The sequence below is a fragment of the Klebsiella sp. BDA134-6 genome, assembly GCF_015601345.1.
GTDB lineage: Bacteria > Pseudomonadota > Gammaproteobacteria > Enterobacterales > Enterobacteriaceae > Klebsiella > Klebsiella grimontii.
In genome coordinates, this window is record NZ_CP064784.1 from 2,930,506 (window position 1) to 2,988,176 (window position 57,671).

Annotated in this window: 43 protein-coding genes and 3 pseudogenes (2 of these 46 only partly in view); 17 read left to right on the forward strand and 29 right to left on the reverse strand. The window is 55.6% G+C overall.

Annotated elements, in window-relative coordinates; translation table 11 throughout:
- A protein-coding gene (gene treY, locus IYV58_RS13515) for a malto-oligosyltrehalose synthase (RefSeq protein WP_195729682.1) crosses the window boundary here: on the forward strand, positions 1–936 show its final stretch. It extends 1,605 nt beyond the left edge of the window; only the last 936 of its 2,541 coding nucleotides appear in the window; its start codon lies off the left edge, out of view; its stop codon occupies positions 934–936.
- A gap of 2 nt (positions 937–938) precedes the next feature.
- Positions 939–3,014 carry a glycogen debranching protein GlgX gene (glgX, locus tag IYV58_RS13520; protein ID WP_142468920.1) on the forward strand — a complete coding sequence of 692 codons (2,076 nt, stop codon included), beginning with the start codon at positions 939–941 and terminating at the stop codon, positions 3,012–3,014.
- 43 nt (positions 3,015–3,057) lie between these two features.
- On the opposite strand, the gene lpdA is transcribed toward glgX, so the two are convergent.
- From lpdA to IYV58_RS13540, 4 genes are read right to left on the reverse strand one after another with little or no spacing between them, the layout of a single operon-like run.
- Positions 3,058–4,455 (reverse strand): dihydrolipoyl dehydrogenase, encoded by a 1,398-nt coding sequence (lpdA, locus tag IYV58_RS13525; protein ID WP_195729683.1) that lies wholly within the window; start codon positions 4,453–4,455, stop codon positions 3,058–3,060.
- Entirely contained in the window at positions 4,439–5,968 is a 1,530-nt protein-coding gene (locus IYV58_RS13530; protein ID WP_004120456.1) for a 2-oxo acid dehydrogenase subunit E2, read from the reverse strand. The genes lpdA and IYV58_RS13530 overlap by 17 nt, the downstream gene beginning before the upstream one ends.
- 3 nt (positions 5,969–5,971) lie before the next feature.
- Positions 5,972–6,991 carry an alpha-ketoacid dehydrogenase subunit beta gene (locus IYV58_RS13535; protein WP_004120454.1) on the reverse strand — a complete coding sequence of 340 codons (1,020 nt, stop codon included), beginning with the start codon at positions 6,989–6,991 and terminating at the stop codon, positions 5,972–5,974.
- 11 nt (positions 6,992–7,002) lie between these two features.
- Positions 7,003–7,962, reverse strand: coding sequence for a thiamine pyrophosphate-dependent dehydrogenase E1 component subunit alpha (locus IYV58_RS13540; RefSeq protein WP_004120452.1), 960 nt, complete (start codon positions 7,960–7,962; stop codon positions 7,003–7,005).
- Positions 7,963–8,205: 243 nt separating this feature from the next.
- Here IYV58_RS13540 and IYV58_RS13545 point away from each other — a divergent pair, with 243 nt between their 5' ends.
- Positions 8,206–10,959, forward strand: a complete 2,754-nt coding sequence (locus IYV58_RS13545) for a LuxR C-terminal-related transcriptional regulator (protein WP_320158088.1) — start codon at positions 8,206–8,208, stop codon at positions 10,957–10,959.
- A 178-nt stretch (positions 10,960–11,137) separates the two neighbouring features.
- Here the strand turns inward: IYV58_RS13545 and IYV58_RS13550 are convergent, their stop codons facing one another.
- Complete coding sequence (locus IYV58_RS13550; RefSeq protein WP_049112095.1) at positions 11,138–12,052, reverse strand: AraC family transcriptional regulator; 915 nt, start codon at positions 12,050–12,052, stop codon at positions 11,138–11,140.
- Positions 12,053–12,261: 209 nt separating this feature from the next.
- On the opposite strand from IYV58_RS13550, the gene IYV58_RS13555 reads away from it, so the two are divergent.
- Both IYV58_RS13555 and IYV58_RS13560 read left to right on the forward strand, forming a co-directional pair.
- Positions 12,262–13,350 carry an alpha/beta hydrolase gene (locus IYV58_RS13555; protein ID WP_162626000.1) on the forward strand — a complete coding sequence of 363 codons (1,089 nt, stop codon included), beginning with the start codon at positions 12,262–12,264 and terminating at the stop codon, positions 13,348–13,350.
- Between the two features lie 89 nt (positions 13,351–13,439).
- Positions 13,440–13,811 carry a DUF2255 family protein gene (locus IYV58_RS13560; protein WP_004120443.1) on the forward strand — a complete coding sequence of 124 codons (372 nt, stop codon included), beginning with the start codon at positions 13,440–13,442 and terminating at the stop codon, positions 13,809–13,811.
- 51 nt (positions 13,812–13,862) lie between these two features.
- Here IYV58_RS13560 and IYV58_RS13565 read toward each other — a convergent pair whose 3' ends face one another.
- The 9 genes from IYV58_RS13565 to IYV58_RS13605 all read right to left on the reverse strand — a co-directional run bounded on the left by IYV58_RS13565 (position 13,863) and on the right by IYV58_RS13605 (position 20,254).
- Positions 13,863–14,432 carry a histidine phosphatase family protein gene (locus tag IYV58_RS13565; RefSeq protein WP_087829331.1) on the reverse strand — a complete coding sequence of 190 codons (570 nt, stop codon included), beginning with the start codon at positions 14,430–14,432 and terminating at the stop codon, positions 13,863–13,865.
- 4 nt (positions 14,433–14,436) lie between these two features.
- Entirely contained in the window at positions 14,437–15,192 is a 756-nt protein-coding gene (locus tag IYV58_RS13570; RefSeq protein WP_142481905.1) for a CbtA family protein, read from the reverse strand.
- A gap of 10 nt (positions 15,193–15,202) precedes the next feature.
- Positions 15,203–15,412 (reverse strand): CbtB domain-containing protein, encoded by a 210-nt coding sequence (locus tag IYV58_RS13575; RefSeq protein ID WP_004120437.1) that lies wholly within the window; start codon positions 15,410–15,412, stop codon positions 15,203–15,205.
- Positions 15,409–15,876 carry a nitrile hydratase accessory protein gene (locus IYV58_RS13580; RefSeq protein ID WP_195729684.1) on the reverse strand — a complete coding sequence of 156 codons (468 nt, stop codon included), beginning with the start codon at positions 15,874–15,876 and terminating at the stop codon, positions 15,409–15,411. Before IYV58_RS13580 ends, IYV58_RS13575 begins: the two co-directional genes overlap by 4 nt.
- Positions 15,873–16,526, reverse strand: a complete 654-nt coding sequence (nthB, locus tag IYV58_RS13585; protein ID WP_142481904.1) for a nitrile hydratase subunit beta — start codon at positions 16,524–16,526, stop codon at positions 15,873–15,875. Before nthB ends, IYV58_RS13580 begins: the two co-directional genes overlap by 4 nt.
- Positions 16,527–16,541: 15 nt before the next feature.
- Complete coding sequence (gene nthA, locus IYV58_RS13590) at positions 16,542–17,150, reverse strand: nitrile hydratase subunit alpha (RefSeq protein ID WP_004120432.1); 609 nt, start codon at positions 17,148–17,150, stop codon at positions 16,542–16,544.
- Between the two features lie 23 nt (positions 17,151–17,173).
- Positions 17,174–18,688: an amidase gene (locus tag IYV58_RS13595; RefSeq protein WP_195729685.1), complete on the reverse strand. Its 1,515-nt coding sequence runs from the start codon at positions 18,686–18,688 to the stop codon at positions 17,174–17,176.
- Between the two features lie 135 nt (positions 18,689–18,823).
- The gene (locus tag IYV58_RS13600; RefSeq protein ID WP_049112087.1) at positions 18,824–19,306 is read right to left on the reverse strand and encodes a group I truncated hemoglobin; all 483 of its coding nucleotides are present in this window, start codon (positions 19,304–19,306) and stop codon (positions 18,824–18,826) included.
- A 54-nt stretch (positions 19,307–19,360) separates the two neighbouring features.
- Entirely contained in the window at positions 19,361–20,254 is an 894-nt protein-coding gene (locus tag IYV58_RS13605) for a transporter (protein ID WP_123829378.1), read from the reverse strand.
- A gap of 167 nt (positions 20,255–20,421) precedes the next feature.
- Between IYV58_RS13605 and IYV58_RS28480 the strand changes: the two genes are divergently transcribed.
- From IYV58_RS28480 to IYV58_RS28330, 3 genes and pseudogenes are all read left to right on the forward strand, one after another.
- The gene (locus IYV58_RS28480; RefSeq protein WP_256682062.1) at positions 20,422–20,544 is read left to right on the forward strand and encodes a hypothetical protein; all 123 of its coding nucleotides are present in this window, start codon (positions 20,422–20,424) and stop codon (positions 20,542–20,544) included.
- 111 nt (positions 20,545–20,655) lie between these two features.
- Positions 20,656–21,576 carry an AraC family transcriptional regulator gene (locus IYV58_RS13610; protein WP_195729686.1) on the forward strand — a complete coding sequence of 307 codons (921 nt, stop codon included), beginning with the start codon at positions 20,656–20,658 and terminating at the stop codon, positions 21,574–21,576.
- Positions 21,577–21,664: 88 nt separating this feature from the next.
- Positions 21,665–22,239, forward strand: a pseudogene (locus IYV58_RS28330) (ISNCY family transposase); the annotation flags it as partial.
- Positions 22,240–22,359: 120 nt separating this feature from the next.
- Here the strand turns inward: IYV58_RS28330 and IYV58_RS13615 are convergent.
- Complete coding sequence (locus IYV58_RS13615) at positions 22,360–22,713, reverse strand: nuclear transport factor 2 family protein (RefSeq protein WP_004137050.1); 354 nt, start codon at positions 22,711–22,713, stop codon at positions 22,360–22,362.
- 76 nt (positions 22,714–22,789) lie between these two features.
- Between IYV58_RS13615 and IYV58_RS28525 the strand changes: the two are divergent.
- Together IYV58_RS28525 and IYV58_RS13620 are read left to right on the forward strand one after the other, a co-directional pair.
- Positions 22,790–22,891, forward strand: a pseudogene (locus tag IYV58_RS28525) (amino acid ABC transporter substrate-binding protein); the annotation flags it as partial.
- A gap of 235 nt (positions 22,892–23,126) precedes the next feature.
- Complete coding sequence (locus tag IYV58_RS13620) at positions 23,127–23,714, forward strand: TetR/AcrR family transcriptional regulator (RefSeq protein ID WP_049112082.1); 588 nt, start codon at positions 23,127–23,129, stop codon at positions 23,712–23,714.
- A 26-nt stretch (positions 23,715–23,740) separates the two neighbouring features.
- Here the strand turns inward: IYV58_RS13620 and IYV58_RS13625 are convergent, their stop codons facing one another.
- From IYV58_RS13625 to IYV58_RS13660, 8 genes are all read right to left on the reverse strand, one after another.
- Complete coding sequence (locus tag IYV58_RS13625; RefSeq protein ID WP_049112122.1) at positions 23,741–24,523, reverse strand: BPL-N domain-containing protein; 783 nt, start codon at positions 24,521–24,523, stop codon at positions 23,741–23,743.
- Positions 24,524–25,067: 544 nt separating this feature from the next.
- Complete coding sequence (locus IYV58_RS13630) at positions 25,068–26,090, reverse strand: acyl-CoA--6-aminopenicillanic acid acyl-transferase (protein ID WP_049112079.1); 1,023 nt, start codon at positions 26,088–26,090, stop codon at positions 25,068–25,070.
- Between the two features lie 19 nt (positions 26,091–26,109).
- Entirely contained in the window at positions 26,110–26,832 is a 723-nt protein-coding gene (glnQ, locus tag IYV58_RS13635) for a glutamine ABC transporter ATP-binding protein GlnQ (protein ID WP_032742120.1), read from the reverse strand.
- 2 nt (positions 26,833–26,834) lie between these two features.
- Complete coding sequence (glnP, locus tag IYV58_RS13640; RefSeq protein ID WP_142446546.1) at positions 26,835–27,491, reverse strand: glutamine ABC transporter permease GlnP; 657 nt, start codon at positions 27,489–27,491, stop codon at positions 26,835–26,837.
- A gap of 52 nt (positions 27,492–27,543) precedes the next feature.
- Positions 27,544–28,296: a glutamine ABC transporter substrate-binding protein GlnH gene (gene glnH, locus IYV58_RS13645; protein ID WP_142468265.1), complete on the reverse strand. Its 753-nt coding sequence runs from the start codon at positions 28,294–28,296 to the stop codon at positions 27,544–27,546.
- A gap of 132 nt (positions 28,297–28,428) precedes the next feature.
- Positions 28,429–28,980, reverse strand: coding sequence for a carboxymuconolactone decarboxylase family protein (locus IYV58_RS13650; RefSeq protein WP_142468266.1), 552 nt, complete (start codon positions 28,978–28,980; stop codon positions 28,429–28,431).
- Positions 28,977–30,326 (reverse strand): aspartate aminotransferase family protein, encoded by a 1,350-nt coding sequence (locus IYV58_RS13655; protein WP_195729076.1) that lies wholly within the window; start codon positions 30,324–30,326, stop codon positions 28,977–28,979. Before IYV58_RS13655 ends, IYV58_RS13650 begins: the two co-directional genes overlap by 4 nt.
- Positions 30,327–30,458: 132 nt before the next feature.
- Complete coding sequence (locus IYV58_RS13660; protein WP_004120378.1) at positions 30,459–31,316, reverse strand: MurR/RpiR family transcriptional regulator; 858 nt, start codon at positions 31,314–31,316, stop codon at positions 30,459–30,461.
- Between the two features lie 327 nt (positions 31,317–31,643).
- Between IYV58_RS13660 and IYV58_RS13665 the strand changes: the two genes are divergently transcribed.
- Complete coding sequence (locus IYV58_RS13665; protein WP_004120375.1) at positions 31,644–32,087, forward strand: helix-turn-helix domain-containing protein; 444 nt, start codon at positions 31,644–31,646, stop codon at positions 32,085–32,087.
- 67 nt (positions 32,088–32,154) lie between these two features.
- On the opposite strand, the gene IYV58_RS13670 is transcribed toward IYV58_RS13665, so the two are convergent.
- Complete coding sequence (locus IYV58_RS13670; protein ID WP_087828112.1) at positions 32,155–33,522, reverse strand: L-serine ammonia-lyase; 1,368 nt, start codon at positions 33,520–33,522, stop codon at positions 32,155–32,157.
- 62 nt (positions 33,523–33,584) lie between these two features.
- A complete protein-coding gene (locus IYV58_RS13675; RefSeq protein WP_004120369.1) occupies positions 33,585–34,868 on the reverse strand; it encodes an HAAAP family serine/threonine permease in 1,284 nt (427 codons plus the stop codon).
- Positions 34,869–35,414: 546 nt separating this feature from the next.
- Between IYV58_RS13675 and IYV58_RS13680 the strand changes: the two are divergent.
- The 3 genes and pseudogenes from IYV58_RS13680 to IYV58_RS13690 all read left to right on the forward strand — a co-directional run.
- Positions 35,415–35,621: pseudogene (locus IYV58_RS13680) on the forward strand (recombinase family protein); the annotation flags it as partial.
- 64 nt (positions 35,622–35,685) lie between these two features.
- The gene (locus IYV58_RS13685) at positions 35,686–36,378 is read left to right on the forward strand and encodes a hypothetical protein (protein WP_195729077.1); all 693 of its coding nucleotides are present in this window, start codon (positions 35,686–35,688) and stop codon (positions 36,376–36,378) included.
- Positions 36,379–36,616: 238 nt separating this feature from the next.
- A complete protein-coding gene (locus IYV58_RS13690; RefSeq protein ID WP_142445756.1) occupies positions 36,617–37,096 on the forward strand; it encodes an Hcp family type VI secretion system effector in 480 nt (159 codons plus the stop codon).
- 129 nt (positions 37,097–37,225) lie between these two features.
- Here IYV58_RS13690 and IYV58_RS13695 read toward each other — a convergent pair whose 3' ends face one another.
- The 4 genes from IYV58_RS13695 to ybtP are packed head-to-tail and all read right to left on the reverse strand — an operon-like array spanning position 37,226 to position 43,338.
- On the reverse strand, positions 37,226–38,536 hold the full coding sequence (locus IYV58_RS13695; protein ID WP_139530118.1) for a salicylate synthase: 1,311 nt from the start codon (positions 38,534–38,536) through the stop codon (positions 37,226–37,228).
- Between the two features lie 27 nt (positions 38,537–38,563).
- Entirely contained in the window at positions 38,564–39,844 is a 1,281-nt protein-coding gene (ybtX, locus tag IYV58_RS13700) for a yersiniabactin-associated zinc MFS transporter YbtX (RefSeq protein ID WP_142468269.1), read from the reverse strand.
- A complete protein-coding gene (ybtQ, locus tag IYV58_RS13705; RefSeq protein ID WP_004120337.1) occupies positions 39,837–41,639 on the reverse strand; it encodes a yersiniabactin ABC transporter ATP-binding/permease protein YbtQ in 1,803 nt (600 codons plus the stop codon). Before ybtQ ends, ybtX begins: the two co-directional genes overlap by 8 nt.
- Positions 41,626–43,338, reverse strand: a complete 1,713-nt coding sequence (gene ybtP / locus IYV58_RS13710; protein ID WP_170100466.1) for a yersiniabactin ABC transporter ATP-binding/permease protein YbtP — start codon at positions 43,336–43,338, stop codon at positions 41,626–41,628. Before ybtP ends, ybtQ begins: the two co-directional genes overlap by 14 nt.
- Positions 43,339–43,594: 256 nt before the next feature.
- Between ybtP and ybtA the strand changes: the two genes are divergently transcribed.
- The 3 genes from ybtA to irp1 form a co-directional block, all read left to right on the forward strand.
- Positions 43,595–44,554 carry a yersiniabactin transcriptional regulator YbtA gene (gene ybtA, locus IYV58_RS13715; protein WP_195729078.1) on the forward strand — a complete coding sequence of 320 codons (960 nt, stop codon included), beginning with the start codon at positions 43,595–43,597 and terminating at the stop codon, positions 44,552–44,554.
- Between the two features lie 183 nt (positions 44,555–44,737).
- Positions 44,738–50,836 carry a non-ribosomal peptide synthetase gene (locus tag IYV58_RS13720; protein ID WP_195729079.1) on the forward strand — a complete coding sequence of 2,033 codons (6,099 nt, stop codon included), beginning with the start codon at positions 44,738–44,740 and terminating at the stop codon, positions 50,834–50,836.
- An 86-nt stretch (positions 50,837–50,922) separates the two neighbouring features.
- Positions 50,923–57,671: the 5' portion of a yersiniabactin polyketide synthase HMWP1 gene (gene irp1 / locus IYV58_RS13725; RefSeq protein ID WP_195729080.1), read on the forward strand. Its footprint extends 2,716 nt past the window's final position; the window shows 6,749 of its 9,465 coding nt (coding positions 1–6,749); its start codon is at positions 50,923–50,925; the stop codon falls past the right edge of the window.

Here is a 57,671-nt window from a genome sequence, read left to right on the forward strand (position 1 = left end):
CTGTGGGGGGAAAACCTTGCGCGCTGGCGTCAGATGAATCAAACCCAGGTGCGTTTTTTGAACGACGGCACGGCGCCGAACGCGGCGGATACGTGGATGATCTATCAGGCGCTGGCGGGCGCATGGCCTGCAACGCTGTTGCCGGACGATGCCGAAGGGCTGAAATCGCTCGAAGCGCGTTTTCTCGCTTTTATGGAAAAAGCGCTGCGCGAGGCCAAGCAGAGAACCGACTGGATCGACAGCAATGAAAGCTATGAAAGCGTGGTGCTTAATTATGCGCAGCAGCTATTTTCTGCGGATAATTCGCGTTTTCTCAACGATTTTCACACCGCCTTACAGCCTTTTATCCGTGCCGGACTGGTAAACAGCCTCAGCCAGACGGTGATAAAACTGACCGCGCCCGGCGTGCCGGACATTTATCAGGGGAGCGAGGCGCTGAACTTCAGCCTTGTCGATCCGGATAACCGACGTGAACCCGATTTCGCCGTCCTTGCGCAAAACCTTCATACCCGGAATGCGGATCTGTTCACCCGCGAATCCGCCTGGCGAGACGGGCGCCTGAAACAGTACGTTACCGTTTCTTTTCTCCGATTGAGACAGCGGCATTCAGCGCTCTTCCATTATGGTGACTGGGTACCATTAAAAGTCTCCGGGGAGAGGGAGGATAATCTTATTGCCTACGCGCGCATCAGCGGAGAGGAGGCCCTGATCGTGGTGGTTCCTCGCCTGGCGTTTGACGTTGCGGCGCACGGATTGGCGGAATCTTCCGCAAGGTTATGGGGCAATACTGCGGTAACAATACCAGACGATCTGGCCGGGAAATGTTTTCGCGATGTGTTAAGCGGCGAGAGCCGCCTGGTGGAAACGTCCCTAGATCTGGCGTCAACTTCCGGGTGGTTGTTGACGCTTATTAGCGATGAGCAACGGGGAGAATAACGATGCGCAAGGAAAAAGCTTTTGAAATACGGCCCGGTGACAGTCAGCAGCTGGGGGCTAATTTTGACGGAAAAGGCGTTAACTTCGCGCTCTTCTCCGCGCACGCTGAACGGGTTGAGCTGTGCCTGTTTGATCCTTCAGGGAAAACGGAAATAGCCCGGCTGGAACTGCCGGAATATACGCACGAAATCTGGCACGGCTACGTGCCCGATCTTCAGCCTGGGGCGTTATATGGTTATCGGGTTTACGGCCCGTACGATCCGGAAAACGGGCATCGCTTTAACCCAAATAAACTGCTTATCGATCCCTACGCGCGGGAGCTGGCAGGCGATATCGCGTGGAACGAGGCGCATTTCGGTTACGAGCTGGGCCATGAGGAGAAAGACCTCAGCTTTGATACCCGCGATAGCGCGCCTTTTACGCCAAAATGTAAGGTAGTCGACCCGGATGCGTTCGACTGGCAGGGGGAAAATCGCCCCGACATTCGCTGGCCGAATACGGTGATTTACGAAACGCATGTGAAAGGGTTTACCCAGCTTAATCCGGCGCTCCCCCCCGAGCTGCGCGGCACATTCGAGGGGCTTGGGCATCAGGCCTCCGTCGAGTATATCAAGAGCCTCGGCATCACTTCCGTTGAGCTGCTGCCCGTTCACTGGTTTCCCGATGACCAGCATCTGCTTGACAGGGGACTAAAAAACTTCTGGGGTTACAATACGCTGGGCTTCTTTGCCCCCGCGTCCCGTTACTATGGGCCCGCAGGTATTGCCGGATTCCGCAATATGGTGCGCGCTTTTCATGATGCCGGTATTGAGGTGATCCTTGACGTGGTTTACAACCATACCGCGGAGGGAAATGAGCTGGGCCCGACGCTCTCATTTAAGGGCATCGATAATTTCTCCTACTACCGGACGATGCCGGATCGGCATCGTTATTACATCAATGATACCGGGACGGGAAATACGGTGAATACGTCCCATCCCCGGGTACTGCAGATGGTGATGGATTCGCTACGCTATTGGGCTCAGTCCATGCACGTTGACGGCTTTCGTTTTGATCTTGGAACTATTCTCGGCCGTGAACCGGAAGGGTTCGATCCGCGAGGCGGTTTTTTTGACGCCATAACCCAGGATCCCGTGCTGGCAAAACTTAAACTGATCGGCGAGCCCTGGGATATCGGCCCCGGCGGTTATCAGGTTGGCGGTTTTCCGCCAGGCTGGGGCGAGTGGAACGACAAATACCGCGATACGGTGCGGGAATACTGGAAGGGAGATAACGTATCTACCGATTTTGCCGCCCGTTTGCTGGGATCGGGGGATCTGTACGATTTACGCGGCCGCCGCCCGTGGGCCAGCGTCAATTTTATTACCGCTCATGACGGCTTCACGTTAAACGATCTGGTTTCGTATAACGAGAAGCATAATGAAGCCAACGGTGAGGATAATAACGACGGGCACAATGATAACCGTTCCTGCAATTATGGCGAGGAAGGGCCGACGGAAAATCAGGCTATCGTCGCGGTCCGCGAACGCCAGAAGCGTAACTTCCTCACCACGCTATTGTTCTCCCACGGCACCCCGATGCTACTGGCCGGGGACGAATTTGGCCGTACGCAGCAGGGAAATAATAATGGCTACTGTCAGGACAGCGAGATTTCATGGATCAACTGGGAAGCGCTGTCCGAAGATGACCACGCATTACGCCATTTCACCCAGCGCCTGATTGCGCTACGCGCGGAACAACCGCTTTTACGGCGTGAAAGCTGGCGCGATGGGCTCGAGATACGCTGGTTTAACGCCGGCGGCGGCTTGCAGCAATCTGAGCAGTGGGATGAAGGGTCAACGTTAGGCCTTGCCATCAGTCGACCCGACCTCGAAGAGGAGAAAGGGATCTGGCACGACGTTCTGATACTCTTCAATCCCTTTGAGGGCGATGTTGCGTTCCAGATACCGCAGTTCGGCGAAGGCGGCTGGGTTCTTGAGCTGTCGACCGCTGAAGAGAAAAGTGACGGCGTCACTATTACGGAAGCGATTGATTTTATTCTGGCCGGGCGCAGCATTGCGCTATTCAGACGGCCTTAGCGCACAGATAAACCCGGCGTTGAATGCCGGGTTTGTACTGTCATTATTGATGCAGCGGATGACCACTGGCAGCAAGGATGGATTCATGCATGGCTTCAGAAAGCGTGGGATGAGCAAAGATCATCGATAAGAGACTCTCATCTGTGGCCTCCAGATGATGCGCGATACCAAAACCCTGGATCTGTTCAGTGACCTGCTCGCCAACCATATGCGCGCCCAGCAGTTCGCCGGTTTCGGCGTCGAAAATAGTCTTAACAAAACCCTCCGTCTCACCGCTGGCCAGCGCCTTACCATTCCCCTGATACGCGAACTTACCAATCTTGATCGGCCGTCCCGTCTCGCGAGCCTTCGCCTCTGTCAAGCCCAGGCTGGCAACCTGCGGCCGGGCATAGGTACAACCGGGCACGTAGTCGCGGTTAAGAGGGCGTATGCCTTCGATACCAGCCAGCGCCTCGACGCAGATCATGCCTTCGTGGCTGGCTTTGTGCGCCAGACACGGCGGGCCGGCCACATCGCCGATAGCATAGAGCCCAAAGACGTTGGTTCGGCAGGCGGCATCCGTCTTGATAAACCCGCGGTCCAACTCGACTCCCAGCGCTTCCAGCCCCAGGCCTTCCACATTAGGCTGTACGCCCGCTGCCAACAGCACACGTTCGACTTCCAGGGTCTGTTCGGCGCCGGTGGTTTTCAGGGCGCAGCGCACGCCCGTATCGGTGCGCTTTACCTGCGTCAGCAGAGTTTGGCTATGGACGTGTATACCGCGTCGTTCGAACGATTTACGCACGGTAGCGGATACTTCGGCGTCTTCAAGGGGCAGAATCTGCGCGGCTTGTTCGACCAGCGTCACTTTGCTGCCAAGATCGTTATAAAGGCTGGCGAACTCCACTCCGATGGCCCCTGACCCGATAATTAATAGAGACTCCGGTAAGCGCTCAGGCTGCAGGGCCTCGAAATAGGTCCAGATTCGCTCGCCATCTGGCTCTACTCCTGGCAACGCTCGCGGCCGGGCGCCAGTCGCAAGGATCACATGATCTGTGCGATAGTCGCGCTCTTCCCCCTGGGGATCGGCGACCGTGACTTGCCCCTTACCACGCAGCCGGGCGGTGCCGGCTATGACCGTCACGCCATTTTTCTTCAACAGGTACTCGACACCTCCGGTAAGCTGTTGCGACACGGCGCGGCTAAACTGCACCAGTTTCTGCAGATCGAAACTCACCTCGCTGAGACTAAAACCCAGCCGATCGGCATGCGCAATACTGTGCGCCACCTCTGCGCCATGCAGCAGCGCCTTGGTTGGAATGCATCCCCAGTTCAGGCAGATGCCCCCTAAATGCTGCTTCTCCACTAATGCGGTACGAAGCCCTAGCTGGCCGGCACGAATGGCGGCGACATACCCCCCAGGCCCGCCACCTACTATCAGTACATCATATTTGTCGTGCATAGCTCGTCTCCCCGATAAACAACAGCGTCGGTGTTTCCACCAACCGCTTGAGCGCCTGGAGAAAAGCCGCGCCTGACGCCCCATCGATGACCCGGTGATCGCAGGACAGCGATACGGTCAGTTGATGGCGGACGACGATCTGTCCGTCGCGAACTACCGCTCGGGGCTCACCTGCGCCAATCGCAAGGATCGCGCCCTGGGGTGGGTTGATGATGGCGTCAAACTGCCTTACTCCGAGCATGCCCAGGTTTGACACGCTAAAGGTGCCGCCCTGGAACTCTTCGGGCTTGAGCATGCCCGCCCGGGCTTTGGTTATCAGAGAATGAACTTCGTTTGATATGTCGCTTATCGACCTGCTGTTGGCCGAACGTACGATAGGAGTAATTAACCCGTCTGGCAGCGCAACCGCCACGGAAATGTCGGCATCGGCAAAACGGCGTATGCTCTGGGTAGCCTCATCAAACTGTATGTTAACGTCCGGCACGGCTATCAGCGCCATGGCGCAGGCTTTAACCAGCATATCGTTAACCGAAATCTTGACGCCGGGTACTTCGCTGTTGATTTCCTTACGTAATGCTAAGAGTCGATCCAGGTCGAGATCGACGGTCAAACGGAAATGAGGTGCATGTTGCTTGGACATTTGCAAACGACCAGCGATCGCTCGCCGCATGCTGGACATCGGCAACGTCTCAAAGGCTGTCGCTGACGTGGTTTGTGGAGCCCCGGTCTGGGGTAGCCCATCCAGCAGCAAAGCGGCCGCCAGCACATCATCGCGACTCACCCGTCCAAGTGAACCGCTTTTGCGGCAGTCGTGCAGGTTGATCCCCAGTTTTTTGGCCAGACGGCGCGCCAACGGGGTTGCCGATACCTGGCTATCATCGGTATGCGAACGCGGCGCTTTGCCGGAACGAACTGGCGGCGGCGGAGAGGCGATGCGGCCGCCTGCGGCAACGATCGCGCTCTCCAGGTCAGCCACGGAGATACGCTCGCCGCGCCCGCTACCGTGGACCTTTTTCAAATCAACGCCCAACCGCGCGGACAGACGTAACGCATGGGGAGTGGCATTCACCTGAGTCGGATCGGTTTTGCCTTGTAAGCTGATGGGTACCTCGGTCAGCCCAATGGATGCCGCAGGCTTATTGGCGGGGGCCGGTACAAAGGAGGGCGCCGCGGTCGCTACAGCAGGCTCGGTCGTCTGCATGACAGGAGCTGCTGGCTGCGCCGCGCCCAGACTGGCCGCGAAGGCATCCAGTTCAGCCTCGCTTACCGAAGAGTCAGCGACCAACGCTAAAACAGCGCCGACCGGGAGGGTATCTCCCACTCGGGCGATTATCCGCCGTAGCGTACCGGCGAAGGGGGCCTCCAGAACATTGACGATTTTACTGGTCTCAATTTCACAGATTTCCTGCCCTTTGGCGAAGCGGTCACCCTCCTGGATGGCCCACCGTGCGAGCACGCCTTCCTCCATTGAAAGACCCCACTTCGGCATTTCAAGTGTCCTGATATCGCTCATAGCTTAATCCTCCAGCACTTGACGGACGGCAGCTTCGATACGTTCAACGCCAGGGATCCAGAGTTTTTCGAGAGCAGGGGAGAACGGTACCGGGGTGTGTGGTGGTGTTACCAGAACAATAGGCGCTTTGAGGAAATGGAATGCCTGGGAAGCAATCAGCGCGGCGACATCATGAGCAAAGCCAAAACGCGCAGCTGACTCGTCGACAATGACCACGCGGCCTGTAGAAGCCACTGATTCCAGAATACCTTCTTCGTCCAGAGGCGAAATTGTACGTGGATCGACCACCTCCACCGAGATCCCCTCGCTGGCCAGTTTGTCGGCGACCTGGTTTGCTTTATGTACCATTGCCGACAACGCGATGATGGTGACATCCTCACCTTCACGGGTATAGTTGGCGACGCCCAGGGGAATGGTATAAATCTCGTCCGGTACCTCGCCCTTGAGGTCATAAAGCATTTTATGCTCGCAGAACACCACCGGATCGTCGTCGCGAATCGACTGGATCAGCAGCCCTTTGACATCATAAGGCGTTGATGGCACGACCACCTTGAGCCCCGGTGTGGTCGCAAAAATATTATAGGGTGACTGCGAATGCTGGGCTGCAGCAGAAAAACCAGCGCCGATCATGCCCCGCATCACCAGCGGCGCCTTCGCCTTGCCGCCAAACATATAGCGGAACTTTGCGGCCTGGTTGTACAGTGCATCATGGCTAACACCGAAAAAATCCATAAACATCAGCTCTGCCACCGGCCGCAGACCCGTTGCTGCGGCGCCGGCAGCCATGCCGACGATCGCCGACTCCGTAATGGGGGTGTCGATCACCCGCTCGGAGCCGAACTGCGTCCACAGCCCTTTAGTAACGCCGAGCACGCCTCCAAAGGCCTCTATCCTCGCTTCTTCGGGCGCATTTCCGCCGTGACCGCCACGCAAGTCTTCACCAATCAGAACGACACGTTCGTCGTGCTCCATTTCCTGGGCCAGGGCTTCCTTGACCGCTTCTCGATAGGTTTTTATAGGCATTGTGATCACCCTCAGTATGAGACGTAAACGTCTGTAAGCAGGTCTTCCGGAGCCGGGTAGGCAGCGGCGCGGGCTTTGAATACAGCATCATCGACAAGTGCTTCAACCGCCGCGTCGATCGCCGCCAGTTCCTCAAGGGAGATGTGTTGTTCGACCCTGGCAGTGAAAATCTTCAGCGGATCATGTTGTTCGCGCAGACGTTGAACTTCGCCCTCAGCACGGTAAAGCGCCGGATCGCCCTCAAAATGACCGTGCCAGCGGAAAGCTTTGGCCTCAATGACGCTTGGGCCTCCACCTTCTCGGGCGCGCTTGACCGCCTCTGCGGTGGCATCGTAAACGGCAAAGAAATCGGTGCCATCAACCGTCACTGCCGGTAAACCGAAGCCCGCGGCGCGCCCGGCGATATCACGACCACCGACGGCGTAGTCATGGCCCGTTCCTTCGCCATAACCGTTGTTCTCGAAAATAAAGATGGCAGGGAGTTGCAGCACGACTGCCATGTTAATGGCTTCAAATACCAGACCCTGATTAGAACCGCCGTCACCAGTAAAAGAGACCCCAACGTTCCCGGTCTTAAGGGTTTTGGCCGTCAGCGCAGCGCCGATGGCTAACGGAGGGGCGCCACCCACAATAGCGTTTGCACCCAGCATACCTTTCGACAGATCGGCAATATGCATAGAGCCCCCCTTGCCCCGGCATAATCCGCTGTCCTTACCGAATATTTCAGCCATCATGCCGTGAATATCGCAGCCTTTGGCAATACAGTGGCCATGTCCACGGTGCGTGGACCCAATAAAATCAGCGTTAGTCAGATTTTCGCAGACCCCCACCGCAATGGCTTCCTCACCGGTATAAAGGTGAATGAAGCCCGGAATATCACCGCTGGTGTTTTCCTGATGCAAACGCTCCTCAAACGTCCGGATTTCGCGCATCTTACGGTAAGCCTGGAGTAAAGCCTGTTTGTTAAGCATCACTTAATTCTCCTCAGTAACGGTCGTCAGGCGGGCAGGCTGGAAGCCCTTAACCACGCCGATGCAATGAATCTACGAGTGCGACGAGGAGGTGCGAAGCCACCTTCATGGGGGGGGTAGGAGGGGGTTTACATGCTTGAGGTCAAACTTTATAAATTTTATGTATCTATCGAGAGGGACGGTTCCATGTCATCCCGGGCTCTGGCGTACAATTGATAAAAAAATACGAGTAGATAACTACGGATGAAGCCATCGGATTTTAAAAGTCGTCAGGCAACTTCACTGGTCTCCGGGCCATTGCGGCTGACGAGAGATTTGCCGCTAATCCTGACCAAATTCGTCCCACCACGCTCTTCGATACGGCTGCTACAGCGCTCACGGCTTCTTCTGCTCCTCGATCGCATGCAGCGACGCCGTCTGGGTGTCGTTTGCGCGGGAGCTGGATTTGGCAAAACCACCCTGTTGGCGCAGTGGTATCAGCAAATGATTGCCCAGGGCGAACGCGTTGCCTGGCTTAGCCTCGATGAGGATGATGATGGCGTATGGCAGTTCATTCCATATCTGCTGCAAGCATTGCGGCCGCTCTATGGTGATTGGGACGCCGACTTTTGGCGCAACATAGAAGAACAGACGCTCTCCAGTTCGCAACAGCTGCTGGCCGGGTTGATTAACCAACTGCATTACTGTCCGCACGACCTGTATCTGATCGTTGATGACTTCCATATGATCAATGATGCCGGTGTATATGAAGCCCTGGGATATTTGCTCAAGCATGCTCCTGCCGCCTTGCATCTAATCATTGGCAGCCGTTTCCACCCCAGTCTGTCCCTGAGCCTGCTTCAGGCGCAGGACCAGCTGGTGGAAATTTATGATCGAGACCTGCAATTTACGCTCGAAGAAACCAGAAACTATTTCAGCCAGACGATTGATGTACCACTCAGTAATCAGCATGTACAGCGGCTACGTTCCGCGACAGAGGGGTGGATCGCCGGCATGAAAATCGCTTCGTTGTCCCCAGAATTGCTCAATGATCCAGAACATCTGCTGCGCAATATTCGTGGTGGAACCCGCGCCATCGCCCGTTATCTGAAAGAGGTGGTACTTGACCCATTGCCTGCGGAAATTTTTGATTTTCTTGTCAAAACGTCGTTTCTTAATCGTTTAAATGCCGGGTTATGTAATGGGGTTACAGGGCGTGATGATAGTGAAGCGATACTGGCATGGATTGAGCGGCACAATCTTTTTTTGTCAGCCCTTGACGAACAAGGCTGCTGGTTTCGCTACCATCCTCTTTTGCAGGAAACCCTGCGAACGATATTGCAGCAGAACAACGATATCAACCTCAAGCATTTACATGAATTAGCCAGTCATTGGTTCGTTGAACAGAGATTGTGGTCCGAAGCGGTACGCCACGCACTTGCAGCGGGCAAGCCGATCCATAACCCCGGGCAGGATGGTGCAGGAGCGCAGTCACTGGCGGAAGAAGGGGATATAGATACCCTGGTTTCCTGGATGCATCACTTACCCGCAAGTACTGACCCTTCGCGCATTGACCTGCAAATCAATTTGGCCTGGGCGCTGGCGCACTATTTCCGCTTCGATGAATCAAGGCAGTTGCTGGATAATCTTGACCAAATGGTCGTTAATCAACGTGATGATATAACCCCCAACGCCTGGCTCAAATTACGTGTCGTGCGCGCAATTTGCGAAGCTTTTGCCGAGAAAATCCCGGAAAGCCTGGCGATTGTTGAGCCGTTGCTGGCTAAAGTGCCCTGCGGAGACACCTGGGTCGATGGCCTCATTTGCAATATTCTGAGCTACTGCCACGTGGTTAACCAGCGCTATACCGACGCTCTTGAGGTTCAACGGCATATGCCTTGCCCGGAAAGCCCGCTCGACAATCTGTTTGTCTCGGTTTATCGCGCTTTTATCATTACTCAGTGCCATCTTGGTCAGGGTGACCTGGAGAACGCCTGGGGGTATGCAGAGAATGCATTGCGCCAGGCTGAGCGTTTTACCGGCCCTCAGTCGACCAGCGGCGCGACGCTTGCGCCGCTGCTGGCGGAAATAGCTTACGAACGTAAGAACCTGGACTCATTAAATACGCTGTTAGCAGACAGACTCGAATTTATCGATCGGTTTGGTCCCCCCGACGCCTTGAGTCGCTGCTATACCTATCTTGCGCGCCAGGCCTTAAATGACGATATGCCGCATGAGGCAGAACGGCTGCTGGAACACGCGCAACGACTAGCGGTGTCTCGCGGATGGCAACGGCCGCAGGCTTTATTGTTAGCAGAGCAGGCGAGAGTGCGCCTGCAGCGCGCGAATTATCCAGGCGCAGAGCAGCTGCAACGGCAACTCGAACAACTGGCCGCCCATGCCACAATTGATGCCGAAAATCCCTGTCAACGCGCAATAGCTCAGCATGCAATCGTCAGCCGCAGCCGCCTTCTTCTGGCGTCAGGCCAGGCGCCACAAGCCAGCCTTTTACTGGGCGAACTCGTGACTGAGCAGGAGCGTCGGGGCGACCGGCTATCCGCAGCGCGACTTCGTACGCTATGGTCATTATCCTTGTGGGATAGTGGCGAAAACGCGGCTGCCGTGGCTGCATTGCATCCCACCTTGCAATTAGCGGCACAACAGCATCTCAAACGAATTTTTCTTGATGCTGGCGAGGCATTGCAGCTTCTGCTTGTCCATGTACGCGAAACCTCAGCAGCCAGCGAAGGGGATGACCATTTGCCCGTGAAAAGGAGCGAGTCTGAAGGCAAGCGGATTCAGCGTGAAAATAGTGATGTTAACCTGGATCTCAGTGAGCGAGAGCAGCAGATATTACAGCTGATTGCTGATGGTCAGATGAACAAGGAAATCGCTCGCTCTTTGACTATCTCTACTGAGACGGTGAAATGGCACATCAAGAACATCTACGCCAAGCTCAAAGTCAATAGTCGTACGCAAGCCATGAGTCGGGCTCTGGAAATGAAGTTACTGGATTAATAATGTGAGTAATGTGCAAATCTAATCAAAAAGTGAATATGTCAATGGCATCTATTAGCTGACTTTTTACGGGCTGCCCGACGAGGGCTGTCTGATTTTGAGTTCAGGTCTTTAGCTTCTCCTACAGCCTTTACGTACAATAGATTTTACCGGGGGAAGCAGAGCAAGGCAGAATTTACTAAAGCTTACCAGCAGACCCTCTCAGCATAGTAATATCCCTCTTAGGTGATTCCCCGAACATCCGCGTATATTCCCGGCTGAAATGAGATAAGCTTTCGTAACCGACAGCATAGGCTGCTGTGGTGACATCGTAATGTTCATTCAGCATCAGTCGCCTGGCTTCATTGAGGCGCAGCCATTTCTGATACCGGAGCGGGCTCATTCCCGCAAGCTGCCTGAAATGTTGGTGGAAAGAGGGCGTGCTCATTTGCACGCGGTTTGCCAGCTCCTCGACACGTAAAGGTGATGCAATATTGGTCTTTAACCAGTCGATAGCTTTACCGATACGGTAGCCATGGCCGTCTACTGCTGCAATCTGTCTGAGATGATCGGACCGATCGCTCATCAAAAGCCTGTAATGTATCTCTCTTTGAATCAGCGGCCCAAGAACAGGAATGGCTTCAGGCTCGTCAAGCAAAGAAAGCAGACGGCAGAAAGGCTCCAGCAATACATCAGTCATGGTCCCTATCCCTACACCCGTTCCCGCGTCTCGTTTTTTGACCGGCGGCAGGCTTCCCTGTGCAATTAATTCCATCAGCACGCGCTGGTCAAGTTTATAGGCGACGCCGACACAGGGCCGGGATGTCGAAGCCTGCAATACTTCCGAACTGGCTGGCAGATCAAGAGACGTGATCAGGAATTTTTCCGCATTATATTCATATGGTTCACCGCCAACCCACATGATCTTCGCGCCATCGGCCACCAGAACGATACTCGGAGGAACCAGGCAGCTCACCGGAGGAGCGGGTTCGTTTCGGCGGAATAATTCCAGTCCTTCTACGGCTGTAGGGAAATCACCGGTGCCGGGCGTGCGCTGAGCAATATCCCGGGAGAGCTCGCCGAGTCGTCTCTCAATCGATTTGTCTGAAATCATTCCATCACGCCCCATATTTGTTAAGTCTGTGCGACGTTGCCAACTTACCCGTTATGAAAAGTGAAATATACGCTTTGGCATCATGTTAATAGGATCAGGCAAATAATACAGAGTATTTTAATAACAGATTTCATTAGCGACATCCAAAATAGACATACCGAAATGAGACGCTGACTACAACCCAATCCGCATCCACTTTGAATGAAGGTATGACTATCATGACGCTAAAAACTTCAACCCGCTTTTTTAATGGCGCACTCCTTGCCGGAACGCTGGCCATGATTTCAACAGAAGCTGCGGTCGCCCAGCCGGCAGCAGGCACAGCTGATTCTTCAGTCCATCTGGTTCAGACGTGGGATAAAACTTTCTCAAGGAGCGACAAAGTGGATCATCAAAAAGTGACTTTTAAAAACCGTTACGGCATTACGCTGGCCGCAGATGTATATCTTCCTGAAGATCGCGGAAACAGGAAGCTTGCTGCGCTTGTTATTTCCGGGCCTTTTGGTGCGGTAAAAGAGCAGGCATCAGGTCTGTATGCTCAGACCTTAGCAGAGCGCGGATTCGTGACGCTGGCATTTGATCCGTCTTATACCGGTGAAAGCAGTGGTGAACCGCGCAATATTGCTTCACCTGATATCAATACCGAAGACTTTATGGCAGCCGTCGATTTTATTGGACTGCAACCTTATGTGGATCGTGAACGTATCGGTGTCATCGGTATCTGCGGCATGGGGGGGATTGCCCTGAACGCTGTTGCCGTGGATAAACGCGTAAAAGCGGTCGTTGCCAGCACCATGTATGATATGAGCCGCGTGATGTCGAAAGGCTACAATGACAGCGTAACGACGGAGCAACGCGAGCAGGCGCTGGAGAAGATGAGTCTTCAGCGCTGGGAGGATGCGGCAAACGGCAAACCTGCATACCAGCCAGACTATAATAAACTGAAGGGCGGTGAAGCACAGTTTCTCGTGGACTATGCGAACTACTACATGACCAAACGCGGATATCATCCACGAGCCGTCAACTCCGGCAATTCATGGTCCGTGACAACGCCGATGGCATTTATGAATTTCCCGCTCATGACCTATATTAAGGAAATTTCTCCGCGCCCGATCTTGTTCATTCATGGCGAAAGAGCGCATTCGCTGTACTTCTCCAAAACGGCTTATGAAGCGGCAAATCAGCCAAAAGAGCTTTTGATTGTAAAAGATGCCACCCATGTTGATTTATATGATCGTATGGACAAGATCCCGTTCGATAACATCACGGCATTTTTTAACAAATACCTTAATAAATAAATCATAACACCGTCCGATATTCTACGAATCAGCGTTATCGTTTTATGTCCTTAATATACGAAATAACGTAGACAAAAGAGGAAAAGCTTATGCTCTGGAACCGCGAGCTCTTAGCAAAAATAGATGCAGCGGACGACCTAAAAATCGCGCCGTACCGTCCCGATATGAATACCACCGGCACGCCAACATGGATTTGGGAAGTGACGGTGGATAACCGACTTTTTGTCCGCGCCTATAGTGGTACCCGTTCAAAATGGTATCAGGCAGCACTAACTCGACGGGCGGGTAAGATAGTGGCTATCGGACAGGAATTCGACGTGCGGTTCGTAAAACCGTCGGACCCGGTTCTTGAAAGTAAAATCGATCGGGCCTACCAGATAAAATATTCCAGCAGTAGCTATGTTTCCGCAATGACGGGAGCTCGCGCCAGAGCGGCCACGGTTGAGATATTACCTTCGTGAATGCCATGCCGCAGAAATGTGACAGACCTCCGTCCGCTGGCTGAACGTGGTCTATTCACCATTGATGTGGCCCTTCAATAAACATAAATTCCAGCGCCGTCCGTCGCTGCGCAACTCGGTGATGCTCAGCGGGTGGATGTCGATGCGTGCAAATGAGTGAAGTGGGGCGCCGAGAACATCGACGATCATGGCGCGGATTATGGCGGCTGGCGCAATGGCGCAGTGCCGACCTTGAATATCGACGTGTTTAGCCAGCCAGCTGCCACAGCGCGCCAGCAGCTGTGCGCGCGACTCTCCGCCCGGCGGAGAGTCGCCCTCAAGCCATGCCCGGAATGCTTCGGCGTCTTGCGTCATCACCTCACGTAATGACCGACCCGCCCAGATGCCGTAGTCGGGTTCGGCCAGTTCCGTTACCAGAGTACCCGGTAAAGAGAGCGCAGCTGCGGTTTGCCGGGCGGCGGTGTCTGGGGAGATCCAGACGCGTTGATAACGGGCAGTACCGCTTTGTAACTGATGGGCCCGTTGCCACTCCCGTGCCTCCAGAGGATCATCACAGGGGAAGTGTGAACCTCTGGAAGCTGCCGTTTCTCCCTGGCAAATTAGCGTTAGCGACGCTCTCATGATGTTAACCGCGCCGGAAGGCCAGTCGCTGTCCGCGTGTCGCCGGCGGGCGTTCGGCTAAGGCGCCGAAAACCACACCGATGACGCTCCAGAGCACAAGATGCGTGCCGAAGGAGCTTATGCGGAAACGCCATAGCAGGTCAGCCGGGAAGTGGTCGGATACTTCGTTCACGGTCGGCATCAAGGCACAAACCACGAGCATCAGCGCCACGGCGAACAGCGTTGCCCACATCATCGCATCTGCTCTGCCGAGGCGCGGCATTAGCTGATGTGATAACCACGCGGCCGCGATGACGATGCCGATGGAAAGTAACATCATGACGAAGTACAGCCCGGTACGATAGCCGATGGTTTCCGGGTTGCCGACTGCGGGCGGATTGGGCGGGTATTTCAGACCTGGCATCAGGCTCATTGCCAGAAAGCCACCCAGCGCCAGGCACAACGCCAGCACACGCGGGTTCGATGGCCCAAAGCGCTGGTAGCTAAAGGCCCACGCCAGCGCCAGACCGCCGCCCAGCGCGGCGCCAAACAGCGCCATGCCGGTCATCAGGCCGATCCCGGACTGGGTCTGTCGGCTAAACACCTCTTCTTCTTCGCTGTCTGCTGACGCGCCGTGTTGGTGAGCATGAGCTGACATGCTTTTTTCCAGCCCAATCGCGCGGTCGACCTGCGGCTCGCCGAAATGGTGCGCAAAAGCAAACGCCACCAGTCCCGCCAGAATGCCGGCCATCATCCCTTTAAATAACAGTTTCCCAATCATTTCCGCCTCCTCAGTGGCAGGGAAAACCCAGCAGATGACGTGCGTCGTGGAAGAATTCATGCACCTGAGTGCCGGAAAACATCGACGTCGCGCCTTGTTCCGCGCCAACAAAATAGATTGCCAGCAGCGCCAGCAGGGCGGTGAACAGCGCCCAGGGCAGCAGTTTCGCAACAGGAATTGGGGCGGCCGGGATGTGGGTGTTAAGGGTGATATCACTCATGGTGTAACTCCATTATCGATTTTACTGTTGGAAACGAGAGCCGGACTCACCGTGACCGGCACGCCCAGCGAAAGGTGATGATGGCTATGTGCTGGCGGGCAACTGGCGTTCGCCAGTACAATCGGCTGACCGTGGGGCGTGTTGAGATACGCCTGACGCCACTCCTGCGTCCGTCGGCTGATATCATCCGGCAAAGCCAGGTTGAGTGCAGTCACCATGTTTTCCATCGCCGCCGTCCACTGACGATAGTAGGCATCATTCACGCTTTCACCCGGTTGCGCCGGCGCCGCTTTGATCTCTTTACTGAATGTCTGTACCCATTCTGCCCACGGGAACAGCCCGGCCCGGTGGAGATGGACTATCAGGGAGAATGCTTTTGCCTGCCATGGCTTATCGAACACCGGCCCTTCCTCATCGCGCGGTAACCCGATGGCGGCGTAATCGTGTTGAGTCGCAGTATTCATACTTCCTCCAGATAATCATCCCACAGATCGATGAACACCTTGTCCGGACGCGGCTCGCCCCACAGTTCCTGTGCGGTGAAACTGACGCTGTAGACATGCTGGGGATGTTCACCCAGGCCGTGCGCGGCAGTATCTGGCGTGATAAACACACCGTGAGCGATCTCTATGCGACCGACTTTATCGCGTGCGTAGCGTGGCAGACGGGTATGTGTGGTCGGATTGAAATTTTTCGTTCGTACCCGATCGCCCACCCGGAAGCGGGGCGTAACATCATGACTGACGCGAGCAGACCCGCCGGTGCTGACGACCATCGATACCATATCCTGCGTCAGCACAGGCGTGCCAGGCCTACAGGGGGTAGGCTTCGCGCCTCCCCACAACTCTTCAACGGTGATCACCCCCTTTGACAGCAGCAGCGTTTCGAATGCATGCAGCCAGTGCTCGTAGTAGCTCGACTGCAGATATTCTGTCGGCGCCATACCTTCGATAGCGTGGCGGAATTCATCGACGTTAAAGTGTCCGCCGACGAACAACGAGGCAAACAGAGGAAATACCCTGCGTTCCCACTCATGATGGAAATAGGGCTCGTTTTCCTCAGTAGGGATCGGGCCAAGGCCGTGCATTCCCCCCAAATCATGTATCCCGTTCATGGTTTTCTCCTTTCGTTATGGTGCGCTAACCACACCGGTGCCAATCATCGAATCGCGGGTGACCAGCTCGATTAACTGCGTTTCGCTCCAGCCGTCGGTCCCCGCCGGACGTTCTGGCAGGACCAGATAGCGCAGCTCGGCGCTGCTGTCCCAGACGCGGATCTCTTTGCTTTCTGGAATGTGTAACCCGAACTCGGCGAGAACGCCGCGCGGGTCGATGACGATACGTGAACGATAGGGCGCTGATTTGTACCACACAGGCGGCAGCCCCAGAACCGGCCAGGGGTAGCAGGAACACAGCGTACAAACGGTGACGTTGTGCACGTCCGGCGTGTTCTCCACGACCAGCATGTCTTCGCCCTGTATTCCGGAGAAGCCAAGTTCAGCAATGGCGGCGGTGGCGTTTTCCATCAGACGACGTTTGTATTCCGGGTCACTCCACGCTCTGGCGACAACCTGTGCGCCGTTTCGGGGGCCGACTTTGTGCTCGTAGGTGTCAATCAACTCATCCAGCGCAGCCGGGTCGATCAGGCCTTTTTCCTGTAACAAGGATTCCAGTGCGCGGACACGTAGCTCGATGTCTACAGGTGGTTGGGTATGGTCGTGGTCGTGTTTATGGCTCATTTTATGCTTCCCGAGAGTTAAGGTTAAAAATTCCGCCAGTCACCGCAGGCCTCGAAAGCGGCGGCGGCCTGATAGATAGTGTTTTCAGCGTAATGACGTCCTACCAGCATCATGCCCACCGGGAGTCCGTCGACCATGCCACAGGGAATAGACATCGCCGGGTGACCGGTGATGTCCTGCGGGGCGGTGTTACCGATCATTTCGAAAGCGCGCGAAATATATTCGGTGATTGAGCAGTCTGGGTCTGGCATCGGCTGAGCGAGGATAGGTACTGTAGGCATCACCAGCAGATCGAAATCGCTCAGCGCGCGGTCGTAGCCGGCACGGGCCCGACGCGCGATATTCTGCGCCCTTGCGTAGTAGCGACCGTTATAGCGTTCCAGCCCATACTGGCCGACGAACATGCAGACTTTGAGCGATGGGGAGAGGGCATTCGCGCAGTCGCGCCATTGCGCGTGTTTGTCCAGCAGGCCGACGTCGTACTGGCCTTCCCAGTTAAAGCCCATGCCGTTGCCGTGCATCATCTGGGCGGTCAGACCTTCGCAGCCGATAGGCGACCAAAGCGCGCCCGCCAGATTGTGTTCCGGCACGGAAATTTCGCTAACGATGGCCCCAAGCGCTTGCAGGCGGGCGATAGCGGCTCGTACCTTCGCTTCTACCTGCGGGTCCATATTCGGCAACTGGAATCCCTCGGTCAGAATGCCGATTTTCAGGCCGTGCGCACCTTTGCTGAGGGAGGCGGTATAAGTCTCTACAACCGGCGCGTACTGACGCGGATCAAGCCCATCACTCCCGGCGATGGTTTCCAGCATTAGCGCGTTGTCGCGCACGTTGGCAGTGATGGGACCGGCGTGGTCGATGGTCGCCTCAATCGGCATGATGCCCGTATAAGGCACCAGACCGTGGGTCGGTTTCATGCCGTAGGTACCACAGAAGGCGGAAGGGATACGTATGGAACCACCCTGATCGCAGCCTATCGCCATGTCCACTTCGCCAATCGCTACCAGTACGGCGCTGCCTGAGGACGAACCGCCGGAGCAATAGCCATGACGATGGGGATTGTGTACCGGGGCCGGGTCGGAAGTGTGGCTGCCGCCGGAGAGGCAGAAGTGCTCGCAGGTGGCTTTGCCGAGAATAGTCGCCCCGGCATCCAGCAGGCGGGTGGCCACGGTTGCGTCGTAGGATGGGACGAAACCTTCGAGGGTGGAGGTTCCGTTCATCATCGGTACGCCGGCCAGCGAGACATTGTCTTTAAGGGCGATGGTCCGCCCGGCCAGCGCCCCAGTCGCCGCACCTTTTACCTCGGTTTTGTAATACCAGGCGTTGAGCGGATTGTCCTCGCCAGTGGGACGGTATCCGGCGGCGCGTGGATAGCGGACCTCCGGGATGTCGTCAGGAAGAGAGTCGACCAGATCGTAGGCGTCGAAGTTAGCCTGCATCAGCGCGAGATATTCTTCAGCCTGCGCCGGCGTCAGGTTGATATGCAGCCGACTGGCAAGCTCTTGCAGTTCTTCGGCAGTGGGACGTTGAATAGCCATGTTTTTTCCTTTTTCCTGTGTTTGCTCATGCATCAGTCTTGAACATAAGCCCGGAATGCCATCCAGACTTGGTTATCCGGGTCAGTCGTTTGGCTGAAATGGACACCCACCCAGCCAGTGGGTGTCCGTAAGGTGTTAAGACGGCTTATCGGCTTTAGGCCAGTGGATACCGACACTTTTCATGCCCTTGGTCACGTCCATGTCAGGGTGTGAGAGCACTACATCGCGGTACGAAGGACTGCCGATAACGGCGGGCTTGAACTGGGTCAGGAAGGCAGTGACCTCTTCACGAATATCCTGCGGCACGTTGAAGTTTTCATAACACTCATCGATAGATTCGAACACGGCTTTCCAGTGCACCTCGGTCAGCCCCATGCCGCGGTGCGCGGTCACCATATCTCGTCCCCGATAGACGGTGTTGCCACCCCAGTGCTTGCACAAGAAATCAACGAAGTTGATATGTTCTTTCTGGAATGAAGACTCGGACACGTGCGCCCAGATATGGCCGATGTCGGGATGCTTCATACAGGTCTTCAACACTTCGCCTGCGAAGGCGTAGACGGCGTCATACCCGCCGAGACGTTCATACAGGGACGGCTTTTGCTGCTGTTCGTTCATGGTGGATTTCTCCGTAACATGTGAGTGGAAGGGGATGTTGCGGTCTCTGTTCAATCAGAACAGTTTCATCACGCGCAGGGTGGTGTGGAGATCTTCCTTAAAACCGCCATCAACGTTGATATCGCGTTGGAGCAAGCCCTGCACTTGCACCGTAGGGGTGATGAATTTCGACAATTCCAGCCTTACCTGATCCGAACGCGTCGCTTGTCCGTTCTCGACGCCGTCAATCTGCTGTTTACCGCCCCACGATTTGGCGTAACCGGCAGAGACGGTCCAGGTGTTGTCTGCGGGCGGCGTCCAGCTTATCCAGCCCTGAAATTGATAGGTGTTGTCTTGTTTGAGGCGGCCGGTGCCGATGCCCGTGGCATCGTCGTTGTCGCCATACCACAGCGCATCAGCAGACAGCTGGGTGGCGAAACCGTTACCAAGCTGCTGCACGCCGCCAAGCTGCAGGTCGAACTTCCAGCGGTTCTCACCGACGTTGAGCGTACGCCCGGCATCGTAGGAACCGGCAGGGACGTACAGGTAGGGCACGAGGGCGAAGGTGGTGCCGGGGTTGTTCACCAGCCAGACAGGGGCGGTCAAAATAGGGTCGCCCAGGCCGCTGGCGGAATCGAGGCGGGCGCCGCCCAGGGAGCCGTTATAAAGACGTCCGTAGGGCATCAGCACCTGCGGCGCGACGGTGAAGCCAGCCACATCCATATAGTGGACGTAACGAAAGATGCTGACGAAGGAATCCAGCCCGGTGCCTTGCTTAATTTCGTCGCCGCCTGTGGGGGTAAAGCTGTCTCGCGTGGCGTAGGTGAAATACGCCAGAATGGCATCGGTACCGGCAGGCGCCGGAATGAGATCCTGTGAGTTGAGATCGACCGCATGGGCCGGGCTCGTCGCCAGCCAGAGCGTGCAGGCGACCAGGCTGATGCGAGATGTGGTGCCACTAACAGTCATAACGTTACCCTCATGTCTGATATCTCTTGTTTATTTCCCGGTACCAACGTGGCCGGACGACATTACGGTTACTGATATTAGGGAGAAATTTGCGGCGTACTTGTTTCATAAGGACAGTCGTTTGGCTGGCAGGGACAACGGGCGGGCAGGGTGAAAAGGTTCATAGCGTGATGCTCCGTCGTAGCGCAGATGTGCACGCCTGGAGTGCGATTATCGCTATTTCGACGCCATTCGCGACGTGGGACGCCAGGCGCGTCGACGCATTTTCCGCCATATTTCCGCAGCCTTAGCGCAGATGCTCGTGATAGACGGAGGCGAAATCTGTGTGCTGGCACGATAGTTGCTGCCCGTCACACCGTGTCTGTTGTTTATGCGGGAATCAAGGCGCGAGGTGAGTAATAATGAATAGCATCATGCAATCTGCGGGCAGCTCCCACTATTCGACCGTTGGCGTTGCCGAGTCGCGCCGCTTCGAGTACTGGAACGATGTGGTGTTGCGTCACTGCATCCCGGCCGCCAGTGTGCCCATGGCTGGGGTCGACTTTGATGCCCGGCTTGCGGTACGCGGTGTGGGTATGGTGGATATCTGTTCGTTGTCTGCGCCGTTGCACCGCTGGGAACGCACCGCGCGTTATCTGAGACAGGGCCCAGACGACGATCTGTGGCTGGGCTATATGCAGGGAGGGTACGGCCAGCTTGAACAGGGGGGACGCAGGGCGGCGCTGACGGCGGATAGTCTGGTGCTATACGATGCCGCCCAGACTTTCAGCTTTAGCCTGGGTGGGCGCGATAACCATCTGGTACGGGTCCCGCGGCATCTGTTGAGCGGTCGTTTGCCGAGAATTGAAAACCTCACCGCGATGGTACTGGACGACGGTCGCCCCGGCGTGATCCCACTGCGCGAAATGCTGCGTCAGGCAACAGCGATGCCAGACTGCCTGGTCAATCCAGATATTTCTGGTCGTTTCTCCCAGACAATGCTGGATCTGCTGGTGCTGAGTCTGGAATTGCAGGATCTGGATAACGTTAGCGCTGAGCGCGATCTCTACGCCCGGATGATGATTTACATTCGGCGGCAACTTGTCGATCCAGATTTGAACATTGAGAGCCTGGCGCAGGCGCACCACGTTTCCGTTCGCACCGTCACGCGGGCTTTCGCCCGTCACAAAAAAACGCCGATGGCCGTAATTTGGCAGGAGAGGTTGCGAGCGAGCCGGGAGGCCCTCGAACGCGGACGAGTCAGTAGCGTTTCCCAGGCAGCGCTGGATTTTGGCTTCTCCGATTTCTCTCTGCGGCAACTCGGCCTTTCGAATGGAATTTAACATAATATACATTATGCGCACCAATATAGAAGCCGCAAGATTATGCGGTTTTGATCAGAACTCAGTTAACCATCCTGGGATTCTGCTCATGGCCCATTCAGCGCAGTTTTTTACTTTGGATGAAGTTAACCCCATTCAAGATGTTGTCGACCGGCACCTAACAACGCAGATGGCCGCGCAGCGCCTGGGTATCTCCGCTCGTCAGTGCCGACGTCTTCTCGCGTTACCGTGAATCTGGCCCGCCTGGTAAACCGCCGTCGAGTAAAACCCAGCAATAACCAGCGGCCTGATGGCCTTGCACAGTACGCGCTCAATATTATCCGAGAACGCTATACCGACTTTGGCCAATGCTGGCGTGTGAAAAGCTTGCAGAACTGCACGATGTCCACCTGTACAAAGAAACTGTCCGGTCGCTTATGGTTAAAGCCGGTCTCTGGATCCCCCGCAAACAACGTGCGCCGAAAATTCAGCAATCGTCTTGCCTGTTGTGGTGAGTTGATCCAGATTGATGGCTGCGACCATCACTGGTTCGAGAACCGTGCACCCGACTGTACCGCACTGGTCTACGTCGACGACGCGACGAGCCACCTGATGCAGCTTCGATTTGTAAAATCGGAATCGACATTCACCTATTTTGAGGCCATCCGGGGTTACCTGGAAAAGCAGGATCACATTATACGATGGCGTAAAGATTCCACAGATTGGTTAAGGGAAGTTATTATGCTTCCCTTAATGCATACTTCAAGCAATTTGCAAACTACTCATAAAAAGTATATATGAATTTTATTCAATAGGTAAATTGTGCAGTTTTAAGAAAGATAGCTTATCCCAATAGCCTCTTTGAAATATAATTTTATTATTTACTATTTGAAAAAAACCGCAACCTCTTAAACCTGATGGGGCACGCCACTCTAAAATTGCCCATTGTCCATCTTCGAAAATGTTTTCAACGATACAAACCATTTCTGGAATAGAAAAGTCTTGTTCAAACATTTTCTTTATAGCCTCTTTCCCAATAACTGGCTCATTGGCTACCTGATGGTTTATTGCATTATCATCATATAATTCTGAAATAATTTCTACATCTGCATTATTAAATGCGTCAACCCATTGGCAAAGTATTTCTTTTGGCGTCATATAAATCACCTCCAGACCTGTAACTAATTCTTTTCCATAGCATAACATCAAAATCCTATCAAGCTCAAAATTTATTGGCACGCACGATGCCATGTTCCTCGACTACGAAGCGGCCAAAGATTATGCGACCCGCTTCAGGCTGGTCACGTCGGCGAATATCCCTTCTTTCGACGCGCCATTGACCATGCTGGCTTCCCTGCTCTACCTACGAACGCCTCTCGGAAATCGTTCAGGGAACAATCGCAGATGTAAGAAACCGCCACGCCATGATGGTAACGTTCACCGTCCTGTGTAAAACCCAGTCATTGCCTCTGGTCATGACTGTGTAGTAAATTTGGCTGTTGATTAGGTGCAGAGCAATGATAGAGCGTTTTCTGCGACACGATAATTTTACGCACTATGAAGGTTAAATTTTGAAAGCAACAAATTTTTCGGAACTAATAAAGATAGCCGCTCTGCAGCTTTTTAGAGAAAAAGGATTCAACAATGTCTCCACCCGCGATCTTACACAAAAGCTTAATATTTCAAGGAGCCACATCTATCATTATTATAGTAACTGGGAAACATTAAAAAAATCGGCCATAAAATATATGTTTGATAATGACATCGAGGAATGTCATGCAACGTTTAATGCCTCGGAAAGTATGAGCCCAACTGACAGGGTCAGGCTGTATATCAAAACGCTGTTACCTGATGCGCCATCAGCGCACTGGCTGCTCTACCTTGAACTCTGGCCGATGGCCGCGCGCGACGATGATTATGCTAATTTGGTCCATAATCAATCACTCCAATGGATCAATATACTCGAAGAAATCATCGACTCCGGAATTAATGAGGGCGAGTTTTCCTCGATAAACGCTTCGGTATCCGCCAGACAAATAAATGCATTAATAGATGGATACTCGAGTATGCTGATCCTCGATTATTCAAAAGAAAAAAGAACCGCTTTTCTTAATGAAATATATGAGATTTCTTTTAAAATCCTTGGCAAACCCTTCTGAAACGCATGAAAAACCCGCAGTAGAAATTAGCGCTTGTTTATGCCCAGATAGCTTAAAATGCGTTTCATTTTACTTTCCGCGGTGGTGTTACCCGCAACTCGGGCATCTATCCATGTCTCATCGGCTTCAGGGTGAGGGCCTGATAATATCACATGCCCTTCCCCATATTTATATCTGGCGATAGCGACATCCCCATTGTCGTAATAAGCTATCGCCTGGAACCCAGCGTTTGAGGTTGTGTTATTCAGATAGGGGCCATCCTGATAGTAAAAAGGTTCCTGTTTATTATTCCATTTCACTTGCAAGGTGTAATCCCCCTCATCATAGGCGCGTGAACCAGGTCTTCCCACTTCTGACTCAAGGGGAGCATCAATGAGCCCAATCCAGTCTTTATCGGCAAGATACGCCCCCATGCAAATGCCAATAAAATCTTTGCCGCTTTTCACAAATTGACGGATAGCCTCAGCGCCATCATCACCAATGACGTCATAAGAACCGGGTATATCCTGACCGCCGCCGGGTTGAATGTAGATATCGAATTTTTTAAGCGTTTGCTCATTCACTTTCAGCGTTTCTTTTTCACCCACATAAGCGATATTCAGGGGCAGGCCAGTACCGACGAGCGATTTCACCACCATTTCTGAACACCCCGCGCACCCGGCGTCTCCCCTATAAACAGCGATACGATAAGTTTTTGATGGTGAGGCATTTGCTGAGGTTGGTGTAGAAAAAATAGAGAAAGTAAAAGCCAGAGCAAGGGTAATCATATTTGCTCTCATCAACTGAGTGTCCTGGAAAAAAAGTGGCATTACGCTATTCCCCTTGTCATAGAGTGTTTTGTAAATCATTAAGAACCATTTTTACCATTCTAAATGCATGACATAAAATTAGAGCGGTCGCTCAAATTTAACTTTGGCGTTGATTTTGTCAAGCGTTTTTAAGCGCAGCAAAAAAAAGTTAATACGTAAAAAAGTGTAACTCTGACAAAGTTGTATAAATTTTTTAGAGAGATGCAGGCGACATACGAAAGGATAAAAAAGCAGAAACAGCAGTAACCTTGAAATAATCAACTAAGGTATAAGGGCTAATTAACAGGCGCTGTCCTGTAAGCCATACTTAACTGAACAAGACATTTTGTTTTTCGTGTATGTCCGCGAGAGTATGCATCGGCGCGCACGAGGCAGATGAGAAACGGCGATGGCCCGAATCGTATAGAGACGCAAACCTGAATATTCCGGACACCGCGCTTCAGGACATCGCTCAAGACGCCGATAGCGGGCAGTATCCGGACTGTACTATTGAACGCCGGGGCAACGGTACTACCCTGCCCTTTATGACTGACGACCGGCTATCTCACCCACGCACTTCTCCCTGAAATTTAGCATCGTCGCGGTTAATGTCGAAAATTTGCCACCTGACGTGGTTGGCATTGAGGGTGAAAACTGCCGTGGCGAGGGTGTTCTCCTCATCCGGATCGTCGGCAGCCAGCCGATAAATTGGCAGTTCGGCGTCATGGGTATCTGAGAGAATGGTTTTTGCCGCCGCGGCGTCAAACGGAGGTTGCGTTTCCCGCCACTGCATAAGGCGTAACTGCCGCGACGCTGAACTGGCGGTAACGATCTGCTCAACGCCAGCCAGTGCCGCATGCACCAGATGGTTGGCATGCCCCGTTACCGTCGTCAGGGGTAGAACGGAACAGCCTTGACCGGTGGCCTCAACGCTGAACAGCCGCGCATCGCCCAGTTGCCCGAGCGTATGGTGAAACGCCCCGGATCGCGGCTGGCCGGTAAGTATAGTGATTGCCTCGTCGAGGGTGTTCGCATTCAGCGAGGCGCGAGCCAGGATCTGACGCGGTAATCCCTGCGGACGATGCACTGCACGGATGTTATTCACCGTGTTAACGATACCTTTTTCATTCACCGCAAAGGTGTGGCCGCAAATCGACCCCGGATAGGCAAAACTCGTAAAGCTCAGACCGCGACTCGGGGTAATGGTAGCCAGCAAGCATTCATCCCGTAACTGAGGAAAACCGTCTTCATTGTGCGCGATAATCCGCTCGCCTGCGGCGTTTACCCCGGCCACCGTCGTACAGCCATCCGACGTTGAGCGCACCAGATCGCCACGGCAGTTCCAGGCAAAGACCTGATCAACAGTGGACTCCAGCCCCTGCGCCAACCCCTGCAGCTCCTGCCAGATGTGCGGATAATGCCGCTGCACCTCGGCGCGCATTAACCGGGTCTCAGGGGATGCCTGCAGAGTCATCACCGTTTGCCACAATGACGTGAGCCTCAGTTTCTGATGCCATGCTTCACGGCCAAGCTCGCCAAGGCGCAGGCCAATCTCAAACGGGGAACCACTGATGTCGATTTTCTTCATGTAATGGATTCACTTATGTTCATGAAACGTGCTGTAAAAATTCTCTCAGGCGCGGATTGCTACTGGCATTCAGCAGGATATCAGGTGGGCCATCTTCAGCAATGGTTCCACCATCGATAAAAATCAATCGAGAGGCCACATCGCGTGCAAAGCCAATCTCGTGCGTCACTATAATCATGGTCATCCCTTCATCCGCCAGTGAACGCATCACTTTTAATACTTCGTGGCGCAACTCCGGATCGAGCGCAGAGGTTGGCTCATCAAACAGCATCATTTTCGGTTTCACCGCCAGCGCGCGAGCGATAGCCACGCGCTGCTGCTGGCCGCCTGAAAGCTCTGATGGATAGTGCTCGGCTCGTTCGCGTAGGCCGACACGTTCCAGCAGCGCCAGCGCCTGTTCGCGGGCTGCCGCTTGACTCATTCTGCGTACGCGGATAGGTCCAAACATCACATTTTCCAGCGCCGTAAGATGCGGAAACAGATGAAATTGCTGGAATACCATCCCCGCTTCGCGGCGGATTTCGCACTCGTTGACGTGAGGATCGGTCAGGTGCATCCCGGCAACCAGCAAGGTGCCGGAGGAGATCGCTTCCAACTTGTTGATACAACGCAGCAGCGTCGATTTACCTGAACCTGAAGGACCGATAATCACGACCACTTCACCGGCATCAATTCTCAGATTGATATCGTGCAGCACCTGCGTGGTGCCGAAATGTTTAGCGACCGCGCTAAATTCAACCATGCTCATAAAATATGGATCCTTTTCTCCAGTTGCTTCAGCAGGAAGCTCAGGCACAGGGTGACGGCAAGATAGATCAGGGCTACCGCTGTCCAGACCTCAAGGGCGCGGAAGTTCCCGGCGATGATCTCCTGCCCCTGGCGCGTTAATTCCGCGACGCCGATAACGATGAACAGCGAGGTGTCTTTAATGCTGATAATCCACTGGTTGCCCAACGCCGGGATCATGCGGCGCAGGGCCAGCGGCATAATCACGTGCCATAGCGTTGCGCGCTGCGATAATCCCATTGCCAGACTGGCTTCTTTAAACCCTCTATTGATGGACAAAATTGCACCACGCGTAATTTCCGCAATATACGCGCCGGAGTTAATGATAATGGTGACCATCGCGGCCGTGATGGGGTCGATACGAACGGGCAGAATCATTGGCAAGGCAAAATAGATAAACATCACCTGTACCATAATTGGCGTACCGCGAATCAACTCAACAAAAATTAATGATAACGTTTTCGCGATGCCGCCTCCCAGCGCACGGCAGATTCCTGCCAGCAGACCGATGATAAAGCCGCCCGCCAAACCGACCATAGAGATCAATACTGTCAGCTGCAGCCCCTGTAATAATAGCGGCAGCGATTCCCATATATATTTCGTTTCGAAATTCATAATGCGGTCTATTACTCACGGTTCTGGCCGGAGTTACCCGGCCCGGCTGGTATTATTTAGGTTGTTTGTTAAACCATTTAAAATAAATCTTGTCATAGGTGCCATCCGCGCGTAATGCCTTTAACGCGGCATCGACCTTCGGCGTCAGGCTGCTGTTTTTCTGCAGGGCAAAACCGTATTTCTGCGGCAGAATGCTGTCCGTTTCACCGGTGGATTTTACCTTACCGCCACCTGCTGTTTTCACGTAGTAGAGTACGTTCGGGGAGTCGTGAACGACCGCGTCCAGGTTGCCAGCCTGCAGGTCGAGATAGGCGTTATCAATATTGGGGAATTCGACATAGTTGGCTTTATATTTGGATTTCATAAAACTCGCCGCGGCGGTGCCCTGCTTCAGCCCCACTTTTTTACCGGTCAGATCGCTGAATTTGGTAATGGAATTATCACCGCTCTTCACCGCCATTAAGAGATCCGCATCGTAGTAACCCTCGCTGAAATCAACGACCTGTTTGCGAGTATCGGTAATGGTGATCCCGGCCATTGCCACATCTAAATTACGCGATTGCAGACCAGGAATTAAGCCGCCGAAATCCATAGGGCGTAATTCGTAGCTGACATTCATTTTCTTCGCAATGGCTTGCCATAAATCGATATCAAAACCAACATATTTATTGCCTTGCTTAAATTCAAAGGGAACGAAGGCAGTATCCACACCGACTAATAATTTATCTTGTGCCATGACGGTAAAACTCACCGAACAGGCAACCAGTGCCAGGGTAATCTTTAATTTTTTCAATAATGCAGACATAATAATCCTCAGCGTAATTAAGACAGCAGACAGGAGTTTTCGCGCAATACCCTAAAACTGATATTGGCGTTGAGAATTAAAACAGTATCCCTACATTCGCACGCGATATAAAAATAAAGGCGTGCGAATTATTTATGCGGGAAGAATAAAATCCCTGGTGTCGGGTACTGGCGTCTGCGCGCCGTTCATGATCATTGAAAGAAAGCTGTAATAACCGTTGATGCCAATCAGATCGACAACGCCCTTTTCCCCCCAGAGATCGATTGCCTGTTGCCAGATATCATCACTGACTTTTTTATGCTGATGCAGCTGCTGGCAAAAATGGTAAACCACCCATTCATCAGCCGCCAGCGCCTCTGGTTGACGCTGTTCATTAATTGCCTGCACCGCTTGCTCCGGGATCCCTTTTTCCCTGGCTATTGGCGCATGAATGGCCCATTCAACCGGCTGAGACCAGTGACGTGCGGTCAGCAGGATGGCCAATTCCGACAACCGCTGCCCCAGCGCGCTACGGTAGCGCAGATACTCCCCCATTCGCTGCGCATGGGCCATCAGTTCCGGGCTGCGCAACAACGGTTCAAACGGCGGCAGCAGCGCGCCGCGCGGCCCGTTGATAATCTCCTCCGCAAGCTGGCGTTGTTCATCGCTCCACTGCTGTTCTGTCAGTGCAGGTAAACGATTCATGGCTGACGTCTCATCAGTTTATGCGTCTCTTCGCTGATGACCTTGTGCAGGGTATCCACTACAAAATCGAGTTCGGACCGGCTGACAATAAACGGCGGCGCAATCAGGATATGATCGCCCCGCTGGCCATCAATGGTTCCGCCCATCGGATAGACCAGCAGCCCGTGCGCCATGCACTGCGCTTTAATAGCGGCATGCAGCTTCAGTATCGGATCGAATGCCGTTTTGCGCTCTTTATCGCATACCAGCTCCACGCCGGCGAATAAACCGCGACCGCGCGTATCACCGACATACGGTAATCCGCCCAGCACATCATGCAGCGCCTGCTGCAAATACGCGCCCTGCTGCTGCACCTGCTCGAGCAAACGATCTCGCTCGATAACCTGCTGCACGGCCAGCGCAGCGGCTGCGGCTGTCGGGTGGCAGATGTAGGTGTGACCATGCTGGAACATACCGCTACCGGCTTGCAGCGCGGCGACGATTTGCTCACTGGCCAGCACTGCGCCTATGGGCTGATAACCCCCGCCTAAACCTTTTGCGATGGTCACGATGTCAGGGACAACGCCATCCTGTTCAAAGGCGTGCAACGTGCCGGTACGGCCCATGCCGCACATCACCTCATCGGCGATATACAGAATGCCGTATTTATCACACAACCGACGAACGCCTTGCAGATAACCCGGCGTAGGCGGCATTGCGCCGGTGGTTGCGCCAACCACAGTTTCAGCGATAAAACCGATAATTTTTTGCGGCCCGGCCTCCAGAATTGCCGCTTCGAGTTCGCCAAGTAAGCGCTCGGTGTATTGCTGCTGGCTTTCGCCCGCCTCACGGTCACGGTCACGGTACTCATTACAGGCCGATACGCGCACCACATCCATCAGCAGCGGCGCGAACTGGCGGCGGCGCCACTCGTTACCGCCAACGGCCAGCGCTCCTAGCGTATTGCCATGGTAGCTTTGTTTACGGGCAATAAACAGCGTGCGATCCGGCTGCCCGATCTCAACAAAGTACTGGCGCGCCAGCTTCAGCGCCGTTTCAACCGCTTCCGATCCGCCGGAGACGAAATAGGCATAGTTCAGCGAACCGGGCGCGGTGCGGACAAGCTGCTCAGCCAGTTGTTCCACCGTATCGGTGGTGAAAAAACTGGTGTGGGCATAGGCCAACCGATCGATCTGCCGATGCATCGCCGCCAGCACATCCGGGTGGGCGTGCCCCAGACAAGAAACCGCCGCCCCGCCGCAGGCGTCCAGATAGCGATGACCACTGGCATCCGTGATGTAAGCGCCCTGGGCACTGACTGCCACTGCCGGGGTAGTACGGAGGCTGCGGTGAATGATATGACTCATGCTTTTACCCTGCTTTAGAAATCGCTTTCGCGTAAATTGAAAGCATCTTGCAGGATCCATTTGAATCTCGTCAATTCGATAATGATTCAAATGTATTTAATTTTCTTATGATAAAAGCAAATGAATCATTTATCAGGGTTTATCGGGCATCACATACGCCCCGGAGCGTTGCAGATAACGTTCTGCGCTCTCAATCTTATTCACCGCCTCCCGACCGTGGCGGGCAACCAGCATCGCCAGCAAACACTCGGCAACGCCCATACCGGAAACTATCGAAGGGAAAAAAGACGGGCTGCTGAGGGAGAAAAGCAACGTGCAGTCCGCCGTTTGCGCCAGCGGCGAAACCGGTGAGTCGGTGATGGCGATAATCCGCGCCCCGGCCTGTCTGGCTGCATTGAGAACGTCGAGAGATTCACGGGAATAGGGAGAAAAGCTGGTCAATAGCAGACAGTCTTCCGCGTTGATCTCACGGGTGAATACTTCGATATTACTGGCCAATCCGTCAATCAGCGACACCTGGCGATTGAACAATCGGTAGACATAAAACAACGACCAGGCAATAGGAAAGCTGGCGCGGAAGCCGCAAATATAGACCTGCTTCGCTTCATCCAGCAACGTAATCGCTTGCTGCATAGCGTGTTGATTCTCTGCCTGAGTGAATGCCAGATTGGCCTGATGCGCGAGGAAAACCTCTTCGTACAGCTCGGGCTGCGTTCCTTTAGCGATCAATTTTTCAGCCTTAGATACATATGTATCATTTCCTAAGCCGAGATCGTCGATAAATGCGCTTTTCAGTTCCCGCCAACCGTTATAGCCCAGACGCTGCGCCAGGCGTAGTAGCGTGGCAGGCTTAACGCCGGCTTCCGCGGCGAAGGCACGCATTGATTGCACCACCAGTTGGTTGGCATTTTGCAGGGAAAATTCCGCCGCGCGCTGGAGTTCGGGCGACAGCAGGCTGAATTGGCTCACAATGTTTTCACGAAGATTCATGGCGTATCGTTATCATCCGTAAGAGTGGCTGCGGCGAAACCTGGCCGCAGAAAGGGATATATATAACCGCAATTCGCCGTAATTGCATTATGGCAGAGAGAGGCGCATCCCTGCGCCACGGTGTATCGCCCCAGGCGATTGATCCGAAGTCCCTTTATTCGGCGCCTGAATCCACTGGATTCGCGGGAACGAGCGTATATCCAACTCGTTGATGGCATTAGTAAAAAACATTGTCGTCGCTATCGCAAAAGAGAAATTATTCGCTTTATTTATAAATTGGCTTGCGGAATAATTAGTCAGGTTTTATTACGCAGTAGAGGAATTAAGATGCGTTTCAGTACCATGCCCGACAGTGAAATTATTTCTGAACTGTGCCGAAGAATTAAAGAAACGCGTATACAGCTGGGGCTATCACAGATTGAGCTTGCCGAACGCGCCCAGGTCGGCGCGGCAACCATTAAACGCGTTGAACTAGGTGAGTCCGTCACTCTCAGTACGCTGATTGGTATTTTGCGCGGCCTCGACCGACTACATCAACTGGAGTCAATTTTATTCGATTCACATATGCGCACCTTTAAAGCGCAAATTAATTCCGGGGCCCCTTCCCGTATCCGCATTCGGAAAAAAACGCATCAGCCAAAAGAGAAACAGGCCGCCGCGGCGCAGACCAGCGAGTCAAACGCCACCATTAACGAATGGTACACCTCATCGGCTTCTAACAGCGTGGTATGGTCTTTTCAGCCGCCTGACGGAGAGAAAAAAAAGCCCTAAACTGTAGGGCCTGCACCACCGGGGAAAGAAAAAACGCCTGTCGTTAAACAGGCGTTTTTTATGGGACTCAGGATTCACACACCGCGACTTTAATCGCCAGACCGCCTCGGGCGGTTTCACGGTATTTGGCGTTCATGTCTTTGCCCGTCTCAAACATCGTTTCGATGACTTTATCCAGTGAGACTTTCGGATCGCTGGTACGGTACATCGCCATACTGGCCGAGTTAATCGCCTTCACCGCCGCAATCGCGTTACGCTCAATGCAGGGTACCTGGACCTGGCCGGCCACCGGATCGCAGGTCAGGCCAAGGTTATGCTCCATACCGATCTCCGCGGCGATGCACACCTTCTCCGGACTTCCCCCCAACAGCTCGGCCAGTCCGGCGGACGCCATCGAGCAGGCCACGCCCACTTCGCCCTGGCAACCGACCTCAGCCCCGGAAATGGAGGCGTTCATCTTATAAAGAATGCCGATCGCGCCCGCCGTCAGGAAATAGCGCATAGAGATTTCCGGCGTCACCTCTTTGATAAACCGATCGTAATAGGCCAGCACCGCCGGGACAATGCCGCAGGCGCCGTTGGTCGGCGCGGTCACGACTCGCCCACCCGCCGCGTTCTCTTCTCCGACCGCCATGGCGAACATATTGACCCAATCCATCGCGCTCAGCGGCGTAATCGACTGGCTCTGCGGCGCCAGCACACGGTGCAGCGCAGAAGCTCGGCGCGGCACCTTCAGCGGCCCCGGTAAAATACCTTCCGTATTCATCCCCCGATTAATGGCGTTTCTCATGGTCTCCCATATTTTTGCCATATTTTGCTCAACGCTCTCCCTGCCGTGGCGGGCGATCTCGTTTTTCATCATCACCGCGGAAATCGACAGGCAGTTGTCCTGGCAGTGCGCCAGCAGGTTGCGAGCGGAATAGAACGGGAACGGAATATCGACATCCGCGCCCTGACTCTTGCCAAAGTTTTCCTCGGTCACGATAAAACCGCCGCCGATGGAATAATAAGTCTGGAAATGGGCGATTTTGCCGTCGCAAAACGCGGTAATGCTCATGCCATTTTCATGCAGCGGCAGAAATTCATTGTGAAAACGCATGCATTCCGCCACCGGAAACTCAATTTCGCGCTGGCCTTCTTCAATAAACAGACGATGCATGGCGTTGACATCGCGAATAATGCCGGGAATGGCGTCGATATCCACGGTATCCGGTAAATACCCGGACAATCCAAGAATAATGGCGATATCGGTATGGTGGCCTTTACCCGTTAATGAAAGAGAACCATACACGTCCACCACCAGACGGGTGACTTTATGCAGCAGGCCTTTTTCCTGCAGGGTATCAACAAAATGTTTTCCTGCTTTCATCGGCCCAACGGTATGGGAACTGGACGGCCCGATGCTGATTTTGAAAATATCGAAAACGCTAATCATGTGGCACCCATGCGGTTACATAGCAAAACGAATACGCCGCCGGTGAGCGGCGGCGCTGAAACTTAGCTGAATAGAGAGAAGAAAATGGCGGAGATGGCAATCAGTCCCATCACAACCACGAACGCGTTGCTGATGTGACCGCTATATTTGCGCATAGCCGGTACTTTGTTGATGGCATACATCGGCATCAGGAACAGGATCATCGCGATGACCGGGCCACCCAGCGTTTCAATCATGCCCAGAATGCTCGGGTTCAGGGTCGCGACAATCCAGGTGGTCACCAGCATGAACAGCGCGGTGATCTTGTTCAGTTTGTTGATTTCGATCGATTTGCCTTTACCGCGCAGAGACTTTATCACCATGCCGTTGAAACCTTCACGCGCCCCGAGATAGTGGCCGAGGAAGGATTTGGTAATCGCAATCATCGCGATGATCGGCGCCATCCAGGCAATCACCGGCGCGTTAAAGTGGTTCGCCAGGTAAGAAAGGATGGAGATGTTCTGTGCTTTCGCTTCCGCCAGGTTTTCCGGGGAGAGGCTCAGCACGCAGCTGAACACGAAGAACATCACGGTCAGCACCATCATAATGTGGGCAAAGCCCAGGATACGGGAGCATTTGCGCTCGGCGTCCTCGCCGTATTCTTCACGCTTTGCCACTGCAAAAGAGGAGATAATCGGCGAGTGGTTGAAGGAGAAAACCATCACCGGGATAGCCAACCACAGGGTCATCCACAGCCCATTCCCCGTAGCCGAAGCGCCGCTCAGCGACAGGGTATCCAGTACCGCGCCATTCCATTGCGGTATCAAATACAGCGCCAGTATCATTAAAGCAAACACGAACGGGAATACCAGTACGCTCATGGCCTTAACAATCATTTTTTCGCCAAAGCGGACAATACCCATCATCCCTACAATTAAAATCAACGATAAAATAGCGCGCGGCGGAGACACCAGACCCAACTGGTGAGTAATAAAGCTATCGACCGTGTTGGTAATGGCGACACTATAGACCAGCAGAATCGGATAAATAGCAAAGAAATAGAGCAGCGTAATGAGTTTACCTGCCCCGGTACCGAAATGCTCTTCCACCACTTCGGTAATATCTTCCCCCGGATTTTTTCCTGACAGCACAAAACGGGTTAAACCGCGGTGGGCGAAAAAGGTCATTGGAAAGGCAAGAATTGCCATGATAATTAACGGAATTAAGCCGCCAACCCCGGCGTTAATCGGCAGGAAAAGCACCCCTGCGCCTATCGCGGTACCGTACAGTCCCAGCATCCAGACGGTATCACTCTTTCTCCAGCCGCTGCTCTCGCGAGCGACGAGGGTATTTTGAACGGTTTCCATAATATGGCCTCAGTAATAAAAATAGGGTCAGAATTTATTGATTCTGATGCAGGTAATAAAAACGCTGTGTTTATTTGGCTATTTTATTAAATGCGACTATGCTAATTCGCTAACAGCGATCACATAACCTGATGGATAGCGGTGACTTTTAACGCATCAAAATTAATACTTAAATTTTTATATTTTTTAAAGTATCATTTTTAAGACGTTATTATTTATATGGGTGTGCTTAAGGTGCTGGATATTTATATAATTCACGTGCAGAGATAACAACCACTATTTGTCATACGATTAATAAAACGCAAAAAATCAGGGGCAAGGAAATAAACGCCCTCCCCCTCAATTATTTAAAACAATCAGTCGTCAACTTTTGCCTGTCGTTTTACCATGAGTAGTCATCCTGTCCCGATTAATTATTTCCGTAAGAGGATCGTTTAGCGGACAGTGAAAATGAGTTTTGTATCTTGGAGAAATTCATTGCTGACGCTGTTTTATATAACTGGTACGATATCAATCTCTTTGACGGCCCCTTATACGTACATATCTATGACAGAAATACGCATTGGCTATGCCCGATGTTCAACTGACCGACAGGATCTGGCTGCACAGCAAGAGGTCCTCATCGGTCTGGGCGTTTCTCCGGACCGGATTTATTCCGATAAGGGGTTGACTGGTTCAAATCGCCAGCGACGCGGTCTGGTTCAGGCTCTGGCGTCTGTTCGCCAGGGAGATGCGCTGGTCGTACCGAAACTATCGGACGCTTTCCTGTGGAAAATAATGGAAAACCGGATTTAATGAAAATCAGCAAGGAGCGATTATGTACAACAACAATGAAGTCATCAGTTACCTACAAGCCAACAAGATTCTTGCACTGAAGCTCGATCATGCTGTTTCTGCTGTCGGCGAAAAGGTCAGAAACCAGGTTGATGCATTAGGGAAGGGGGCAACCCGCCTGCTGTATTACACGTCCTGTTTCACCGATGAATACAACGATGTTTGCCAGCAGCAAAAGACAGAAGATTTGCGCTTCAGGAATGCTGTTATACGCATTATCCAGCATGGTGACGTTGTCTTTGAAATGCTTCGGGCCTACTTTGAGGAAATATTCAAATACAAAACTAATGCTCAATTAGAGCATATTAAAAAAGCGCTTATGGCCGTGAATATCCATATCGCTGCCAACACCCTTACAGGTGCAGGGTACGCTTTAGCGGTCGCTACCAGCATTCGTATTGGATTGAATCTAAATATGCAACTCAGTGCCCTTACGGGACGCGCTGCGGGTACGGTTGCGGGGGTTTTGGCTACATATGGTCTGGTTCAGAAAGCGACGGATAGCGCCCATCGTTTACACGTCCAATACCCAGCCTATTATTCAGCACTTTACATGCAACAACTAGAAATGATGTATTTTTTGATTGAACCCCTATTCGAGCGCGCAGGTGCCTTTGAAGCGCAATGGATGTCTGATTCTGGCATAGCAAATATTATCACCCGGATGATTAGATAATCATGATTCAATCACTAAAGAAATTTCTACTGTGGCAACTCAGGTTTTTATCATCGTTGTACGGACCTGTGATCCTCACGATTATTTTTGCGCTGCTTCAGGGGTATTTTTTTCCTGAGAGCCCTGTTTGGCCTATAGGCGTATTTGCCATGATTATGATTGTTGTTTTTACGCGTTATTGTAAATGGTGACAGGGTGAAGATCACTGTTATTAAATCATCACTGATAAGGAAATTATATGGCTACTCCCGCTCATTTATGGCTTGAAGATGAAAACGGATCGCCGATTGTTGGCAGTTGTTTAATGCCCCTGCGTTTAGGTTCTATCGAATTAAAATCATTTTCGCACGGTGTAACCATTCCAGTAGACCCCAGTTGGGGCAAACTTACTGGAACGCGCGTTCATAGCCCGATCACGATAGTGAAAGAATTTGACCAAACGACACCTGTTCTGTATCGCGCCGTATGTGAAGGCCGAACACTGAAAAAAGCAACAATCAAGATGTACCGAATACTGGAATCGGGCATTGAATCAGAATATTTCAATATCATCCTGGAAAACGTCAAAATCACGACGGTTTCCCCATACCTTGCCCCTAATGGCATGAGTAGCACGCATCTGGAAACAATCGAATTGCGTTATGAGGCGATTACCTGGAAGTATACGGAGGGTAATATTATTTATCGTGATTCATGGAACGATCGTTGTTGTGCCTAATGACGAAGTTTCTGACCTCCGTGCAGCCCATGGATGCTGGCGCTGGCCGACGCACGATAAACGCCTGAATCCGGGAAAAGAAAGTGCCAGCTTGCTGGCACTTTTCACCTTAAACAGGGTCGATGACCGTCATGCGGGCACCTTTAAATAGGGCGCAATGCTCGCTAATTTCTCCCGGGTTTCCGTCAGTTCGCGCTCCGGCGTAGATTGCGCGATGATACCCGCCCCCGCCTGTATCCAGCAGCGCTGGCTATCCTGAAACACGGAACGCAGCACTAACGCCGCATCGAAGCACGTATCTTCCAGAAGCAGGATTGCGCCTGAATAGAGCTCCCGCGGCGTTTTTTCAATTTGCATGATCGCGTTGAGGGCCGCTTTTTTAGGGATACCTGACGCGGTAATTGACGGAAACAGCACGGTAAACGCATCCCAGGCATCCTTATCTTCCGCGAGCTGGCCGCTGACGCCAGACCCCAGATGCTGGACGCTGCCGCGCTGGCGAACCGACATCAAATCCTCGACCACTACGCTGCCGGGCTGGCAAACCGCCTCCAGTTCGGCAATGGCCTCTTTGACCGAGAGGATATGCTCAAGCACCTCTTTACCGTCGTGCAGCAGCTCCCTCTCATTTGCCTGATTATGCGCCGTATCGCCCATGCGATCGCGGGTGCCCGCCAGCGGCTCAGTGACCACTTTGTTTCCCGTCACCGACATCACCAGTTCCGGACTAAAACCCAGCGCCTCGCGTCCTTGCTGGCGAAACATAAACGTACGGGTGGGCGTGTTGGCCTGCCGTCCATATAGCAGCGTAGCGGGCATATCAATTCGCGCAGGCAGAGGAATCGCGCGTGAGACGATGACTTTAACGTAATCGCCGCGGCGGATCGCCGAAACGGCGCGCGCAACCTGCTGTTTATACGCTTCACCGTCCAGGGCGGTATCCACAACCATTGGCCCGCATGGTGTCGCCGTATCGACCTCTTTTACCCACTCGCACAGACGGCGGCATCCGTCGGCGGAGTCCGCGTAAACGGTAACATTTCCCTTCTCAAAAATAAGTTCTTCACGGGGAGCGGTTAACGTTAGCAGCGGCCACTCGCCGGCATCAAAGGCCATTCCCCGCGCATGGGCCGCAAAGTTGAACCCAACCTGGCCATATACCCGGCATCCTCTTACCCGCGGATGCGTCATAAAACGACGCGCGCAGTCGATAATCGAATCTACCGCCCACTTTTGTTCTCCGGCATCATCAATGAATGTCGCCTGGGTGCCGTCGGCATTAATCTGCAGTTGCGCCTGGCATCCTTTACCTATGTACCAGCAAGGTTGGCGCTCATAGACATAGCACTCTTCATCTCCGAACTGACGTAAGACGCCAGAAATCATCGGCAGCCATTGCTCCTCTGGTAACGCCAGGTGTAAAAATTCACTGATTTTCATCCCTTACCTCTCTGTGTTATTCCCGAATCAATCAATTGAGCTTGTCATCAGTTCTTTTGCCGAACGCAGTCGGATAGAAACAATCCACGCCGCCAGCAACGTGAATAAGCCGGCAAACAGGAAGCAGGCCGTATAGCCAAAGCGCTGCGCGACAACGCCGCCGACTACGCCGGCCAGAATGGCGATGGCGGCGTCAGTACATTGAAAGAGCGTAAAATCGACACCGGCCTGCAAAGGAGAAGAAAGCGCCATCAGCGTGGCGTAAAGACAGACCAACGCGCAGGCCAGCGAAACAGATTGAACAACGATCAATACCTGGAGAATCGGCAGCAGTAGAGGACCCGGCGCTATCTTCAGCGTCATCACTACCGCCAGCAGCGCGATGCCCTGCACGCCATAAGCCGTAAACAGCGCTCTGCCGGGTGAGAGGTATTTCATCAGCAATCCACCCGCCAGCGTTCCGGCTATGCCCGCCGCAATATTACCGCCGCTGAACAGCGCGCCGAGCGCTGACATGCTCAGACCATGATCCAACAGCAACGGCGCCAGAAGAGGCAGCACAAACCGCATGCCGGAATTCAGCATCAATACCAGCATTAAGCCCAGACGAGCCTTTCGCCTTCTAAGCGCATAACCCAATGCCGGAACATGCGGAACAGATGCTGCGCGCGTTGGTTCGGCAACGCGCCACAGGGGTACGGATAAGACCAGGATCAGCGCCGCCATCATCAGCATGGCCGCAGGCCAGCCGACGGTCGCCGACAGCATCAGAAACACCCCGCCGCCGCACATCATTCCCAGATAGCTGCCGCCGACCTGCACGCTGTTTCCCCAACCGTACCCTGCGCGGGTCAGCTGATCGACGCAAAAACCATCGCTGGCGATATCAATAGTGGAGGCGACCGTACCCGCCACCATAAACAGCGCAAATAGCGCGACGACTATCGTTTCGGGCAATACGCCTTCTCGCCCTGTCCCGCCAATCGCGGCGGCAATCGCCAGGATCGCCGCGAGCGCAGCCTGCCCGCGCAGGATCAGCATGCGGGAACGGCGCTGCGGGCTGCCAGGAGGTAGCCGCCAGCGCTCGACCCACGGCGCCCAAATAAACTTCAGCGCCCAGGGCAGCATAAACAGGGTTGTGGCCCCGGCAAGCGCAAGCGATCCGCCAGCAGCGCGCACCAGCGCCGGTAAGGACTGCATCGAGAGCGCCGATACCAGACTCTGTGTCACATAGATGCCGGCAATGGCGAAAATCACCCGCCCGGTGGTTAACGTCAACGGTTTCACATTCGACGGAACGTCACTCATGCGCCACCTCCTCTGACGTGGAAACTCCTTCGGCGCGCCAGACGCGGGCGGCCATTTGCGCGTGCCACAGCGCCTGGTAACGCCCATGAAGAGAGAGCAACTGCGCATGGGTGCCCTGTTCAACCACTTTGCCCTCCTCCATCACCAGGATATTTCCTGCCCCGACGATGGTAGACAGGCGATGGGCGATAATAATCACCGTCCGGTTGTGAACCAGGTTATCGATAGCTTTCTGTACCGCCAGCTCGCTATCGATATCCAGCGCGGCGGTCGGCTCATCAAGAATGACGATCGGCGCATCTTTCAATAAGGCCCTGGCAATGGAAATCCGCTGGCGCTCGCCGCCCGATAGCTGTCCGCCCATCTCGCCCATTGGCGTCAGCCAGCCTTGAGGAAGGCGGGTAATGAATTCAAGACACTGCGCCGCGCGGGCGGCCTCTTCTACTTCCTGCTGGGTCGCCTGCGGGCGCGCAATCAGGATATTCGCCAGCAATGTGTCATCAAACAGCCAGACATCCTGAAATACGACGGAAATCAGGCTGTTGAGCTGTTCCGCCGTCAGGCGACGAATATCGACGCCGCCGATAGAAATCCGCCCTTGCTGCGGATCGGCATAGCGCATTAACAGTTTGCTGACCGTGGTTTTACCTGCGCCGGAAGCGCCCACCAGCGCGCTCATACTGGCCGCCGGAAAGGTCAAAGAGAGGTCATTGAGCGCGGGATCGCCGCTATCGTCATAGCGGTAATGAATATTGTCAAAGCGGATATCGTAACGTTCCGGCATCTCTCCGCGTTCTGCAACGGGAAGCGGCGCGATCGCCATAAACTGCTCAATACGCTGTAAGGCGCTGGCAATCAGTTCCACCACCGAGGTGTAGCTTATAAACATGGCCATCGGTTCAGCGAAACGCATAATCATCGCGGTGGCGGCAATCAGAAAGGCGAGGTTCAATGTGCCCGTGCCCACCCAGATGATTCCGCACAACACCACCACCTGTAGTCCCAGCTCCACAACGCCGGCGATCAGCATCGTCGCGCCCGCGCTCTGGCGGTGAGTGCGGGTCTGTAAGTTTTCCAGAGCGTTAAAATGATCCCGCAGCGCCCGGCTTTTATCAGCATCGCTACCGCAGGTACGCAATATCACCATCCCCTGCACAAATTCAACAATATCCCCGCTCAGCCGCTGGTGCGCTTCGCCCAAGGTCTGCATTTGTCGCCTCATCGCCGGGCGGCGCCAGTAATAAAACGGCGCCAGCAAGGGGAAGATCAGCAGCATCACCAGCCCCAACCGCCAGTCGATCCACAATGTCGCCAGCGACGCCGTCAGCGGCGTAACGATGGTCAGCAGTAAAATATTGGCTATCGCAATCACATAGTTGAGGTTTTCATCCACGGAGCCCAGCAACAAGGCGTTCGTTTCGCCCGCTCTGCCGCGCTGGAGCCTCTCCAGCGGCACGCGGCGTAATTGTTCGCCCAGGCGCAGACGCAGTTCATGGGTGGCCTGCGCCAGATGCCCGCGGTATTCAAAGCCCAGCCCATACCAGCGGAGAGCCAGCGTCACAAACGCCGCAATGCTGAAGGCCAAAGCCCAGTGAAGAAGTCGAGATGCCTCATTCCGTAGCAGCGCATCAACGATCGGATAGAGGCAGGCGAAGGCGATCCCCTGCATCAATGCCGCCAGCAGCAGAGCAACCAGACTGCGCCGCAGCGTTCCCACCTGACTGCCCACGCTGGAGATAAGCTGGCGCCAGATCGCGCGCCAGGCCAGATTATCCGCCGGGTTAGTGACTTTCATTTTGCACCGCCTCTTCCTGCGTTCCACCCGGCGCCCACTGCTGCGCCTGCTGATAGCGTTGCCATAGCCGTTGATACAGGCCACCCTGCGCCAATAGCTGCCCGTGGCTCCCGCTTTCCCGAAGCTGACCGTCGGAAAACAGCAATATCACATCGGCCTGACTCACCATGGAGAGACGATGCGCGACCATGATGACCGTCCGGCCGCGCATGGCAGCCGCGAGGGCTTTGATAAGCGCCGCTTCACCTTCCGGATCGGCAAACGCCGTCGCTTCATCAAGCACCAGAATGGGACGGTCCTGCAAAAGCGCCCGGGCGATGGTGATGCGCTGCCGCTGCCCGCCAGAGAGGAATACCCCTCGTTCCCCGACTCGCGTGCTGTAACCCTCCGGCAACGCGCTAATAAACTCATGCGCCTGCGCCACTCTGGCCGCCGCTATCACCGATTCCAGCGGCGTATCCGGCGCGCCCAGACGGATGTTATTGGCGATCGTGTCGGCAAAAAGAAAGTTGTCCTGAAACACAAACGAGATTTGCTTCATCAGGGTCTCTATCCGCATATCGCGCAGATCCACGCCGCCAATACGAATATGGCCTTTGTCGGGATCGGCGTAACGTAGCAGCAGCCGCGCCACGGTGCTTTTCCCGGCGCCGCTTGGCCCTACCAGCGCCACAATTTGCCCGACAGGCACGTGAAAGCTCACCTCCTGCAACGCGGCGCCAGTCCGCGCTTGCGGATAATGAAAGCTTACCTGCTCAAAGGTGATACTCGCCTCTTTCGGCTGTCGATCGGCTCGCGGGCGCGAAAGTTCCGGCATCGCGAGAACCTGATAGATACGCTGAACGCTTAAACGCGTTTGCGCGACCAGGTTATTAAGCATCATCATCGGCATTACCGCTTCGGCCATTCCGCTGGCTATCAGTAATACGGCTACCCAGGCGATAAAATCGAGACTACCAGCGTGCAGCAGGCCGTATCCGCACCAGATAAGAACGAATAAGGTCGGCAGCGGGTTCAGAATCGAGAATGAAAAACGCGCTGAAAATCCGGCCTGTCGATACCAGCTTTTGAGCACATCGACCCACTCTTCGAGGGCATGTTGATAGCGCAAAAAGCTGGTACTGCCGCTATCAAAGGTCCTCACAACCGGCATGGCCTGTACGAACTCAATCACCGCGGCGCTGACCCGTTCACGCGCCTGATGATAACGCTGAGCCATGTTTTCCGAGCGCTGCCGGGCGAGTAACAGCACCACCGAACCAAACGCCAGTACCCCCAGCGTCGCGATGGCCAGTCGCCAGTCCAGCCAGAATACGAGAACAACAGTCGCCAGCGGCATGATTATGGCGCGGGCATAGAGCGGCGTACTGTCAGCAACAAAAATATGTAACGACTTCACATCATCCAGCATCACTTTCGCCAACGATCCGCTGCCCATCTGCTGTAACGCCCCCGGCGCAAGCTGTAGGGTCTTGTGGGCTAATCTGCTGCGCAGAATATTCTCCAGATGGAAAGCCGCATAATGAGAGGTATTGAACGCCTGCAGGCGCAGGATAAAGGTCGCTATCACGCAGCCAACTACGCCGCTCAGCGGCCAGACGGGGATGAAGTCAGGCGCCCCGCGCAGATCGCGCAGGCACCATGCCAGAAAAAGCAGCGCCCCCAGGCTGGTTAAGGCCGCCAGCCCTGCCAGCGCCATAGCCAGGAGCACCTTCCGGCGAACCGGGGTAATCACCTGCCAAAGAGGAAATCGGGACAGCGATTCAGTGTTGGATGAGTGAGATGACATGGGAGTGGCTGATTTTCCTGATGAATTTTTATGGACGCCAAAAACACTATTTCAAGGTGGCGTTCCGGGAATTAATGTGAATAATAACCATTATCAATTACTCATCTACCCCATTCGGTTCTATTTATACCCGCATTGGTCTAAGCCACAGGGAGATAACCCGGTCATGACGGAGTCACCACATACGCAATCTGCCATCTCTATTCACCAGCTAGTGGTTGGAAAACCCGCGAACGACGGCACTATTCCTGCCCAGTGTGAGCTGCTGCGCTGCTCGCTGCAGGAAGGTATGGATATTTTGCTCTGGCGGGGCCACTTTGCTCAGCCTGAGACGTTGCAGCTGCACGACGACCTGGGCAGGATTAACTTCTCTTGCATTCTGGAAGGCACATCGCGCTTTGCGATCCAGGGACACAGCCGCCACACCGACTGGGAACTCGCGCGCGATCGTCATTACATTACCCATACGCCGGACTGCCGCGGCAGCGCCTCCTACTGCGGCCGGTTCGAGAGCATTACGCTCTCTTTCAGCCCTGAAGCCCTCGCGCTGTGGGTGCCGGATATTAGCTCGGTCATTAAAAATAAGATCGACTCCTACTGCTGTTGCCAGCAGCAACGTTGTAATGCCGAAACCCACCTAACGGCTCAGGCCCTGCGTCATGCGCTGATGCGGATGCACGGCGGCTTCACTCATGAACAAAAACCGTCGACGTTATGGCTACAGGGACAAAGTCTGGTGATGCTCAGCCTGGTGCTGGATGAACATCGCGAGGACGCCAGCTGTTCCTCCTGCCACTTCAATCCGATGGAACGCCAGAAACTGCTGCGGGCAAAGGATCTGCTGCTGGCCGATTTGACGCAGGCGCCGGGGGTCACCGAACTCGCCAGAGAGTCCGGTTTAAGCGTGCTTAAAATTAAGCGGGGATTTCGCGTTCTGTTCAACAACAGCGTCTATGGACTTTTTCAGGCCGAACGCATGCAGGAGGCAAGAAGACGGCTGGCTAATGGCAATACTTCCGTTATGACGGTGGCGGCGGATCTAGGCTATGCCAACGCCAGCCATTTCTCCGCCGCATTTCAGAAGCAGTTTGGCGTCACCCCGTCGACCTTCAAACGTGTGATCTAACCAGGACTCACCCCAGAACCCCCTCCGTTAACAAGGCCCGGATTCGCCATCCGGACCTTTTTTTTGCCGACCGTGAAACCGAAACGGGCATAAATAAACCCGATTCGGGTAGCGCTCAATTGTTAATAATAATTATTCTCATATACGCAATGCTTTTGGTATGACGTGCCATCAGGAGGAAGAATGATTTCTGGCGCACCCTCTCAGGATCCGCTGTTATCGGACAACGGCGAAGCGGCTGATTATCAACAATTACGCGAACTGTTAATACAGGAACTGAATTTAGCGCCGCAGCAGTTACAAGAAGAGAGCAATCTGATCCAGGCGGGCCTGGACTCCATAAGATTAATGAGATGGTTACACTGGTTTCGTAAAAAGGGCTACCGCCTCACCCTTCGCGAGCTGTATGCCGTCCCCACGTTGGCAGCATGGCGCCAGCTGATGCGCAGCCGTTCGGGTGAAAAACCGGATAATGCAAGCTCCCCGGCTGACGCGGCGTGGCCAGTCATGAGCGAGCGTACCCCCTTCCCGCTGACGCCGGTACAGCATGCCTATCTGACGGGCCGAATGCCCGGACAGACGCTGGGCGGCGTCGGTTGCCATCTGTATCAGGAGTTTGTCGGCCATTATCTCACGGCGCCACAGCTGGAACAGGCCATCACGATCTTACTGCAACGCCACCCGATGCTGCATATAGCCTTTCGCGCTGACGGGCAGCAGGTCTGGCTACCGCAGCCATACTGGAACGGCGTCACCGTTCATGATTTACGCCAGACCGACGAGACAAACCGCCAGGCCTATCTGGAAACATTGCGCCAGCGCCTGAGCCACCGTCTTTTACGCGTGGAAATGGGCGAAACCTTCGATTTCCAGTTGACGCTCTTGCCGGACAATCGCCACCGCCTCCATGTCAATATCGACCTGCTGATTATGGATGCTTCCAGCTTTACGCTGTTCTTCGATGAACTTAACGCCCTGCTGGCCGGAGAGTCGCTACCGCCCGGCGACGCCCGCTATGATTTCCGCGCTTATTTGCTGCATCAGCAGAAGATCAATCAGCCGCTGCTCGACAAAGCGCGCGCCTACTGGCTGGCGAAAGCATCGACGCTGCCGCCCGCGCCGGTTTTACCGCTAGCCTGCGAACCCGCAACGCTGCGTGAAGTCCGTAATACCCGACGCCGCATGATTGTCCCGACAACACGCTGGAACGCCTTTAGCCAACGGGCCGGTGAGAATGGCGTGACGCCGACAATGGCGCTGGCGACCTGTTTTGCTGCCGTTCTGGCGCGCTGGGGCGGTCTGACCCGGCTGCTGCTCAATATCACGTTATTTGACCGCCAGCCGCTGCACCCGGCGGTTGACGCAATGCTTGCCGACTTCACCAATATTCTTCTGCTGGATACCGCCTGCGATGGCGATACCGTCAGCAACCTGGCGCGTAAAAACCAGCTCACGTTTACTGAGGACTGGGAGCATCGCCACTGGTCCGGCGTCGAGCTCCTTCGTGAACTCAAACGCCAGCAAAGCCATCCCCACGGCGCCCCGGTGGTATTTACCAGCAATCTTGGGCGCTCCCTGTACAGCAGCCGCGCTGAGTCGCCGCTGGGCGAACCGGAATGGGGCATCTCGCAGACGCCGCAGGTCTGGATAGATCATCTGGCGTTCGAGCATCGGGGCGAGGTCTGGCTACAATGGGATAGCAATGACGCGTTGTTCCCTCCGGCGCTGGTCGAGACGTTGTTCAACGCCTACTGCCAGCTGATTAACCAACTCTGCGATGATGAAAGCGCCTGGAAGAAGCCGTTCGCGGACAGGATGCCCCAAAGCCAGCGGGAGATACGTCAACGGGTTAACGCAACCGACGCACCCGTTCCTCAAGGCTTGCTGCATGAAGGCATTTTCCGCATCGCCCTCCGGCAGCCGCAGGCGCTGGCGGTAACGGACGCGCATTATCAGTGGAATTATCGTGAGCTGACCGAGAATGCGCGCCGCTGCGCTGGCAGGTTAATCGCGTGCGGGGTTCAGCCCGGCGACAATGTCGCTATTACAATGTCGAAAGGCGCGGGACAGCTGGTTGCGGTCCTCGCCGTTCTGCTGTCCGGGGCGGTGTACGTTCCGGTTTCGCTCGACCAGCCCGCCGCGCGGCGCGGGAAAATCTACACCGACGCCAACGTCCGGCTGGTGCTCACCTGCCAGCACGACGCCAGCGCCAGGTCAGACGATATTCCCCACCTGACCTGGCAGCAGGCCATTGAGGCGGAGCCGCTAGCCGACCAGGCGGCGCGCGCGCCGACGCAGCCGGCCTACATTATCTATACCTCCGGGTCGACCGGCACGCCGAAAGGCGTGGTTATTTCTCACCGTGCAGCGCTGAATACCTGCTGCGATATCAATACTCGTTACCAGGTGGGTCCCGGAGACAGAGTGCTGGCCCTCTCCGCCCTGCATTTTGATTTATCGGTTTACGACATTTTTGGCGTTCTGAGCGCCGGCGGCGCGCTGGTTATCGTTATGGAAAATCAACGGCGCGATCCTCACGCATGGTGCGAATTGATCCAGCGTCATCAGGTTACGCTCTGGAACAGCGTCCCGGCGCTGTTCGATATGCTGCTGACCTGGTGTGAAGGTTTCGCCGATGCCGCGCCGGAGAAACTGCGGGCGGTCATGCTTTCCGGCGACTGGATCGGCCTCGATCTCCCTGCCCGCTATCACGCCTTCCGCCCTCAGGGACAGTTTATCGCCATGGGCGGCGCCACCGAGGCGTCTATCTGGTCTAACGCCTGTGAAATTAACCGGGTCCCTGACCACTGGCGCGCCATCCCTTATGGTTTTCCGCTGGCCAACCAACGTTACCGGGTGGTGGATGAACTGGGCCGGGACTGCCCGGACTGGGTTCCGGGCGAATTGTGGATTGGCGGTATCGGAGTCGCGGAAGGCTACTTTAACGATCCTGTACGTAGCGAGCAGCAGTTTGTGACGCAATCGAACGCGCGCTGGTATCGCACCGGCGATCTCGGGTGCTACTGGCCGGACGGTACGTTAGAGTTCCTCGGTCGTCGCGATAAGCAGGTCAAAGTCGGGGGATATCGCATCGAGTTGGGTGAAATCGAAAGTGCGCTCAGCCAGCTGGCGGGAGTGAAACAGTCAACCGTTGTGGCGATCGGCGAAAAAGAAAAGACCCTGGCGGCCTGGGTTGTGCCTCAGGGTTCGGCTTTCTGTGTTACCCATCATCGGGACCCGGCGCTGCCCCAGGAGTGGCGCGGGCTTGCCGGAACGCTGCCCTGCAGTGTCTGCCCCCCAGAAATCTCCGCCGGCCAGGTCGCTGATTTTCTTCAGCATCGCCTGTTAAAACTGAAACCGGGTCAAACTCCTGGCGCCGATCCGCTTCCCCTGATGAATGCTCTCGCTATCCAGCCTCGCTGGCGGGCCGTGGTGGAAAGCTGGTTAGCTTTTCTCGTGACCCAACAGCGGCTGCGGCCCGCCGCTGAGGGTTATCAGGTTTGTGCGGGGGAAGCGCCGGAGAATAACCCTCCTTCTTTCAGCGGGCATGACCTCACCTTAACGCAGATCCTTCGCGGCGCTCGCCACGAACTGTCATTACTGAACGATGCGCGGTGGTCGCCGGAAAGTCTGGCATTCGACCATCCGGCCAGCGCCCTGTATATCGAGGAACTGGCGAAAATCTGTCAACAGCTTTCCCGGCGTTTACAGCGCCCGGTACGCCTGCTAGAGGTGGGTGTCCGCACCGCCCGCGCCGCAGAGTGCCTGCTAACCCGGCTTAGCGCTGACGAGATTGAGTATGTCGGGCTCGAGCACAGCCAGGAGCTGCTGCTGAGCGCCCGACAGCGGCTTGCACCGTGGTCTGACGCCCGTCTCGCCCTCTGGAGTGCAGACACGCTGGCGGCGCATGCTCATTCGGCGGACATTATCTGGCTGAATAACGCCCTGCATCGTCTGCTGCCGGAAGACCCCGGGCTCCTCGCGGCATTACAGCAGCTGGCCGTTCCAGGCGCGCTGCTCTACGTGTTGGAGTTTCGTCAGTTAACGCCCTCCGCCCTGCTCAGCACGCTTCTGTTAACCGATGGTCAGCCCGAAGCCTTGCTTCACAATAGCGCTGACTGGGGGGCGATATTTACCGCCGCCGCTTTCAACTGCCAGCACGGCGATGAAGTCGAGGGATTGCAGCGCTTCCTCGTACAATGCCCCGTTAGCCAGGTGCGCCGCGATCCTCGTCAGCTGCAGTCCGCTCTCGCCGAACGTCTGCCGGGGTGGATGGTACCGAAACGGATCGTCTTACTTGACGCCTTACCGCTGACGGCGAACGGCAAAATTGACTATCAGACGCTAAAGCGCTGTCATACCCCGGAAGCTGAAAACCGGACTGAAGCGGATTTACCCCTGGGCGATATTGAGAAGCAGGTTGCCGTCATCTGGCAGCCGCTCTTGTCGATGGGCGCCGTCAGCAGAGAAACCGACTTCTTCCAGCATGGCGGTGATAGCCTGCTAGCCACCAGGCTGATCGGACAGCTCCACCAGGCGGGTTATAAAGCACGCTTAAGCGACCTGTTTAATCACCCCCGGCTGGCTGATTTTGCCGCCACGCTGCGTAAAACCGACCTCCCTGTTGAACAACCCTTTGTCCACTCCCCTGAAGAACGCTACCGGCCTTTCGCGCTGACTGACGTGCAGCAGGCTTACCTGGTCGGGCGTCAGCCTGGCTTTGCCCTTGGCGGCGTAGGCTCACACTTCTTTGTTGAATTTGAAATTGCCGATCTGGATATTCACCGGCTGGAGAAGGTCTGGAACCGGTTAATCGCCCGCCACGATATGCTGCGCGCCGTGGTGCGGGATGGACAACAGCGGGTTCTCGAACAGACTCCCCCGTGGGTGATACCCGCGCACATTCTGCACAGCCCCGAAGAGGCGCTACAGGTACGCGACAGACTGGCGCATCAGGTTCTCAACCCTGAACTCTGGCCGGTATTCGATCTCCAGGTCGGGTTCGTCGACGGGATGCCCGCCCGCCTGTGGCTGTGTCTGGATAACCTGTTGCTTGACGGGTTGAGCATGCAGATCCTGTTGTCGGAATTGGAACACGGCTATCGCTATCCGCAGCAGCTGCCGCCGCCGCTTCCCGTTACCTTCAGGGATTATCTGCAGCAACCCGCGCTGCAGACGCCCAATCCCGACTCTCTGGCATGGTGGCAAACGCAGCTAGATGATATTCCTCCGGCGCCTGCGTTACCGCTACGCTGCTTGCCTCAGGACGTTGAGACGCCGCGCTTCGCACGGCTCAATGGTGCAATGGACAGCGCGCGCTGGCGTCGCCTGAAACAGCGGGCGGCTGACGCTCATCTCACCCCGTCGGCCGTACTGTTATCCGTGTGGTCAACGGTTCTTGCTGCATGGAGCGCACAGCCCGATTTCACGCTTAACCTTACGCTTTTCGACAGACGACCGCTGCACCCGCAAATCAACCAGATCCTGGGCGACTTTACTTCGCTGATGCTGCTGAGCTGGCATCCCGGCGAGAGCTGGCTGCAAAGCGCGCGGTTATTGCAGCAGCGACTAAGCGAGAGCCTCAACCACCGCGATGTATCGGCAATACGCGTGATGCGGCAACTGGCGCGGCGGCAAAACGTACCGGCTGTCCCAATGCCCGTCGTCTTTACCAGCGCGCTGGGCTTTGAGCAGGATAACTTCCTTGCCCAGCGCAATCTGCTCAAACCGGTGTGGGGTATATCCCAGACGCCGCAGGTCTGGCTCGATCACCAGGTTTATGAATCTGAAGGGGAACTGCGCTTTAACTGGGATTTTGTCGCCGCCCTGTTTCCTGACGGGCAGGTGGAGCGCCAGTTTGCACAGTATTGCGCCTTGCTTAACCGAATGGCGGAGGATGACAGCAGCTGGCAGCTGTCGCTCGCCGACCTGGTTCCCCCGCTTAAGGTCACGGAGCAACGCGCCCACCGGCTGCGCCCTGAGCGCACTCAGCCGCGGGTCGCGGCGGACGAGAGCAGCGTCAGCCTGATTTGCGACGCCTTTCGTGAGGTGGTTGGCGAACCTGTCGCACCCGCAGAGAACTTTTTTGAGGCGGGCGCCACGTCGCTGAATCTGGTGCAGCTGCACGTTTTGTTACAACGTCACGAATTCGCTGCCCTGACGCTGCTTGACCTGTTCACTCACCCTTCTCCTGTCGCGCTGGCCAATTATCTGGCCGGCGTAGCCCTGGAGGAGCAAACCAAACGCGTGCGGCCGGTTCGCCGGCGTCAGCGGCGCCTTTGACGCGATACAAACTGACTTTTCCCGGACGCCATCGCCAACGCATGGCGCGCCACTGACTTTGTCAATTTTAGGAAACGGGACCGATTATGGATAACTTGCGCTTCTCTTCTGCGCCAACAGCAGATTCCATTGATGCATCGATCGCTCAACGCTACCCGGACTGCGAACCTGTCGCAGTCATCGGCTACGCCTGCCATTTTCCTGAAGCGCCGGATGGCGAAACCTTCTGGCGGAATCTGCTGGAAGGCCGCGAATGCAGCCGACGCTTTACGCGCGAAGCGCTTCTGGCCGCCGGGCTGGATACCGCCATTATTGACGATCCTTGTTACGTCAATATTGGAACGGTTTTAGACAACGCTGACTGCTTCGATGCCACCCTGTTTGGCTATTCGCGGCAGGAAGCGGAGTCGATAGATCCCCAGCAGCGCCTGTTTTTACAGGCGGTCTGGCATGCGCTGGAGCATGCAGGTTACGCCCCGGGCGCCGTCCCCCATAAGACCGGCGTTTTCGCCTCTTCGCGGATGAGCACCTATCCCGGCCGCGAAGCCCTGAACGTGACAGAGGTAGCACAGGTCAAGGGCCTGCAGTCTCTGATGGGCAATGACAAGGACTATATAGCCACCCGCGCGGCCTACAAACTCAATCTGCACGGCCCGGCGTTATCGGTACAGACCGCCTGCTCCAGTTCGCTGGTTGCGGTCCATCTGGCCTGCGAAAGCCTGCGCGCAGGCGAATCCGATATGGCGGTAGCCGGCGGCGTGGCGCTTTCCTTTCCCCAGCAGGCGGGTTATCGCTACCAGCCCGGGATGATTTTCTCTCCCGACGGCCACTGTCGCCCTTTTGACGCCTCGGCAGAGGGCACCTGGGCCGGCAACGGTCTCGGCTGCGTGGTGCTGCGTCGCCTGAAGGACGCGCTGCTGTCAGGCGATCCGATTATCGCGGTGATCCTCTCCAGCGCAGTCAACAACGACGGAAACAGAAAAGTGGGCTATACCGCGCCGTCGGTGGCAGGACAGCAAGCGGTCATCGAAGAAGCGTTAATGCTGGCGGCCATCGACGACAGGCAGATCGGCTACATTGAAACCCACGGTACCGGCACGCCGCTGGGAGACGCGATTGAAATAGAAGCCCTGCGCAACGTCTACGCTCCCCGCCCGCCGCAACAGCGCTGCGCGCTGGGTTCCGTGAAGAGCAACGTTGGTCACCTGGATACCGCGGCGGGCATTGCCGGACTGCTGAAAACCGTTCTGGCGGTCAGTCGCGGAAAAATTCCGCCAATGCTGAATTTTCATACGCCAAACCCGGCGCTTAAGCTCGAGGAAAGCCCCTTTACCGTGCCGGTGACGGCGCAGGAGTGGCAGGACGAAGTGCGCTACGCGGGCGTCTCCTCCTTCGGTATTGGCGGCACCAACTGCCATATGATCGTCGCTTCGCTGCCCGACGAACTCAATATAAGCTACCCCACCGCGGATGACGGCAGCAAGAGTTCCGCGCTGTTGCTCAGCGCCGCCAGCGACACCGCGTTGCGGCAGCTGGCCGCGGACTATGCCACGGCGCTGAGGGAGAACGCGGATGCCAACAATCTGGCCTTCACGGCATTACGCGCGCGCCGTCTCGATCTTCCCTTCCGCCTGGCGGCGCCATTAAATCATGACACCGCCGCCGCGCTCAGCGCCTGGGCTGGCGCGAAATCGACTTCGCCGGTCTATAGCGGCCACGGCGCCAGCGGCAAACAGGTGTGGCTGTTTACCGGGCAGGGTTCGCACTGGCGCACTATGGGCCAGTCTCTGTACCAGCACTCAACGGCGTTTGCCGATACGCTGGAGCGCTGTTTTGCCGCCTGTCGCGACATGCTCACGCCTTCGCTACGGGAAGCGATGTTTAATCCCGATTCAGCGCAGCTTGACAATATGGCCTGGGCCCAGCCGGCGATTGTCGCGTTCGAAATCGCGATGGCGGCCCACTGGCGCGCCGAGGGATTGCAGCCGGACTACGCCATCGGTCACTCGGTTGGCGAATTTGCCGCTGCCGTTGTCTGCGGACACTATACCATTGAGCAGGTCATGCCGCTGGTATGTCGGCGCGGCGCGCTGATGCAGCTGTGCGCAAGCGGCGCGATGGTGGCGGTATTTGCGCAAGAAGAGGCGTTGATGCCGTTGGCCCGTCAGTTCGAGCTGAATCTCGCCGCCAACAACGGCACCCGGCATACGGTCTTTTCCGGGCCGGAAGTCCGTATCGCGGAGTTTTGCGCCGCGCTTTCGCAACATGAGATCGACTATCGTCGCCTGAGCGTAACCGGCGCGGCGCACTCCGCTTTACTTGAACCAATACTCGATCGCTTCCAGGAGGCCTGCGCGGGTCTGCTCGCCGAGCCGGGGCAAACACCGCTGATTTCCACGCTTACTTCCGAAGTCATTGATGAGGCGACACTCAACCAGGCGGATTACTGGCGCCGCCATATGCGCCAGCCGGTACGTTTTATTCAGAGTATTCAGGCGGCGCGCAAGCTCGGCGCCCGCGTTTTTGTTGAAATGGGGCCCGACGCCCAGCTGATTGCCTCCGGACAGCGCGAATACCGCGATGACGCTTACTGGATAGCCAGCGCCCGGCGTAACCAGGAGGCGAGCGCGGTCCTGAATCAGGCGCTTCTCCAGCTATACGCGGCCGGCGTCACCTTACCGTGGGCCGATCTTCTGGCAGGCGATGGGCAACGTATCTCCGCGCCATGCTATCCGTTTGCGGCCGAGCGTTACTGGAAAGAACCCGCCACCTCTGCCTGCGAGCCAGCCGATGCAGTGTTTGCCGCTGGACTCGAGGTGGCCAGCAGCGCCGCGACAGCGCTCGAACTCCCCCGTCTGGAGGCGCTTAAACAGTGCGCCACGCGGCTGCACGCCATCTATGTCGATCGGCTGGTACAACGCTGTACGGGCGATGCGATAGATAACGGCGTGGACGCCATCACCATTATGCGCCATGGACGACTGATGCCCCGCTACCAGCAGCTGCTTCAGCGCCTGCTAAATAACTGCGTTGTCGACGGCGATTACCGCTGCGCTGAGGGACGCTACTACCGCGCCCGCCCCATTGAACATCAGCAACGGGAAATCCTGCTGACGAAACTCGCCGATTATTGTGAAGGTTATCAGGCTATCCCCGATACCATCGCCCGTGCCGGCGATCGGTTATACGACATGATGAGCGGCGCGGAAGAGCCGGTGGCGATTATCTTCCCGCAAGGCGCTTCCGACGGCGTAGAGGTGCTGTATCAGGAATTCAGCTTCGGCCGCTATTTCAACCAGATTGCCGCCGGGGTACTACGGGGTATCGTCCAGGCGCGTCAGCCCCATCAGCCGCTGCGCATTCTTGAAGTCGGCGGCGGAACCGGCGGCACCACCGCATGGCTGCTGCCGGAACTCAAAGACGTACCGGCGCTGGAGTACCACTTCACCGATATCTCCGCGCTGTTCACCCGCCGCGCGCAGCAGAAATTCGCCGACTATGACTTCGTGCATTACGACGAGCTGGATCTCGAACAAGAGGCGCAGTCTCAGGGCTTTGCGGCGCAGTCTTTCGATCTTATCGTCGCGGCTAACGTGATCCATGCCACGCGCCATATCGGTCGAACCCTCGATAATCTGCGTCCCTTGCTCAAGCCGGGCGGGCGCCTGCTGATGCGCGAAATCACCCAGCCAATGCGTCTGTTTGATTTCGTTTTCGGCCCGCTGGTCCTCCCGCTACAGGATATCGACGCCCGCGAAGGCGAGCTCTTCCTCACCCCCCATCAGTGGCAGCAGCAGTGCCACCGCGCCGGATTCAGCAAAGTGGCGTGGCTACCGCAGGACGGCAGCCCAACCGCCGCGATGAGCGAACATATCATTCTCGCCACCCTGCCCGGCCAGGGGGTGTCCACGTCACCAGACCCCGCGCTGGAACAGACGTTGCCGGATAACCCTGATTATCTCGCCGACTGGTCCGATTGCGCAGGTCAGCCGGAACGGTTTACCGCCCGCTGGCAGGAGGCCTGGCGGCGACTCTCCGCGCGCCACGGCGACGATTCCCCCGTGAAACCGCCCCTCGTTACCGCCCCGCAATGGCTGGGAGAGGTGCGCTTAAGCTGGCAAAACGCAGCCTTTTCCCGCGGCGAGATGCGCGTGGAAGCCCGTCATCCAGACGGCAAGTGGCTGCCGCTGGCGCCCGACGCGCCTATTCCTGCGCCGCAGACGCATTATCATTGGCGCTGGAGGCCCCTCAGCATCGACAGCAATAGCCGCCGGCTGGCATTCCGCTTCAGCGCCGGTACCCTTGCGCACGAAGAGGCGCTGGCGCAATACGGCATTCTTCGCGATCCGCAGGCCCCTTCTGTCCTGATGATTGCCGACGAGAGCGAGGAGACGCTGGCGTTAGCGACGCAGGTGAAGGAGGCGCTCACCGCCAGCCCAGGCGGCTTGATTGTCGTCACCCGCCGCGCGTGGCAAATCGAGGAAAACGAGGCGCTATCAGCGGCCCATCACGCGCTGTGGGCTATGCTTCGCGTCGCGGCCAACGAACAGCCGGAACGGTTAATCGCCGCTATCGATATGGCTGAAAACGCCTCGTGGGAAACGCTGCGTCAAGGATTAAACGCTGTTTCATTGTCACAGCGCTGGCTAGCCGCCCGGGATAACGGCTTCTGGCTCCCTTCGCTGGCGCCCAATGCGGGATGCGCCGCCGAATTACCGGCGAAGGTATTTGCCGGCGATAACCGCTGGCATCTGGTGACCGGGGCGTTTGGCGGACTGGGCCGTCTTGCCGTGAACTGGCTCAGAGAAAAAGGGGCGCGCCGCATCGCGCTACTGGCGCCGCGCGTGGATGCGTCATGGCCAGGCGACACAGCGGACGTGGAGATTCGCGTCTGCCGTTGTGATGTGGGTGATGCCGGAGAGCTGGCCCGTGTTCTTGATGAGCTGGCGACCAGCGGCGGCATTGCCGGCGCAATTCATACCGCTGGCGTATTGGCTGATGGGCCCTTACAGGAACTCGATGAACACCAGCTGGCCGCCGTTTTCGCGGTCAAAGCGCAGGCGGCAAGCCAGCTATTACAAACGCTGGGCAACCACGACGCCCGTTATCTGATTCTCTATTCGTCCGCCGCCGCCGCCCTCGGCGCGCCAGGCCAGAGCGCCCATGCGCTGGCCTGCGGTTATCTTGACGGACTCGCCCGGCAGTTCTCCTCCCTTGCTACGCCGAAAGTGCTCTCCATCGCCTGGGGCGCATGGGGAGAAAGTGGCCGGGCGGCTACGACGGAGATGCTGACGACCCTTGCCGATCGTGGCATGGGCGCGTTAAGCGATGCCGAGGGACGCTGGCACCTTGAACAAGCGGTGATGCGCGGCGCCCCCTGGCGACTGGCCATGCGCGTTTTCACCGACAAAATGCCCCCGCTGCAGCAGGCTCTGTTTAACGCCGCAGCGACAGAACAAGCCGCGACTCCCGCTGATAACCATGCTTTCCACGGTAGCATCGGCGATAAAGCGGCGGTGATGACATGGCTGAAAAATCGCATTGCGCTGCAGCTAAGACTGAACGATCCTGCCTCGCTGAACGCAGATCAGGATCTGTTACAGCTGGGAATGGACTCGCTGCTCTTTCTTGAACTCAGCAGCGATATTCAACATGACCTGGGCGTACGCATCAACGCGGAACGGGCGTGGCAGGATCTCTCGCCGCACGGGCTCACACAGCTTATCTGTTCTCAGGCAGAGATGGCGCCTGCCGTATCGCCGCCAGAAATGTTGCAGCACGATGCCGCTAAGCGTTACGCGCCCTTCCCGTTGACGCCGATTCAGCATGCCTACTGGTTGGGCAGAACCCATCTTATTGGCTATGGCGGCGTTGCCTGTCACGTGCTGTTTGAATGGGATAAACGCCACGATGAGTTCGATCTCGCCATACTGGAGAAAGCATGGAACCAGCTCATTGCCCGCCACGATATGCTGCGGATGGTGGTAGATGCCGATGGACAACAGCGCGTTCTGGCGACAGCCCCGACGTATCGTATCCCGCGCGACGATCTGCGCGCGCTTTCCCCGCAAGAGCAGTGTCAGGCGCTGGAAAAACGGCGCCATGAACTGAGCTATCGCGTTTTACCTGCCGACCAGTGGCCGCTCTTTGAGCTGGTGGTCAGCGAAATCGATGATTGCCGCTACCGCCTGCACATGAACCTCGATCTTCTGCAGTTCGATGTGCAGAGCTTTAAAGTCATGATGGACGATTTAGCCCAGGTCTGGCGCGGAGAAACGCTGCCACCGCTCGATATCACTTTCCGCGATTACGTGATGGCTGAACAGGCGCGCCGACAAACAACAGCATGGCACGATGCCTGGGATTACTGGCAGGAAAAACTGCCGCAACTGCCTTCAGCGCCGGAAATGCCGGTGGTGGAGACACCGCCGGAAACCCCGCACTTCACCACGTTTACTTCGACGCTTGAAAAGCAAGAGTGGCAGGCGGTGAAACAACGCTGGCAGCAGCAGGGCCTCACCCCCTCCGCCGCGCTGCTCACGCTGTTTGCCGCCACCCTTGAGCGCTGGAGTCGTACCACGGCATTTACGCTGAACCTGACGTTCTTTAATCGCCAGCCGATCCACCCGCAAATCAATCAGTTGATCGGGGATTTTACCTCCGTCACGCTGGTTGATTTTAACTTCTCAACGCCGCTAACGCTGCAGGAGCAGATGCAACGGACCCAGCAGCGCCTCTGGCAAAACATGGCGCACAGCGAAGTGAACGGCGTTGAGGCGATCCGCGAGTTGGGGCGCCAGCGCGGATCCCAGCGTCAACCGTTGATGCCGGTGGT

Bases quoted from the DNA above. Each gene is read 5' to 3' on its own strand.
- IYV58_RS13530 (WP_004120456.1), bottom strand. From the start codon at position 5,968: ATGAGCGATATCAGGACACTTGAAATGCCGAAGTGGGGTCTTTCAATG.
- IYV58_RS13695 (WP_139530118.1), bottom strand. From the start codon at position 38,536: ATGAAAATCAGTGAATTTTTACACCTGGCGTTACCAGAGGAGCAATGG.
- IYV58_RS13600 (WP_049112087.1), bottom strand. From the start codon at position 19,306: ATGAACGAACAGCAGCAAAAGCCGTCCCTGTATGAACGTCTCGGCGGG.
- IYV58_RS13690 (WP_142445756.1), top strand. From the start codon at position 36,617: ATGGCTACTCCCGCTCATTTATGGCTTGAAGATGAAAACGGATCGCCG.
- nthB (WP_142481904.1), bottom strand. From the start codon at position 16,526: ATGAACGGGATACATGATTTGGGGGGAATGCACGGCCTTGGCCCGATC.
- glgX (WP_142468920.1), top strand. From the start codon at position 939: ATGCGCAAGGAAAAAGCTTTTGAAATACGGCCCGGTGACAGTCAGCAG.
- IYV58_RS13665 (WP_004120375.1), top strand. From the start codon at position 31,644: ATGCGTTTCAGTACCATGCCCGACAGTGAAATTATTTCTGAACTGTGC.
- IYV58_RS13675 (WP_004120369.1), bottom strand. From the start codon at position 34,868: ATGGAAACCGTTCAAAATACCCTCGTCGCTCGCGAGAGCAGCGGCTGG.
- ybtP (WP_170100466.1), bottom strand. From the start codon at position 43,338: ATGGCGCTGGCAGGGCTGGCGGCCTTAACCAGCCTGGGGGCGCTGCTT.
- glnH (WP_142468265.1), bottom strand. From the start codon at position 28,296: ATGTCTGCATTATTGAAAAAATTAAAGATTACCCTGGCACTGGTTGCC.
- nthA (WP_004120432.1), bottom strand. From the start codon at position 17,150: ATGAGCCATAAACACGACCACGACCATACCCAACCACCTGTAGACATC.
- IYV58_RS13650 (WP_142468266.1), bottom strand. From the start codon at position 28,980: ATGAATCGTTTACCTGCACTGACAGAACAGCAGTGGAGCGATGAACAA.
- IYV58_RS13655 (WP_195729076.1), bottom strand. From the start codon at position 30,326: ATGAGTCATATCATTCACCGCAGCCTCCGTACTACCCCGGCAGTGGCA.
- IYV58_RS13670 (WP_087828112.1), bottom strand. From the start codon at position 33,522: ATGATTAGCGTTTTCGATATTTTCAAAATCAGCATCGGGCCGTCCAGT.
- IYV58_RS13685 (WP_195729077.1), top strand. From the start codon at position 35,686: ATGTACAACAACAATGAAGTCATCAGTTACCTACAAGCCAACAAGATT.
- IYV58_RS13580 (WP_195729684.1), bottom strand. From the start codon at position 15,876: ATGAATACTGCGACTCAACACGATTACGCCGCCATCGGGTTACCGCGC.
- IYV58_RS13610 (WP_195729686.1), top strand. From the start codon at position 20,656: ATGAATAGCATCATGCAATCTGCGGGCAGCTCCCACTATTCGACCGTT.
- IYV58_RS13570 (WP_142481905.1), bottom strand. From the start codon at position 15,192: ATGATTGGGAAACTGTTATTTAAAGGGATGATGGCCGGCATTCTGGCG.
- IYV58_RS13720 (WP_195729079.1), top strand. From the start codon at position 44,738: ATGATTTCTGGCGCACCCTCTCAGGATCCGCTGTTATCGGACAACGGC.
- IYV58_RS13545 (WP_320158088.1), top strand. From the start codon at position 8,206: ATGAAGCCATCGGATTTTAAAAGTCGTCAGGCAACTTCACTGGTCTCC.
- IYV58_RS13625 (WP_049112122.1), bottom strand. From the start codon at position 24,523: ATGCCACTTTTTTTCCAGGACACTCAGTTGATGAGAGCAAATATGATT.
- IYV58_RS13575 (WP_004120437.1), bottom strand. From the start codon at position 15,412: ATGAGTGATATCACCCTTAACACCCACATCCCGGCCGCCCCAATTCCT.
- IYV58_RS13615 (WP_004137050.1), bottom strand. From the start codon at position 22,713: ATGACGCCAAAAGAAATACTTTGCCAATGGGTTGACGCATTTAATAAT.
- IYV58_RS13605 (WP_123829378.1), bottom strand. From the start codon at position 20,254: ATGACTGTTAGTGGCACCACATCTCGCATCAGCCTGGTCGCCTGCACG.
- glnQ (WP_032742120.1), bottom strand. From the start codon at position 26,832: ATGGTTGAATTTAGCGCGGTCGCTAAACATTTCGGCACCACGCAGGTG.
- IYV58_RS13550 (WP_049112095.1), bottom strand. From the start codon at position 12,052: ATGATTTCAGACAAATCGATTGAGAGACGACTCGGCGAGCTCTCCCGG.
- IYV58_RS13560 (WP_004120443.1), top strand. From the start codon at position 13,440: ATGCTCTGGAACCGCGAGCTCTTAGCAAAAATAGATGCAGCGGACGAC.
- ybtX (WP_142468269.1), bottom strand. From the start codon at position 39,844: ATGAGTGACGTTCCGTCGAATGTGAAACCGTTGACGTTAACCACCGGG.
- IYV58_RS13540 (WP_004120452.1), bottom strand. From the start codon at position 7,962: ATGCTTAACAAACAGGCTTTACTCCAGGCTTACCGTAAGATGCGCGAA.
- IYV58_RS13595 (WP_195729685.1), bottom strand. From the start codon at position 18,688: ATGGCTATTCAACGTCCCACTGCCGAAGAACTGCAAGAGCTTGCCAGT.
- IYV58_RS13660 (WP_004120378.1), bottom strand. From the start codon at position 31,316: ATGAATCTTCGTGAAAACATTGTGAGCCAATTCAGCCTGCTGTCGCCC.
- ybtA (WP_195729078.1), top strand. From the start codon at position 43,595: ATGACGGAGTCACCACATACGCAATCTGCCATCTCTATTCACCAGCTA.
- glnP (WP_142446546.1), bottom strand. From the start codon at position 27,491: ATGAATTTCGAAACGAAATATATATGGGAATCGCTGCCGCTATTATTA.
- ybtQ (WP_004120337.1), bottom strand. From the start codon at position 41,639: ATGAAAGTCACTAACCCGGCGGATAATCTGGCCTGGCGCGCGATCTGG.
- lpdA (WP_195729683.1), bottom strand. From the start codon at position 4,455: ATGCACGACAAATATGATGTACTGATAGTAGGTGGCGGGCCTGGGGGG.
- IYV58_RS13565 (WP_087829331.1), bottom strand. From the start codon at position 14,432: ATGAGAGCGTCGCTAACGCTAATTTGCCAGGGAGAAACGGCAGCTTCC.
- IYV58_RS13630 (WP_049112079.1), bottom strand. From the start codon at position 26,090: ATGAAGAAAATCGACATCAGTGGTTCCCCGTTTGAGATTGGCCTGCGC.
- IYV58_RS13555 (WP_162626000.1), top strand. From the start codon at position 12,262: ATGACTATCATGACGCTAAAAACTTCAACCCGCTTTTTTAATGGCGCA.
- IYV58_RS13535 (WP_004120454.1), bottom strand. From the start codon at position 6,991: ATGCCTATAAAAACCTATCGAGAAGCGGTCAAGGAAGCCCTGGCCCAG.